The organism is Galbibacter sp. PAP.153, from assembly GCF_037029175.1.
GTDB classification, from domain to species: domain Bacteria; phylum Bacteroidota; class Bacteroidia; order Flavobacteriales; family Flavobacteriaceae; genus Galbibacter; species Galbibacter pacificus.
Genome location: NZ_JAZEUN010000026.1, coordinates 1 through 57,671, shown reverse-complemented (window position 1 = coordinate 57,671; position 57,671 = coordinate 1). Strand labels below are relative to the sequence as shown.

49 protein-coding genes (1 of these 49 running past the window's edge) are annotated in these 57,671 nt (G+C 38.8%); 34 read left to right on the top strand and 15 right to left on the bottom strand.

The genetic code is table 11. The annotated features are described in order from the left end of the window. A protein-coding gene (gene infB / locus UXI14_RS15430; RefSeq protein ID WP_335966890.1) for a translation initiation factor IF-2 crosses the window boundary here: on the top strand, positions 1-1,132 show its 3' portion. 1,736 nt of this gene lie to the left of the window's left edge; only the last 1,132 of its 2,868 coding nucleotides appear in the window; its start codon lies off the left edge, out of view; it ends in the stop codon at positions 1,130-1,132. 68 nt (positions 1,133-1,200) lie between these two features. Here infB and UXI14_RS15425 read toward each other — a convergent pair whose 3' ends face one another. After that, positions 1,201-1,605, bottom strand: a complete 405-nt coding sequence (locus UXI14_RS15425) for an SPOR domain-containing protein (RefSeq protein ID WP_335966889.1) — start codon at positions 1,603-1,605, stop codon at positions 1,201-1,203. A gap of 212 nt (positions 1,606-1,817) precedes the next feature. Between UXI14_RS15425 and UXI14_RS15420 the strand changes: the two genes are divergently transcribed. The 8 genes from UXI14_RS15420 (at position 1,818) to UXI14_RS15385 (ending at position 13,580) form a co-directional block, all read left to right on the top strand. Continuing rightward, positions 1,818-3,104 carry a c-type cytochrome gene (locus tag UXI14_RS15420; protein ID WP_335966892.1) on the top strand — a complete coding sequence of 429 codons (1,287 nt, stop codon included), beginning with the start codon at positions 1,818-1,820 and terminating at the stop codon, positions 3,102-3,104. An 83-nt stretch (positions 3,105-3,187) separates the two neighbouring features. Beyond that, positions 3,188-6,319, top strand: coding sequence for a TAT-variant-translocated molybdopterin oxidoreductase (locus UXI14_RS15415; RefSeq protein ID WP_335966888.1), 3,132 nt, complete (start codon positions 3,188-3,190; stop codon positions 6,317-6,319). Positions 6,320-6,355: 36 nt separating this feature from the next. Further along, a complete protein-coding gene (gene nrfD, locus UXI14_RS15410) occupies positions 6,356-8,089 on the top strand; it encodes an NrfD/PsrC family molybdoenzyme membrane anchor subunit (RefSeq protein WP_277900287.1) in 1,734 nt (577 codons plus the stop codon). 3 nt (positions 8,090-8,092) lie between these two features. Further along, entirely contained in the window at positions 8,093-8,617 is a 525-nt protein-coding gene (locus UXI14_RS15405) for a DUF3341 domain-containing protein (protein WP_277900286.1), read from the top strand. Positions 8,618-8,626: 9 nt separating this feature from the next. Next, positions 8,627-9,217, top strand: coding sequence for a cytochrome c (locus UXI14_RS15400; RefSeq protein WP_277900285.1), 591 nt, complete (start codon positions 8,627-8,629; stop codon positions 9,215-9,217). Between the two features lie 34 nt (positions 9,218-9,251). Then, positions 9,252-10,610 carry a quinol:cytochrome C oxidoreductase gene (locus UXI14_RS15395; RefSeq protein ID WP_335966887.1) on the top strand — a complete coding sequence of 453 codons (1,359 nt, stop codon included), beginning with the start codon at positions 9,252-9,254 and terminating at the stop codon, positions 10,608-10,610. Between the two features lie 33 nt (positions 10,611-10,643). Continuing rightward, positions 10,644-11,708, top strand: coding sequence for a cytochrome c oxidase subunit II (locus UXI14_RS15390; RefSeq protein WP_277900283.1), 1,065 nt, complete (start codon positions 10,644-10,646; stop codon positions 11,706-11,708). Between the two features lie 48 nt (positions 11,709-11,756). Beyond that, entirely contained in the window at positions 11,757-13,580 is a 1,824-nt protein-coding gene (locus UXI14_RS15385) for a cbb3-type cytochrome c oxidase subunit I (protein ID WP_335966885.1), read from the top strand. Between the two features lie 76 nt (positions 13,581-13,656). Here the strand turns inward: UXI14_RS15385 and UXI14_RS15380 are convergent, their stop codons facing one another. Together UXI14_RS15380 and ahcY are read right to left on the bottom strand one after the other, a co-directional pair. Continuing rightward, positions 13,657-14,130 (bottom strand): very short patch repair endonuclease, encoded by a 474-nt coding sequence (locus tag UXI14_RS15380; protein WP_335966884.1) that lies wholly within the window; start codon positions 14,128-14,130, stop codon positions 13,657-13,659. Between the two features lie 415 nt (positions 14,131-14,545). Further along, complete coding sequence (ahcY, locus tag UXI14_RS15375) at positions 14,546-15,862, bottom strand: adenosylhomocysteinase (protein WP_335966883.1); 1,317 nt, start codon at positions 15,860-15,862, stop codon at positions 14,546-14,548. A 107-nt stretch (positions 15,863-15,969) separates the two neighbouring features. On the opposite strand from ahcY, the gene UXI14_RS15370 reads away from it, so the two are divergent. The 8 genes from UXI14_RS15370 to UXI14_RS15335 all read left to right on the top strand — a co-directional run bounded on the left by UXI14_RS15370 (position 15,970) and on the right by UXI14_RS15335 (position 22,318). Beyond that, complete coding sequence (locus UXI14_RS15370; RefSeq protein WP_335966882.1) at positions 15,970-16,593, top strand: 4'-phosphopantetheinyl transferase superfamily protein; 624 nt, start codon at positions 15,970-15,972, stop codon at positions 16,591-16,593. A 49-nt stretch (positions 16,594-16,642) separates the two neighbouring features. Beyond that, the gene (locus UXI14_RS15365) at positions 16,643-16,903 is read left to right on the top strand and encodes a thiamine-binding protein (RefSeq protein WP_277900277.1); all 261 of its coding nucleotides are present in this window, start codon (positions 16,643-16,645) and stop codon (positions 16,901-16,903) included. Then, entirely contained in the window at positions 16,887-17,525 is a 639-nt protein-coding gene (gene pnuC, locus UXI14_RS15360; protein WP_277900276.1) for a nicotinamide riboside transporter PnuC, read from the top strand. Before UXI14_RS15365 ends, pnuC begins: the two co-directional genes overlap by 17 nt. Beyond that, positions 17,480-18,064, top strand: coding sequence for an ATP-binding protein (locus UXI14_RS15355; protein ID WP_335966881.1), 585 nt, complete (start codon positions 17,480-17,482; stop codon positions 18,062-18,064). The genes pnuC and UXI14_RS15355 overlap by 46 nt, the downstream gene beginning before the upstream one ends. After that, the gene (locus UXI14_RS15350) at positions 18,039-19,601 is read left to right on the top strand and encodes a DUF4301 family protein (protein ID WP_335966880.1); all 1,563 of its coding nucleotides are present in this window, start codon (positions 18,039-18,041) and stop codon (positions 19,599-19,601) included. Before UXI14_RS15355 ends, UXI14_RS15350 begins: the two co-directional genes overlap by 26 nt. Positions 19,602-19,874: 273 nt before the next feature. Beyond that, positions 19,875-20,177 carry a hypothetical protein gene (locus tag UXI14_RS15345; protein ID WP_277900273.1) on the top strand — a complete coding sequence of 101 codons (303 nt, stop codon included), beginning with the start codon at positions 19,875-19,877 and terminating at the stop codon, positions 20,175-20,177. A gap of 285 nt (positions 20,178-20,462) precedes the next feature. Then, positions 20,463-20,765: a hypothetical protein gene (locus UXI14_RS15340; protein WP_335966879.1), complete on the top strand. Its 303-nt coding sequence runs from the start codon at positions 20,463-20,465 to the stop codon at positions 20,763-20,765. 197 nt (positions 20,766-20,962) lie between these two features. Continuing rightward, entirely contained in the window at positions 20,963-22,318 is a 1,356-nt protein-coding gene (locus UXI14_RS15335; RefSeq protein ID WP_335966878.1) for a sigma-54 dependent transcriptional regulator, read from the top strand. Here UXI14_RS15335 and UXI14_RS15330 read toward each other — a convergent pair. Then, on the bottom strand, positions 22,315-24,783 hold the full coding sequence (locus tag UXI14_RS15330) for a hybrid sensor histidine kinase/response regulator (RefSeq protein WP_335966877.1): 2,469 nt from the start codon (positions 24,781-24,783) through the stop codon (positions 22,315-22,317). The two genes, UXI14_RS15335 and UXI14_RS15330, sit on opposite strands and share 4 nt — an antisense overlap. A 309-nt stretch (positions 24,784-25,092) precedes the next feature. On the opposite strand from UXI14_RS15330, the gene UXI14_RS15325 reads away from it, so the two are divergent. From UXI14_RS15325 to UXI14_RS15310, 4 genes are all read left to right on the top strand, one after another. Beyond that, entirely contained in the window at positions 25,093-27,471 is a 2,379-nt protein-coding gene (locus UXI14_RS15325) for a TonB-dependent receptor (RefSeq protein WP_335966876.1), read from the top strand. 260 nt (positions 27,472-27,731) lie between these two features. Further along, positions 27,732-28,328 carry a Crp/Fnr family transcriptional regulator gene (locus UXI14_RS15320; RefSeq protein ID WP_335966875.1) on the top strand — a complete coding sequence of 199 codons (597 nt, stop codon included), beginning with the start codon at positions 27,732-27,734 and terminating at the stop codon, positions 28,326-28,328. A gap of 65 nt (positions 28,329-28,393) precedes the next feature. Then, on the top strand, positions 28,394-28,834 hold the full coding sequence (locus UXI14_RS15315; protein WP_335966874.1) for a carboxymuconolactone decarboxylase family protein: 441 nt from the start codon (positions 28,394-28,396) through the stop codon (positions 28,832-28,834). Between the two features lie 5 nt (positions 28,835-28,839). Then, the gene (locus tag UXI14_RS15310; RefSeq protein ID WP_335966873.1) at positions 28,840-29,586 is read left to right on the top strand and encodes a DJ-1/PfpI family protein; all 747 of its coding nucleotides are present in this window, start codon (positions 28,840-28,842) and stop codon (positions 29,584-29,586) included. Positions 29,587-29,625: 39 nt separating this feature from the next. Here UXI14_RS15310 and UXI14_RS15305 read toward each other — a convergent pair whose 3' ends face one another. Beyond that, on the bottom strand, positions 29,626-30,141 hold the full coding sequence (locus tag UXI14_RS15305) for a 5'(3')-deoxyribonucleotidase (protein ID WP_335966872.1): 516 nt from the start codon (positions 30,139-30,141) through the stop codon (positions 29,626-29,628). A gap of 7 nt (positions 30,142-30,148) precedes the next feature. Beyond that, positions 30,149-30,589: a hypothetical protein gene (locus UXI14_RS15300; protein ID WP_335966871.1), complete on the bottom strand. Its 441-nt coding sequence runs from the start codon at positions 30,587-30,589 to the stop codon at positions 30,149-30,151. 117 nt (positions 30,590-30,706) lie between these two features. Between UXI14_RS15300 and greA the strand changes: the two genes are divergently transcribed. The 4 genes from greA (at position 30,707) to UXI14_RS15280 (ending at position 34,351) form a co-directional block, all read left to right on the top strand. After that, on the top strand, positions 30,707-31,183 hold the full coding sequence (greA, locus tag UXI14_RS15295; protein ID WP_277900261.1) for a transcription elongation factor GreA: 477 nt from the start codon (positions 30,707-30,709) through the stop codon (positions 31,181-31,183). A 62-nt stretch (positions 31,184-31,245) separates the two neighbouring features. Then, entirely contained in the window at positions 31,246-32,166 is a 921-nt protein-coding gene (locus UXI14_RS15290) for a TIM barrel protein (protein ID WP_335966869.1), read from the top strand. Between the two features lie 12 nt (positions 32,167-32,178). After that, a complete protein-coding gene (locus UXI14_RS15285; RefSeq protein WP_335966867.1) occupies positions 32,179-33,051 on the top strand; it encodes a polysaccharide deacetylase family protein in 873 nt (290 codons plus the stop codon). Positions 33,052-33,061: 10 nt separating this feature from the next. Beyond that, complete coding sequence (locus UXI14_RS15280) at positions 33,062-34,351, top strand: APC family permease (protein ID WP_335966866.1); 1,290 nt, start codon at positions 33,062-33,064, stop codon at positions 34,349-34,351. Between the two features lie 67 nt (positions 34,352-34,418). Here UXI14_RS15280 and UXI14_RS15275 read toward each other — a convergent pair whose 3' ends face one another. Together UXI14_RS15275 and UXI14_RS15270 are read right to left on the bottom strand one after the other, a co-directional pair. After that, positions 34,419-34,889, bottom strand: a complete 471-nt coding sequence (locus UXI14_RS15275; protein WP_335966865.1) for a CYTH domain-containing protein — start codon at positions 34,887-34,889, stop codon at positions 34,419-34,421. Then, complete coding sequence (locus UXI14_RS15270) at positions 34,886-35,554, bottom strand: nucleoside-diphosphate sugar epimerase (protein WP_335966864.1); 669 nt, start codon at positions 35,552-35,554, stop codon at positions 34,886-34,888. The genes UXI14_RS15275 and UXI14_RS15270 overlap by 4 nt, the downstream gene beginning before the upstream one ends. Positions 35,555-35,635: 81 nt before the next feature. Here UXI14_RS15270 and dinB point away from each other — a divergent pair, with 81 nt between their 5' ends. The 8 genes from dinB to UXI14_RS15230 all read left to right on the top strand — a co-directional run bounded on the left by dinB (position 35,636) and on the right by UXI14_RS15230 (position 50,114). After that, complete coding sequence (gene dinB, locus UXI14_RS15265) at positions 35,636-36,739, top strand: DNA polymerase IV (RefSeq protein ID WP_335966863.1); 1,104 nt, start codon at positions 35,636-35,638, stop codon at positions 36,737-36,739. Between the two features lie 16 nt (positions 36,740-36,755). Continuing rightward, on the top strand, positions 36,756-38,150 hold the full coding sequence (locus UXI14_RS15260) for an exonuclease domain-containing protein (protein ID WP_335966862.1): 1,395 nt from the start codon (positions 36,756-36,758) through the stop codon (positions 38,148-38,150). Positions 38,151-38,296: 146 nt separating this feature from the next. Further along, on the top strand, positions 38,297-42,382 hold the full coding sequence (locus UXI14_RS15255; RefSeq protein ID WP_335966861.1) for a DUF5689 domain-containing protein: 4,086 nt from the start codon (positions 38,297-38,299) through the stop codon (positions 42,380-42,382). Positions 42,383-43,242: 860 nt separating this feature from the next. After that, positions 43,243-44,670: an MATE family efflux transporter gene (locus UXI14_RS15250; RefSeq protein WP_335966860.1), complete on the top strand. Its 1,428-nt coding sequence runs from the start codon at positions 43,243-43,245 to the stop codon at positions 44,668-44,670. Positions 44,671-44,826: 156 nt separating this feature from the next. Next, entirely contained in the window at positions 44,827-45,240 is a 414-nt protein-coding gene (locus UXI14_RS15245; RefSeq protein ID WP_335966859.1) for a hypothetical protein, read from the top strand. A gap of 175 nt (positions 45,241-45,415) precedes the next feature. Continuing rightward, a complete protein-coding gene (locus UXI14_RS15240; RefSeq protein WP_335966858.1) occupies positions 45,416-47,242 on the top strand; it encodes a family 43 glycosylhydrolase in 1,827 nt (608 codons plus the stop codon). Between the two features lie 115 nt (positions 47,243-47,357). Next, positions 47,358-47,879, top strand: coding sequence for a hypothetical protein (locus UXI14_RS15235; protein ID WP_277900249.1), 522 nt, complete (start codon positions 47,358-47,360; stop codon positions 47,877-47,879). A gap of 159 nt (positions 47,880-48,038) precedes the next feature. After that, positions 48,039-50,114 carry a M13 family metallopeptidase gene (locus UXI14_RS15230; RefSeq protein WP_335966857.1) on the top strand — a complete coding sequence of 692 codons (2,076 nt, stop codon included), beginning with the start codon at positions 48,039-48,041 and terminating at the stop codon, positions 50,112-50,114. 73 nt (positions 50,115-50,187) lie between these two features. Here the strand turns inward: UXI14_RS15230 and UXI14_RS15225 are convergent, their stop codons facing one another. The 3 genes from UXI14_RS15225 to UXI14_RS15215 form a co-directional block, all read right to left on the bottom strand. Then, positions 50,188-50,907: a hypothetical protein gene (locus UXI14_RS15225; RefSeq protein ID WP_335966856.1), complete on the bottom strand. Its 720-nt coding sequence runs from the start codon at positions 50,905-50,907 to the stop codon at positions 50,188-50,190. Positions 50,908-51,254: 347 nt separating this feature from the next. Then, the gene (locus tag UXI14_RS15220) at positions 51,255-52,067 is read right to left on the bottom strand and encodes an SDR family NAD(P)-dependent oxidoreductase (protein WP_335966855.1); all 813 of its coding nucleotides are present in this window, start codon (positions 52,065-52,067) and stop codon (positions 51,255-51,257) included. Beyond that, the gene (locus tag UXI14_RS15215) at positions 52,067-54,337 is read right to left on the bottom strand and encodes a M20/M25/M40 family metallo-hydrolase (protein WP_335966854.1); all 2,271 of its coding nucleotides are present in this window, start codon (positions 54,335-54,337) and stop codon (positions 52,067-52,069) included. Before UXI14_RS15215 ends, UXI14_RS15220 begins: the two co-directional genes overlap by 1 nt. A 176-nt stretch (positions 54,338-54,513) precedes the next feature. On the opposite strand from UXI14_RS15215, the gene UXI14_RS15210 reads away from it, so the two are divergent. Beyond that, complete coding sequence (locus tag UXI14_RS15210; RefSeq protein ID WP_277900244.1) at positions 54,514-54,975, top strand: CBS domain-containing protein; 462 nt, start codon at positions 54,514-54,516, stop codon at positions 54,973-54,975. A gap of 4 nt (positions 54,976-54,979) precedes the next feature. Here UXI14_RS15210 and UXI14_RS15205 read toward each other — a convergent pair whose 3' ends face one another. The 4 genes from UXI14_RS15205 to UXI14_RS15190 are packed head-to-tail and all read right to left on the bottom strand — an operon-like array spanning position 54,980 to position 57,462. Further along, positions 54,980-55,330, bottom strand: a complete 351-nt coding sequence (locus UXI14_RS15205) for a hypothetical protein (protein ID WP_335966853.1) — start codon at positions 55,328-55,330, stop codon at positions 54,980-54,982. 13 nt (positions 55,331-55,343) lie between these two features. Further along, positions 55,344-55,685, bottom strand: coding sequence for an HNH endonuclease (locus UXI14_RS15200; protein ID WP_335966852.1), 342 nt, complete (start codon positions 55,683-55,685; stop codon positions 55,344-55,346). Then, positions 55,667-55,903 (bottom strand): NUMOD4 domain-containing protein, encoded by a 237-nt coding sequence (locus UXI14_RS15195; protein WP_335966851.1) that lies wholly within the window; start codon positions 55,901-55,903, stop codon positions 55,667-55,669. Before UXI14_RS15195 ends, UXI14_RS15200 begins: the two co-directional genes overlap by 19 nt. 38 nt (positions 55,904-55,941) lie before the next feature. Next, positions 55,942-57,462: a bifunctional GNAT family N-acetyltransferase/carbon-nitrogen hydrolase family protein gene (locus UXI14_RS15190; RefSeq protein WP_335966850.1), complete on the bottom strand. Its 1,521-nt coding sequence runs from the start codon at positions 57,460-57,462 to the stop codon at positions 55,942-55,944. Positions 57,463-57,671 lie beyond the last annotated feature (209 nt).

Here is a 57,671-nt window from a genome sequence, read left to right as displayed (position 1 = left end):
TGCCAATATGAATTTACTTGTTGAAGATTGGGGAGGTAAAATCCAATCGCAGGATATTTCGGCTAAAACCGGGCAGGGTGTTCAGGAATTATTAGAAAAGGTACTCTTAGAAGCAGAACTACTTGAATTGAAGGCTAATCCAGACAAAATTGCCAATGGTACCGTGGTTGAAGCATACCTTGATAAAGGTAGGGGATATGTTTCTACGGTGTTAGTGCAGGCGGGTACCCTTAAAATTGGTGACTATGTACTTGCAGGAACCCATAGCGGTAAAGTAAAGGCAATGCAGGATGAACGCGGTAAAGATATCAAAGAAGCGGGCCCTTCAACACCAATATCTATTTTAGGATTGGACGGTGCGCCACAGGCGGGAGACAAGTTTAATGTATATGAAGACGAGCGTGAAGCAAAGCAAATTGCTACCAAACGTACGCAATTGCAACGTGAGCAGTCTGTAAGGACACAGCGCCATATTACTTTGGATGAAATAGGAAGACGTATTGCACTAGGCGACTTTAAAGAGCTTAATATTATCTTGAAAGGAGATGTTGATGGTTCTGTTGAAGCATTGACAGATTCATTCCAGAAACTTTCTACCGAAGAAATCCATATTAATATCATTCATAAGGCCGTTGGACCAATTACAGAGTCGGACGTGCTTTTGGCAACCGCGTCAGATGCCATTATTATAGGATTTAATGTAAGGCCGATGGGTAATGCCCGTTCTGTAGCCGATAGGGAAGAGATAGACATCCGTACATATTCTATTATTTACGATGCCATTAACGACCTTAAAGATGCAATGGAAGGAATGTTGTCGCCTGAATTAAAAGAAGAGATAACCGGTACCGCTGAAATTCGTGAAACCTTCAAGATTTCAAAAGTAGGAACTATTGCAGGTTGTATGGTAACCGATGGTAAAATATACCGAAACTCGGGAGTGCGTTTAATACGCGACGGAGTTGTAATATTTACCGGGGAATTGGCTTCATTGAAACGTTTTAAAGATGATGTGAAAGAAGTTTCAAAAGGTTATGACTGCGGACTTCAAATAAAGAACTACAACGATATCCAAGTTGGAGATATAGTAGAAAGCTTTAGAGAAGTAGAGGTGAAGAAAAAGCTTAAATAAGCAAAACTTTTATACATAAAAAAGAGCGGCCCATTGAGCCGCTCTTTTTTTTATGTCTTTTGTGGGGTTTATGGCTGCAACAAAAATGCACTGGGGTATTCCTCTTTTACTTTCAACAAATACCTGTCGGCTTCCAGTCTGGTCCTGAATTTGCCGACCCTTACTTTGTAGTTTGGGGTTTCAAAAGCAATGTCGCATACAAGGTCCTTGAACTCGCTGTTAAAGACCCTTTTGGCCTTTTGGGCACCTTCCAGAGTCCCGTTGTAAATCTGAATCCTAAAACGCTTTTCGTTATCCGTTTTGTTCAGTTTTGTTTTGTACGCTACAAGCTCATTAAGTCTTTCGTCTTGTTCCACATTAATCACACCCTCTTTTTCAGAAGTTTTAACACTGCTTTGTGCATGGCTAATTCTGCATAGACCAAGGGCAAAAATCAATAAAATTAAAGAGTCTTTATTTCCTAATATTCTCATAATGAATGCTGTTTTATGCAAATGTAAATCTATTATTTTTTTAATAGGCAGTTTTTTTTATTTAGAATTAGTATAAATTATGTATTAACGCTTCTCTAACATTTTCCAAATCGAGTCTATGTCGTATTTTTGTGCTCGGATTAAAAAAACGGTTTATCACGGATACAGTGGAAAAATCGTGCCAATTTATGATAGAAAATACATATTCCAATATGAAAAAGGTGATACGCCGTAATTCAACTTCACGAATTTTAGGTATCGGATTAGCGCTAATGCTATCATTTACAACGACTCTTTTTGCACAAGATCAGCAAGGTGATCCTGCAGCAGGAAAATCTTTGTTCAATACATATTGTGCCGCTTGTCATAATCTAGACAGAAGAATGACAGGGCCTGCGTTGAGAGGTGTGGGAGATAAGCATGATAGGGAATGGTTGCATGCATGGGTGAAAAACAGTCAGGCCTTAATAAAGTCTGGCGATGAAGAAGCCAATAAGCTCTGGGATGAGTACAAGCCGTCTGTAATGACTGCTTTTCCTCAACTAAGCGATCAGGATATTGATAATATTATCGCTTATACCATGGCTCCCAAAGAGGAGAAAAAACCAACTGATGCAGGGGCCGGAACGGCAACTGCTCAAAATGGTGGATCTGGGGGCGTAGGTAACGAAATTATACTTGGGGCGCTTGTTCTAGTGTTTGGAGTATTGGTTGTAATGTTGTTCTTGGTGAATAAAACGTTACGAAGAATTGCAGCAGTAAATGGCGTGGAATTTCCAGAGAAGGAAGAAAGGATGCCGTTATGGAGAGCCTTTGTTAAAAATCAGTTTTTAGTATTAGTTTCTGTAGTATTCTTGTTGTTGGCGTCTGCTTATTTTGCATTTGGGTATCTTATGCAGGTTGGCGTAGATCAAGGATATCAACCAATCCAGCCAATTCACTTTTCGCACAAAATTCACGCGGGGGATAATAAAATAGATTGTAAATATTGTCACTCTTCGGCTAGAACTTCAAAAACATCAGGGATTCCATCCTTAAATGTATGTATGAACTGTCATAAGAGTATTCCAGAGGTTGCAGAAGAAACTGGCGGGGCGGAATATTCAAAAGAATTTTATGATGGAGAAATCGCTAAACTTTACAAAGCTGTAGGATGGGATGTTCAAAATCAACAATATACTGGAGAAACAGAGCCTGTAAAATGGGTGCGGATTCATAATTTACCAGATTTCGCATACTTTAATCACTCGCAGCACGTAACGGTAGGAAGAATTGCTTGTCAAGAATGTCATGGTCCGGTTCAGGAAATGGAGATTTTACATCAAGAAGCTCCGTTAACAATGGGTTGGTGTATTAACTGTCACCGTAAGACAAATGTAAAAATGGAAGGGAACGAGTATTATACAAAAATACATGACGAGCTTTCCAAAAAATACGGCGTGGAAGAGTTGACAGCTGCCCAGCTTGGCGGAATCGAGTGTGCTAAGTGTCACTATTAATAATAATTTCTCGAGAGAGTTTAACATAAAGAATCTAAGTGAAGCCTGTTAAGGCAGGCCGATTTAAAATAGTTATATATAACATGGCATCAAACAAAAAATACTGGTCAAGTGTTGAGGAGCTAAATCCAAATAGCTCTATCGCTGAGACGCTTAAACAGAATGAGTTTGTTGAGGAAATCCCTACAGATGAGTTTTTAGGAGATAAAGAATCATTAGATTCTTCGTCTACGAGCAGACGGGATTTTCTTAAATATGTAGGGTTTACTACAGCTGCTGCTTCATTGGCGGCTTGCGAGGGGCCCGTAAAGAAAGCAATTCCTTATGTGGTGCAGCCGGAAAATATAGTTCCGGGCGTGGCAAATTATTATGCTACAACCATTGCCGACGGGTACGATTTTGCTAGCATATTGATAAAAACTCGTGAAGGAAGACCAATTAAAGTAGAGAGCAATACAGACGCTAAAATAAATGGTGGTGCAAATGCAAGGGTGCATGCGTCGGTATTAGGATTGTATGATAGTTTAAGGGTACAAGGGCCCAAATCAAAAGGCCAATATACATCATGGGACGAGCTTGATACAAATGTGGTAAATGGGCTTAATGCTGCCAAAGCAGGTGGAAAGCAAATTGTATTGTTGACACAGACTTTTGCCAGCCCTGCTACCAATAAGTTGATAGCTGAGTTCGCTGCAAAGTATGGTAGTGTTAAACATATTCAGTATGATGCCATTTCTGAAGATGCGGCCCTAAATGCTTTTGAAGCAACTTATGGGATGCGTGCTTTACCGGATTACGATTTTTCCAAAGCAGAAGTAATTGTTTCCTTTGGCGCAGATTTCTTGGGCGATTGGCAAGGTGGCGGATACGATTCAGGGTATTCCAAAGGTCGTATTCCAGCTCACGGAAAAATGTCGCGTCATATTCAGTTTGAATCAAATATGAGTTTAACCGGTGCAAACGCCGATAAAAGAGTTCCTTTAACGCCTTCTCAGCAAAAAATAGCCTTGGCTAAATTCTATGCAGCGTTAAATGGTACTTCTGTTGGTGGTGAATTGCCGGCAAAAATAGATGAAGCAGTTAAAAATGCTGCTGCCCAAGTAGCAAGGGCTGGTAGAAAAGCAGTTGTTGTCACCGGAATTAGCGATGTTGACGCCCAAAAAATTGTTTTGGCAATCAATAAATCCATTTCCAGTGTGGTTATGGATGTAGATCAACCTCGATTAACCAGGCAAGGAAATTCAAAACAAGTGGCTGCACTTGTTAAGGATATGAATGCTGGCAAGGTTGGCGCTTTGATAATGAGCGGTGTTAACCCGCTTTACACATTGCCAAATGCGGCAGAGTTCGAAGCTGGCTTGGCTCAGGTTCCATTATCCGTAGCCTTCTCGCTTAAAGAAGATGAAACTTCAACAAAAACGACATATGTTGCCGCGGCACCCCATTATTTAGAATCATGGGGGGATGTGGAGATGAAAAAGAATCATTTCAGTTTAATGCAACCAACAATACGTCCTATATTTAATACAAGACAATTTCAGGATTCACTGCTAAAATGGACTGGTAACGATGTTGCTTTCCATGATTACATGAGGCAGGCTTGGGAAACTACTGTTCTTGGTGGAGCTTCATGGAACCAAGCATTGCACGATGGAGTTTTTATAGGAAACGGAAATGTTGTTGAAGTTGTAGAAGAAGATAATACTGATGAAGCCTCAACCGATGAAAATATAGATAAAAATGAAGCTTCCATGGTGGCCGAGGCCGCTGTGGCTTCCGTTGCCGCTTCTGCCAGAAAATTGGCAGGAACTGCATCAAGCGGAATGGAGCTTGTATTATATCCTAAAACAGGAATGGGAGACGGTAAACAAGCCAATAACCCATGGTTGCAGGAACTTCCCGACCCAATTACGCGTACAACTTGGGATAATTACTTGACAATCTCTTTAGCAGATGCCGAAACGCTGGATTTGGAAAACTATACCGTTTCCAATGGAGGGCTTAATGGAGATTATGTAAAAGTAACCGTTGGCGGTGTTTCCATAGACCAAGTACCAGTTTTAATCCAGCCGGGTCAAGCTAAAGGGACGGTTGGACTTTCATTTGGATATGGTAAAAAACTTGGCGTAAAAGAGGAAATGAAGACCGGGGTAAATGCATACCCGCTTTATTTAGACTTTAATAACTCCCAAGAGGTTAAAATTGAAAAAGTTTCTGGTACGCACGAGTTTGCCTCAGTGCAGATGAAGAGTACCATGGACGGAAGAAATGATATTCTTCGTGAAACTTCACTGGAGATATTTAATACTAAAAATTCGCACGAATGGAATCCGCAACCGGAAGTGTCTGTAAATCATCAGGAGGTTCCCGTTGAAGAATCAGATCTTTGGGCATCTTTCGATTCCAGCATAGGGCATCATTTCAATTTATCGATAGACTTGAATGCTTGTACAGGTTGTGGAGCATGTGTAATTGCCTGTCATGCCGAGAACAACGTTCCGGTAGTTGGTAAGAGCGAGGTGAGAAAATATAGGGATATGCACTGGTTGCGTATAGATAGGTATTATTCATCAGAAGAAACCTTCGAAGGCGATACGGAAGTAGTAGAAGCTGCTCCTAACTCAATTGGTACATATCATCAGTTAGAGCATCCATCTGAAAATCCTCAGGTGGCATTTCAGCCGGTAATGTGTCAGCACTGTAACCATGCGCCTTGTGAAACAGTTTGTCCTGTTGCGGCAACATCACATGGTAAACAAGGTCAAAATCAAATGATTTATAACCGTTGTGTGGGTACAAGATATTGCGCAAACAACTGCCCTTATAAAGTACGTCGTTTCAACTGGTTCTTGTATAGTGAGAATGACGAGTTTGATTTCCATATGAACGATGACTTAGGAAGAATGGTATTAAACCCAGACGTAACGGTAAGATCTCGTGGTGTAATGGAAAAATGTTCTATGTGTATACAAATGACGCAAAAAACAATCCTTGATGCCAAGAGAGATGGTAGGTCAATTAAGGACGGCGAATTTAAAACAGCATGTTCGGCAGCATGTAGCTCTGGAGCTATGGTGTTTGGCGATGTAAACGATAAAGAAAGTGAAGTGGTTGCGCTAAAAGAAAGTAACCGTATGTATCACTTACTTGGTTTTAAAGGAACCAGACCAAATGTATTCTATCACACAAAAATTAGAAATACAGAAGAAGCGTAAAACAAAAAACTAATAAGAATAATTATATAAAGTATTATGGCGTCGCATTACGAAGCACCTATACGTGAACCTTTAGTAACGGGAGAAAAATCTTACCATGATGTTACTGTAGATGTTGCCGCCCCGGTTGAGGGAAGGGCAAACAAACAATGGTGGATTGTCTTTTCAATAGCTTTAGTAGCCTTCCTTTGGGGGTTGGGCTGTATTATTTATACCATTTCAACTGGTATTGGTGTATGGGGATTAAATAAAACCATTGGATGGGCCTGGGACATTACCAACTTTGTATGGTGGGTAGGTATCGGGCATGCAGGAACACTTATCTCGGCAGTATTGTTGTTGTTCCGTCAAAAATGGAGAATGGCCGTAAACCGTTCTGCAGAGGCAATGACGATCTTCTCGGTTGTTCAGGCAGGTTTGTTCCCAATTATTCACATGGGACGTCCTTGGTTGGCCTATTGGGTACTTCCAATACCAAACCAGTTCGGGTCGTTGTGGGTAAACTTTAACTCACCATTGCTTTGGGACGTATTTGCAATATCTACATATCTATCGGTTTCACTTGTATTCTGGTGGACAGGATTGCTCCCGGATTTTGCAATGCTGCGCGACAGGGCAGTTAAGCCTTTTCAGAAAAAAATATATAGCTTGTTAAGCTTCGGATGGAGCGGTAGGGCAAAAGATTGGCAACGTTTTGAAGAAGTATCCTTGGTATTGGCAGGTTTGGCAACACCATTGGTACTTTCGGTGCACACCATTGTATCTTTTGACTTTGCTACATCGGTAATCCCGGGATGGCACAGTACCATATATCCTCCTTATTTCGTTGCCGGGGCAATTTTCTCGGGCTTTGCAATGGTATTAACGCTGCTCATTATTATGCGTAAAGTATCGAACCTTGAAAACTACATAACAAGAGCCCATATCGAGTACATGAATAAGGTAATTTTGCTTACCGGCGGGATTGTAAGTGTAGCTTATATAACCGAGTTTTTTATTGCATGGTACTCCGGAAGTAATTACGAAGACTACACATACCTTTCAATTGGTGCCGCTACGGGCCCTTACTGGTGGGCATTTTGGGCCTTGATTATATGTAACTTTGTGGTTCCGCAAACACTTTGGATAAAGAAACTGAGAAGAAACTTTATGTGGTCGTTTATTGTATCCATTGTTATTAACATAGGGATGTGGTTCGAGCGTTTCGATATTATCGTAATCAACTTGAGTAAAGGTCACTTGCCGTCGTCATGGTCTATGTTCTCTCCAACTTTTGTAGATGTTGGGATATTTTTGGGGACAATAGGGTTTTTCTTTGTATTGTTTTTATTGTATGCAAGAACATTCCCTGTAATAGCACAGGCAGAGGTTAAAACAATATTGAAATCATCTGGGGAAAGGTACAAGAGACTTCGCGAAGAAGGCAATAGCCTTGCCGGAACCGCAGCCGACCACAGAACATCTGACATTGCTGAAGTAAGCAAGAAAACATCTTCAGAAAGTATAAAAATAGATGCCGAAAAACAGGCTCAATTATTAGCTTCCTTGGGGGTTCATGACGATGAAGATGAAGCAGACGACCTTAAAAAGATAAACGGGATCGGTCCGGTTATGGAAAAAACATTGAACCAGATAGGGATCTATAAATACGAACAAGTAAGTAAAATGTCCGAGAAAGAATACAATCTTTTAGATGAAATTACAGGAGCATTTCCTGGAAGGGCACAAAGAGACGATTGGGCAGGTCAAGCTAAAAACTTAATAAATTAATCTATGGCTTCAAAAGTTATACAAGCGATATATAATGATGACGACGTTTTAATGATGGCCGTAAAACGGGTTAAGGAAGCGCATCATCATATTGAAGAAGTTTATACGCCATTCCCGGTACACGGGCTGGACAAAGCTATGGGCTTAGCACCTACAAGAATTGCCATTACATCTTTTATGTACGGATGTGTAGGTATAACTGTAGCCGTATTGATGATGGACTTTATCATGATAGAAGACTGGCCTCAAAACATCGGGGGAAAGCCCAGCTTTAGTTTTATTGAGAACATGCCGGCTTTTATACCGATTATGTTTGAGTTAACCGTTTTCTTTGCAGCTCACTTAATGGTAATTACTTTTTATATGAGAAGTAAATTGTGGCCGTTTAAAAAAGCTGAAAATCCTGATGTAAGAACAACAGACGACCATTTTTTAATGGAAGTGTCTTTACACGATAATGAAGACGAATTAACAAGGCTCTTGGTAGATACGGGAGCGGTAGAAGTTAAAGTTTCAGAAAAGCATTAATAATTCGAAATGAGAGTTTTTGTAAAAATAGGGATTGTGTTAGGCGTTGCTACCTTAGTTGCATCTTGCCATAACAAATCAACACCAAATTATCAATACATGCCTAATATGTACGAACCGGTAAGTTATGAAACATACCAGGAAACAGGTGCATTTAGAAATGGAAAAGAAGGGCAATTACCCGTAGAAGGGACCATTGCAAGAGGGCACATGCCATACGAATATCCAAATACACTGGAAGGGCATGACCTTGCAAAGGCAAACTTGAAAAACCCTCTTCCGTTTGAGGCATACAGGAATGCAGACTCTACTGTAACCGATGAATATTTAAAAAAGGGCGAAGAACTTTTCAATATCTACTGTGCAGTTTGCCATGGTACCAAAGGAAATGGAAAAGGAGTTTTAGTTGACCGTGAAAAAATATTAGGGGTTCCCAGTTATGATGATGCCGGTAGGGCCATTACAGAAGGAAGTGTTTACCACGTAATTCGTTATGGATTGAATGCAATGGGTTCTTATGCAAATCAACTAAACGAACAAGAGCGTTGGGAAGTTACAGAGTATGTAATGAAACTTAAGCAAGACCTAGAGAATAAATAATTAAGATCAACTATCAAAAAGAAGATATTAAGATATGTACACGTTTTCAAATAAATTAAAGTTAGCATCTATCATACTAATGGTAGTTGGTTTTCTTGGGATAGGATTCGGTTTTATAAATTCTCCTTCTACAATAGAAGAGGCTAAAGCTATGGTTGCTCAAGATGCTCACCATGGTGGGGGGCATGGAGAAAGTACCCATGAAGAAGCGGCTGTAGAAGAGCATCATGCAGAAGCTGGTGCCCATGCAGACACACATGGCGATGAAGCTGCAAGCCATCAATCGCATGACGAGCATACATTGAGTAAATTGCAGAACCGCCCATGGGCAGCGTTCTTTATTGCAGCATTTTTCTTTTTTATGCTAGCTCTGGGAACACTTGTTTTTTATGCAATACAACACGTGGCACAAGTAGGCTGGTCTCCGGTACTTTTTAGGGTTATGGAAGCCATTAGCTCCTACCTGTTCCCGGGAGCGGTAATACTTTATGTATTCTTTGTATTGACGTCCGCCTTTCATTTAAACCATTTGTATATTTGGATGGATCCAAACGTAATGGCACACGATGAAATATTACAATTAAAATCAGGATATTTAAACATACCGTTCTTTTTGATAAGATCACTCATATTCTTGGCAGGATGGATTATATATAGGCATTTTGCCATTAAAAATTCGTATGCTCAAGACGATGCAAAAGATAATACCTATTATAAAAAGAACTTTAAAATGTCTGTTTTCTTCTTGTTATTCTTTTTTGTAACAGAATCCATCATGGCGTGGGACTGGTTCATGGGATTAGAACCACATTGGTACAGCACATTATTTGCATGGTATGTTTTTGCAAGTATGTTTGTTTCTGCCGTAACGGTTATAGCAATGGTTACAATGTTCCTTAAATCTAAAGGATTGTTGGAATTTGTAAACGATAGCCATATACACGATTTGGCCAAATTTATGTTTGGTTTAAGCATTTTCTGGACCTACCTATGGTTTGGACAGTTCATGTTGATATGGTATGCAAACATACCCGAAGAAGCTGGCTATTTCCTTACCAGGATAGAGCATTACAATGGGATATTCTTTGGAATGCTGGTGTTCAACTTTGTATGTCCGTTCTTGGTATTGATGAACAGCGACTTTAAACGTGTAAACTGGTTTGTAATGATTGCTGGAATAAGCATCCTTATAGGTCACTATATGGACATTTTCCAAATTGTAATGCCATCTACCGTAGGTGAGCATTGGAGCTTTGGAGTGCCGGAAATTGGAAGTATACTCTTCTTCTTAGGATTGTTCATTTTTGTTGTGTTCAGTGCGTTGGCCAAAACACCATCGTTCTTAGCAAAACGCAACCCATTTGTTGAAGAAAGTAAACACTTTCATTATTAATTTAAATTTTAAAAAGTAAACAGGATATATACGATGACTGCTTTATTAACAATAATTGTTCTTCTACTTGTTGCCATTGCCATTTGGCAGATGACTAAGATTTTTGAATTGTCACAAGTTGGCACCGAAAATTCTCAAATCGCTAATGATAAAGACAACAAGATTAATGGATATTTGATGTTCGGATTCTTAATATTCATTTACCTTCTTACAATTTATTCGTTCTGGGAATGGGGTGATGTGTTATTAGGTACCCCAGCTTCCAAACATGGACCGGAATATGACAGCTTGATGCATATCTCTATGGCACTTATATTCTTTGTGCAAATAGTTACCCAAGCATTGTTGTACTTCTTTGCATACAAGTATAGAGGACAAAAAGGCAAAAAAGCATTGTTTTATGCAGATAATGATAAATTGGAGTTTATCTGGACAATTATTCCTGTAATTGTTTTGGCAGGTTTAATCCTTTATGGATTGTTTACCTGGACAAGCTTGATGGATATCGATGAAGAAGAAGGAGACCCGATTATTATAGAACTATATGCCCAACAGTTTAACTGGAAGGCCAGATATGCCGGAGCAGATAACGTTTTGGGGAAAGCCAATGTAAGGTTGATAGACATTAATAAAAACAATGTGTTGGGTATAGATGAAACCGACCCTTATGGTCAGGACGATGTAGTTTCCCAGACAGAGTTACATTTGCCGGTTGGAAGAAAGATTATCTTTAAAATGCGTTCGCAAGATGTGCTCCATTCCGCTTATATGCCGCATTTTAGGGCGCAAATGAACTGTGTTCCAGGGATGATTACACAATTTTCGTTCACGCCAACCATTACAACCGAAGAAATGAGAATGGATCCCGGAATTGCTGAAAAAGTTCAGCATATTAATAAAATAAGGGCTAAAAGAAGGGCAAATGGAGATGATAATGCCGATCCTTGGGAATTTGACTATGTTCTGTTATGTAACAAAATTTGTGGACCCTCTCACTACAATATGCAAATGAAAATAGTAGTAGAGACACAAGAAGAGTTCGATGCATGGATGAAGGAACAAGATACGTTCAAGAAAACTATTGCAGCAGCAGAATAGATTACAATTTAATAACGATAGAATTAAAATATAAAAGTAAATAAGATTATGTCAGCAACAGCAGCACAGGGGCACTCAGAAGATCACGCACATGATCATGGACATCATCATAAGGAGACATTTATTACAAAATATATCTTCAGCCAAGATCATAAAATGATTTCAAAACAGTATTTAATTACTGGTTTGATTATGGGTGTATTGGGTATTGCAATGTCTTTACTGTTCAGAATGCAAATTGCATGGCCTGGAGAATCTTTTAAGATATTTGAGGTATTATTGGGCAAATGGGCTCCAGAAGGAGTTATGGACCCTAATATATACTTGGCTTTAGTTACCATACACGGTACCATAATGGTATTCTTTGTACTTACACAAGGATTGAGCGGTACGTTTAGTAACCTTCTTATACCATTGCAAATTGGTGCAAGGGATATGGCTTCTGGGTTTATGAACATGATTTCTTATTGGATGTTCTTCTTATCCAGTGTTATCATGGTACTGTCTTTATTTGTTGAAGCTGGACCGGCCGCTGCGGGATGGACCATATATCCACCATTAAGTGCATTGCCACAGGCAATGGGCGGATCTGGAATGGGAATGACTTTATGGTTGGTTTCCATGGCCATATTTATCGCGTCTTCTTTATTGGGGTCGCTTAATTATGTGGTTACGGTAATCAATTTAAGAACAAAAGGAATGTCCATGACTAGGCTTCCGCTTACTATTTGGGCATTTTTTGTAACTGCCATAATCGGTATTGTTTCTTTCCCTGTATTATTATCGGCTGCTTTATTGTTAATAATGGACAGAAGTTTTGGTACGTCTTTCTTCTTGTCGGATATATTTATTCAAGGTGAAGTTTTACACTATCAAGGAGGATCTCCCGTATTGTTCGAGCACCTTTTCTGGTTCTTGGGCCACCCTGAGGTTTATATTGTATTATTACCGGCATTGGGAATTACTTCTGAAATTATAGCTACCAACTCTAGAAAACCAATTTTTGGTTACAGGGCAATGGTTGCTTCTATATTGGCAATTGCATTTTTATCTACCATTGTTTGGGGGCACCATATGTTTATATCGGGAATGAACCCTTTCTTGGGCTCGGTTTTTACCTTTACAACGCTATTGATTGCAATTCCTTCGGCTGTAAAAGCTTTTAACTATATAACAACGCTCTGGAAAGGTAATTTGCAGTTAAATCCTGCAATGTTGTTTTCAATAGGCTTGGTTTCTACTTTCATTACAGGAGGGCTAACAGGAATTATTTTAGGAGACAGTGCCCTTGATATTAACGTGCACGATACCTATTTTGTAGTGGCCCACTTCCATTTGGTAATGGGTATTTCTGCACTTTACGGAATGTTTGCCGGTATATATCACTGGTTCCCGAAAATGTTTGGAAGAATGCTTAATAAAAATCTTGGATATATCCATTTCTGGATTACCGCTATTTGTGCATACGGCGTATTTTTCCCGATGCACTTTGTGGGAATGGCAGGGGTGCCAAGACGTTATTATACAAATACAAACTTCCCGATGTTTGACGATTTAACAAACATTCAGGTGGTAATGACTGTTTTTGCACTTATTGCCGGGTTGGCACAGTTAATTTTTGCATGGAACTTTATTCACAGTATTTTTTACGGTAAGAAAGCTCCTCAAAACCCATGGAACTCGAATACTATTGAATGGACAACTCCTGTGGAACATATCCACGGAAACTGGCCTGGTGAAATTCCAGAGGTACATAGATGGGCTTACGATTACAGTAAAACCAATGAAGATGGTGAATACGTAATTCCGGGGCAGGATTTTGTTCCGCAAACGCTTCCTTTACAAGAAAATGAAGAAGAATTGAATCATTAAGATTTTATAATAAAAAAAATTTAAAAAGGGTTACCGTTTTGGTTGACCCTTTTTGTTTTTTGCAGCGTTAAAGTCGCTACCAATCTATCCTGCCGGTATTGATATAAACCAGCACATCGTTTATGCATTTGTCCAGTTCTTTTTTAATTTCGTGTGTCCAGAACCTAAAAACGGTATAATCCATTTCTGCCAATTGGGCGTTTACTTCCCGGTCGCGTTGCATGTTTCTTTCTATTTTGGGAATCCAAAAGGCTCTGTTTCGCGTTATTGCATGCTTTTTTTCTGGCCAGTTGTAACCATGCCAGAACTCGCCGTCAATAAAAATTGCCAATCGGTATTTTTTAATTGAAATATCTGGCTTTCCCGGTAATTTTTTATTGTTTAAGCGGTAGCGGATGCCTTTTTTCCAGAGGGCTTTCCGGAACAACAATTCAGGTTTGGTGTTTATACCTTTTATGCGGCCCATCATTTTTGAGCGTTTTTTTGTGGTATAAAACCCGGATTCTTCGTTAAACCGCGGAACTTTTATTTTTTTATCGTCGTAAGCCATGTGCATTAATTTAACGTGGGTTCGAGACTCTATTGAGCTTGATTATTCCTGCAAGGTTTTACAGCAGGAATGCACATACAAGGTAAAAAAAAGACCTTGCAGGAGTTGTTTGTGGAATATAACTAATCTAAAATCGAGCTTAATATTAATATGTGTTATTATATGGAACCCACGTTAAGTTATAAAAAATGATCTGACCAAAAAGTAAATATGTTGATTATTATGCAATAAGGATTGAAGCGGTTAGCTTATAGCAAACTTTTATATATGGTTTGCTATAATTGGTAGCGTAAAACCTGCTACACCGCTTATCGGTGTAATTGCCCCAGAAACTAAGAAAATGATGTATAAAAAAAAGCAGCTATAAGGATATATAACTGCTTTTTTTTGCTTTTTTTTAATTGTAAAGGTTTAGTTAGTACCTATAATACTCGGGCTTAAAGGGCCCTTCTACCGCTACGCCTATGTATTTGGCCTGTTCTTCATTGAGTTCGGTAAGCTCTACGCCTATTTTTTCTAAATGAAGTTTTGCCACTTTTTCGTCTAAATGCTTTGGAAGCATATAAACCTCGTTTTGGTATTTGTTGGAATTGTTCCACAATTCTATCTGGGCCAACGTTTGGTTGGTAAACGAGTTGCTCATAACAAAGCTTGGATGCCCTGTGGCACAACCTAAGTTTACCAAACGGCCCTGGGCCAATAGGATAATGTCTTTTCCGTTAACGGTATATTTGTCTACTTGCGGTTTGATGTTTATTTTGGTGTTTCCATGGTTTTTATTAAGCCATGCAACGTCGATCTCGTTGTCGAAATGACCAATATTACAAACAATGGTCTTGTCTTTCATTTTTTCAAAATGCTTGCCAGTAACAATGTCCCGGTTTCCGGTGGTGGTTATAACGATATCGGCTTTTTCGATAACTGTTTCCAATTTTTTCACCTCATATCCGTCCATTGCGGCCTGAAGTGCACAAATAGGATCTATCTCGGTAACGGTAACAATAGATCCGGCGCCTTTAAAAGAAGCCGCGGTACCTTTACCAACATCTCCATAACCGCACACTACCACACGTTTTCCGGCCAACATAACGTCTGTTGCTCTTCTAATTGCATCAACGGCACTTTCGCGACACCCATATTTGTTGTCGAACTTCGATTTGGTCACCGAATCGTTTACGTTTATTGCGGGCATAGGTAATGTGCCATTTTTTACGCGCTCGTACAAGCGGTGTACGCCTGTAGTTGTTTCTTCGGACAAGCCTTTTACGTCTTTGGAAAGTTCTGGATATTTGTCCAGCACCATATTGGTAAGGTCGCCACCATCGTCCAAAATCATATTCAATGGTTTTCTGTCTTCTCCAAAGAAAAGCGTTTGCTCTATGCACCAGTCAAATTCTTCTTCGTTCATGCCTTTCCACGCATATACGGGGATACCGGCAGCAGCAATGGCAGCGGCGGCTTCATCTTGGGTAGAGTATATATTGCATGAGCTCCATGTAACTTCGGCCCCTAATGCAATCAATGTTTCTATAAGCACGGCAGTTTGAACGGTCATGTGTAAACATCCTGCTATACGGGCGCCTTTTAAGGGCTGTGCGTCCTTATATTCTTCTCTTAAGGACATTAAACCGGGCATTTCGGCTTCGGCCAATTCTATTTCTTTTCTTCCCCATTCTGCCAAAGAAATGTCTTTTACTTTGTAAGCTACATAAGGAATTGTTTTGGTACTCATATTACTTTCTTATTTTTACGTTCGTTAAGCAACAAAATTGCTTTTTTTAATAGTGATCTTGAACCACAAAATCTGGTGCAAAGTTACATAATTAACTTGTATTATACATGCCTCTTTATAAAACTATAACGCCTTGCCGGGGCACTAAAGTATTGATTTGGAAGATAGAAGAGCCCAAGGGGGAATTAATGGACGGTATTGAGCTTACGGCCAATTGTAAATTAAGGCTGGGCAATATGAAGTCTGAAATTCACCAAAGAGGTTTTTTAAGCGTGCGACAACTGCTCAAGGCGGCCGGTTATAAAACTTCCGACCTGTATTATGATGCTAATGGAAAGCCGCATTTAAAAGATGGCAAAGAGATATCGATAACGCATTCTTTTATTTTTTCCGGCATTATAATTAGCGATACTTTAAAAGTAGGGATCGATATTGAAAAGCAACGGGAAAAAATAAGTGTAATAGCCCATAAGTTTGTGGATTACGAATACAATTTTTTGTCGGATGCCGATGTAAGGCCGCTTACGGTTGTATGGTGCATCAAGGAAAGCCTGTACAAAATTTTTGCTACCGAAGGAATGAGCTTTAAACAACATGCTAAAGTAATTCCGTTTAAGCTTATGGATAAAAAAACGGTGAGTTGGATTTTTTATAATGAAACCGTAAAAAAATATAAAGCAGTTTTTTTAGAGTTTGATGGTTTTACCTGTGCGTATGCAATAGAACTGTAAAAGAAATTGACTGTTGAATAGTAAATTACAACTATAAAAATTTAAACAAATGAAAATATCAGTAGAGTTAACATTAACGCCCATTCAAGACGATTATGAGCCATCCATTATCCATTTCATAAAAAAAATGCGCGCAAGTGGCTTAACGGTGCTCGAAAACCCATTGAGTACACAAGTTTATGGCGATTATGATGAAGTGATGCAGGTTTTGACAAAGGAAATCAAGGAAGCTTTTGGGATGATCGATAAAGGTTTGCTGTACATGAAGCTTGTAAAAACCGACAGAAGCGATTATGAGCCACATTTTTGATTGGTTTTTTGCCCAATACCAAGGAGTGCCAATGCCGTATATTGTTTTAGAAGCAATTGCCATTGTTTTTGGGCTCTTGAGCGTATGGTATTCTAAACGGGAAAATATCCTGGTATATCCCACCGGAATCATCAGCACGGCCATATATGTGTATTTGTTGTTGCAATATGGTTTATTGGGAGACATGCTTATAAATGCATATTATTTTTCAATGAGTATTTACGGCTGGTACTTATGGACACGTAAAGTAGACGCCACGCATTTTATTCCTATTACCAGGACCACATCAAAAGAAAAAAAAATCGTGTTCCTTTTATTTTTTGGCGCTGTAATTTTTGTTGTTGGGGTTTATGAATATTTTGAGAAATGGCAATCATGGTTTTCATATGTAGATGTGCTCACAACGGCCATTTTCTTTGCCGGTATGTGGCTCATGGCAAAGAAAAAGCTCGAAAACTGGACTTTTTGGATTATTGGCGATGTAATTTCTGTCCCTTTATACCTGTTTAAGGGCTTAGTTATGTCTGGTTTTCTTTACGCCATTTTAACCATTATAGCAATATACGGATACAAAGCATGGAAGAAAAATTTAAACAAAAGCCCGGAAACATTGTTAAAATAGTGCTTTTTGGTCCCGAATCTACCGGGAAAACCACTTTGGCAAAATCTTTAGCTGCACATTTTAATACAAAATGGGTGCCTGAATACATGCGGGCCTATCTGGAGGCAAAATGGAATACTAAAAAAGAACTTTGTACAAAAGAGGATTTGCCAATTATTGCTGAAGGGCAGATGAAGGAAGAAAACCAATTGACCTTACATGCCAATAAAGTACTTTTTTGCGACACCAACCTACTGGAAATAAAAGTATATTCTGAAGCCTATTACAATGGATATTGCGACCCTAAAATTGAAAAATATGCCTTGGAAAATAATTACGAATTATATTTTTTAACGTATATTGATGTTCCATGGGAAGAAGATGTCCTTAGGGACAAGCCCAATGAACGTGAAGCCATGTTCAAGCGCTTCAAAAATGCCCTCGATACATACAATAAACCCTACTTTGTGCTAAAAGGAAACCTGGAAACAAGATTAAAACAGGCCATTAACCAAGTTGAAAAAATTTTAAAAAATGATAGACCTTACGGAAGCCGATAAAAAACAAATGCAAAAAAAGGGAATAAGTGAAAGTCAGGTAACCGAACAAATAGAGACTTTTAAGCGAGGCATCCCTTATGTAAATTTATTGGCGGCAGCTACCATAGATCATGGCATCCATCAATTTTCTGATGTAGAAAAGGAAAAATACATATCGCTATTCGAGAAACAGAAAGACACGCTGGATCTATTAAAATTTGTTCCTGCTTCCGGGGCGGCAACCCGAATGTTTAAGGCACTTTTTCAGTTTTTAAACAATTATAATCCCGCCAACGAAACAATTAACGCTTATGTAAACAGGGAAAAAGCCGATATTATCAGAACATTTTTTATTGGGGTTGAAAAGTTTCCGTTTTACGAAGCCGTAATTAAAAGATTTGTTGAAAAACACCCGGATTTTCTAAACCTTCCCGATCATTTCCAAAAATATTATTTTATAAAAATCCTGTTGGACAAAGATGAATTCGATTACGGATCCAGTCCCAAAGGCCTGCTTCCTTTCCATAAATACAAAACGCATCCGGCCACTGCTTTTGAGGAACATATGTATGAAGCTGCTCTGTACGACGAATCCAAAGGAACGGCCAACCTTCATTTTACCATTTCTAAAGAACACAACAACGATTTTGATGATGAAATGGAAAAAATAAAAAAACGGGTGGAAGAAAAAACAGGCGTTTCCTTTAAAACATCATTTTCTTTTCAAAAAGAATCTACAGATACCATTGCGGTCGATATGGAAAACGAACCTTTTAGGCTGGAATCGGGAGAAATACTTTTTAGGCCAGGCGGTCACGGTGCTTTAATAGAAAACCTAAACGAGCAGGACGCCGACATTATTTTTGTTAAGAATATAGACAATGTGGTTGTATACAAATACAAGCATGAAGTGGCCGAATACAAAAAAATACTGGCGGGCAAATTGCTCGAAATTCAGTCCAAAGTTTTTGAATATGCCAAGCTCCTTGACAATGAAGAACCCAGTGAAGCCAAAATTGAAGAAATCAAGGACTTTTTAAAAAACAACCTTAATGTACATGTAAAGCCCGATGTGGACAAGTATAAGGAAATCTATCAAATTGAGTTTTTAAAGGAAAAACTAAACGCCCCGATTAGAATATGCGGAATGGTAAAAAACGAAGGCGAACCCGGGGGCGGTCCATTTTGGATTAAGGACGAAGATGGTAACATATCGCTTCAAATAGTAGAATCTCCCCAAATAGATGGGAACAATAAATTCCAGAAGGATATTTTAAACAACGCAACCCACTTTAACCCCGTAGATATAGTATGCAGCACCAAAAATTACAAAGGGGAAAAGTACAATTTACTGGACTATATAAATAAGCAACAAGCTTTTATAACCACTAAAACAAAGGACGGGAAAGAGTTAAAGGCCTTGGAGCTTCCCGGTTTGTGGAATGGCGGGATGGCATTTTGGAACACCATTTTTGTAGAGGTACCGCTTACAACGTTTAATCCAGTCAAAACAGTGGTAGACTTATTAAAGCCAGCCCATCAGGTAAAAGACAAGTAAAAAATATTCATTTTAAAAACCTCATTATCAGTATGGTATAATGGGGTTTTATTGTTCGGGCTGTATATTTTTTACACACAATACTTCTTGTTACACGCTTTTTTACACACTTTTTAAAAAAGGCTTGATATACTTTAATGTCATAATTACTTATATATCAGCGTATTATACATGAAGGACATACGGGTGCTTGTTTTGGTATAAATATGGTAATATATTAATCAAACAGAATTAAGAAACAAATAATATATTAATCATAAAAACCCATTTATTATGAAAAAGTTAGTTTTAGTATCCGCATTGACACTTGGTAGTTTTGCATCATTTGCAGCAACCCCTGTAATCTTCCACGATGGAATAGCAGAAGATATTTACATGGTTCAAGAAGAGTATCAAGAGATTGAAGTAGCTGAAGTTCCTCAAGCAATTACAGATGCATTAGCTGCAGATTTCCCTGGAGCTGAAATTTCTAAGGCATATAAAAATGAAGCTTCTGAATATAAATTAGAAGTAACCGTAGGAGAAGAAACTTCTACGCTATATGCCAACGAAAGTGGAGAGTGGATCCAGAAATAATAACGACATATAAGCTTCGTTTATTTTAATTACGTTTGAAAAGCGGTTTTCCTGTAGGGAAGCCGCTTTTTTTATGTATTCATGTCAAGGGATTCCCTTGTAAAAAGGGTATTAATTACCCAGTAAAGGTGCCTTTTTACACACCTTTATACACCTTTTAATAAGGTTTTTAAATCAAAATACCACATAATTATTTGATTTTTAGTTAGTTAAATAATAAATTTTAAAATTGGTACAATACTGGTATTTAAATAAACAGAAGAAAAAATTTTAAAAAATATAGATATGAAAAAGTTAGTATTAGCCTCAGCATTAACATTAGGTAGTTTTGCATCGTTTGCAGCAACGCCCGTATTTTTTCACGATGGAATAGCAGAAGAAATTTATATGGATCAGGACGACTATACGCCAATAGATGTTTCTGAATTGCCAGACGCCGTAACCGATGCACTTGAAAACGATTTTCCTGGCATCGAGGTGTCCAAAGCTTTTAAAAATGAAGCAGATGAATATAAAATTCAGGTATTGGTAGGAGATCAAACTTCCAACCTATATGCCACATCAAACGGAGAATGGATCCAGAAGTAAAGCAACAAGTACAGCATGGCATTAAAGCCTAACTATGCATAGTTGCTTATGTGCCTATGCTGTACTTAATTCCCGCAATCGCGGGTATAAACAGCGTCATATTTTGTTTAGGGGGTAGTGAAAGCTATCCCTTTTTTATGATTTTTTTAGAATGATGTGGAGAATAACTTCCTATTTTTGCAGAAATTAGCTGTATAATGCCAAAAATCTTATTAATAGAAGACGATGTAACTTTTTCGGCCATGTTGGAGCGTTTCTTGAAAAAGAACGACTTTAACGTTGAAGCAGTTTATTCTTCAGAAGAAGCAAGTAAAAAACTTACCAATACCGAGTACGATCTTGTATTTACAGATTTAAGGTTGCCCGATGATGATGGAATCTCCATTCTAACCAAAGTCAAAGAAAAGTATCCGGAAACCCCGGTTATTTTAATGACAGGATATGCCCAAGTTTCTACTGCGGTAAAGGCCATGAAAAAAGGCGCCTTCGATTACATATCCAAACCTTTTAACCAAGACGAGGTTTTGATCGTTATCCAAAACGCATTAAAAAATGGGGCAGCGCCATCCATGACTGTTCCAACATCGACCAAGGCCGAAAATATCGCTACAGCTGATGATTCTCCAACAAAAACGGTAACCGGGATAAGCAGTGCATCCAGCAAACTTAACGAATACATAAAATTGGTGGCCCCCACCGACATGTCGGTACTTATAACCGGAGATAGTGGAACTGGGAAAGAAGTGGTTGCAAAACGGATTCACGATAACAGTAACCGTAAAGAACTTAATTTTATTGCAGTAGATTGCGGCGCCATTCCCAAGGAAATAGCGGCAAGCGAATTTTTTGGACATGTAAAGGGCTCGTTCACCGGTGCCGTAAACAATAAAGTGGGGCATTTTGAAGCCGCCAATGGCGGGACCATTTTTTTGGATGAAGTGGGGAATTTATCATATGAAAACCAAATTCAACTTTTAAGGGCACTGCAAGAGCGTAAAATTAAGCCTATTGGAAGCAACCACGAAATAGAAGTGGACATCAGGTTGATTACAGCTACCAATGAGGACCTTTTAAAAGCAGTAGAAAAAGGCCAGTTTAGGGAAGACCTATACCACAGGTTAAATGAATTCTCTATAAAAGTACCCAGTTTGCACGAACGAAAAGAAGATCTGCTTCTTTTTGCAGACCATTTTTTAAATATGGCCAATGCACAGCTCAATAAAAATGTTTTGGGTTTTTCAGACGAAGTGATAAGCATTTTTCAACAATATAAATGGCCGGGAAACTTAAGGGAAATGTCCAATGTTATAAAAAGATCGGCTTTGCTTACTCAAGGCGACCTTATAGAAAAAAGCGTGCTTCCCGTTGAATTGACGTTGCCCCAAAATGAAAATAACAAGGTGAAGTCTTTTTCCAGGAAAGAAAACGAAAGGGATTTAATCATTAATGCACTCAACGAAGTGGGCAACAATAAATCCAAAGCTGCCAAATTGCTTAATATTACCCGAAAAACACTGTACAATAAAATTAAGGAATACCAAATAGACGCTTAATGGTTTATGTCGTTGTCTATTGCTTTAAAAGTAATTTTAATGTTCTTTTTTAAGGCTTTAAAGTTTTTTTCTACTTGGTCCTGTTGATCTTCGGGAAAATGTTCCAGGAAATTTAAAATAGGCACCACGGTGTGCGCGCTAATTTGCTTGAACATGGTCTGCATTTTGTGGCCCAATTTTCTTACTTCATCATACTCTTTTTGTTGAATTGCTTCTTTAAGGCTTCTTATATCTTTTTTTGTGTTTTCCTTAAAAACATCCAATACATGGGTCAGCGATTCTTTGTCGTTTAAAAAAGACTGTAGCGATTCCAAATTATAAAGTGCTGCCTCGTTTATGGTTTTCTTTTCGGCTTCTGGTTCATTTTCGCCCGAAGGCTCATCGGTATTGTTCAACACCTTATTTATTTTTTGCATTAATTTATGCGGTTCGTAGGGTTTGTATAAAAATTCTGCAAACCCGGCATCAATATAACTTTCTTTATCGAGGTCTTTTCTTCCGGTAACGGCAATAATGGGTTGGTCTTTGTAATGGTATTTTACATCAGAGCGTAGTGTTTCGGCAAAATAAAACCCGTTAAAAGATGGCAGTTGGATATCGGTAATAATAAAATTGTAGGTTATATTTTGAATGTTTTCCAAAGCATCTTTTCCGTTGTTAAAAGGATATACTTGTATGTTATGCTCTTCGAGCACCTCTTTGTTTAGTTGTAAAAGCGTTTCATCATCGTCTATTACAATGGCAGTGTAATGTTTGTCTTTTAGGATGGGCTCTTCGTGTTTTTGCTGGGTGGTTTCCGTGGCTTCTTGATGGCTAAATTCCGCAGGAAAAACAAACGAAAAAGTACTTCCTTTCCCTTCTTTGCTTTCTAAATAGAGGTGGCCGTCCAAAAGATCGGCAAGCTTTCTTGAAATGGTAAGCCCGAGGCCGGAACCGCCATATTTTTTTTCGGTGTCGCTTTCAGCTTGTGTAAATTCCTCAAAAATTATTTTTTGTTTTTCTTTTTTTATCCCAATACCGGTATCTATTACCGATAATGTAATGAACTGTTTGTTTTCGCTGTTTGTTTTTAGCCTGGTTTTTACGGTAATGCTTCCTTCCGAAGTAAATTTATAGGCATTCCCAATGAGGTTGGATAAAATTTGTTTTACCCGAAATGGGTCTCCCAATAGCAGTTTGTTTATCTCTGGATCGGCATCAATTATAAGCTTTATTTCCTTGCTTCTGTATAACGATTGAACACTTTCGGCAGTTTCATTGATGAGATTGTTTAAATTGAACGAAACACGTTCCAAATGAATTTTCCCCGCCTCCAATTTGGTAAAATCGAGCAGGTCGTCTACCAATTGGGTTACATAACTCGATGCATTTTTAATTCTATCGGTGTAATGCGATTCCTTTTCGTTCAACTTGGCATCCTTTAATAATTGGGTATATCCCAAAATTGTGCTCAAGGGTGTCCTTAAGTCATGGCTAACCATCGAAATAAGTTGTTCACGGCTTTTTAAAAGCAATTTATTGTGTTCGTTGGAGTCTTCAATTTGTTTTTTGTATTGTTGACTGCGCCAGGAATCCCTTAAGATAATGATGGAAAAAACAATAACCAGAACTGCACCAATAATGGCGGCAACGGTAATTACCCGAATGCTTCTTTGCAAAACTTTTTCCCGTTCCATGTTGAGCAGACGGGCATCATTAATAAAATCGTCTTCAAAGGCGGTTAAAATTTGCCTTAATTGTTGCGAAGTAGTAAGGTCGTTCCGCAAAAGCTGCCTTTCTTTTACGGCTAGAGACAATTTTTGTGTAGATGCTTTTTCTTTTATGTCCTGCAACATTTCACGGGAAGCGGTAACAATGGAGTCCAGGGTTTTTTCGTCAACACTGTTGCTTGAGTCCCTTGGGATGTAGCGGTTGTATATGGCAACACGTTCCATGAGCATTTCCCTGGTGGCAGGGTCTAGGCTGTCTGGGTTTTCCACAAAGTCCTTTAAAGAAAGCCTACCTAATTTTTCTTCAATATTGGTGAGTTTTTCAATGGTTGTCTCAATAGATTTTTCTGAAGTATCATTAATACGGAGTTCCCTGAGCTCGTTGATGTTCTTTACTTTTTGAGCAAGCAAATGGTTAACACTGTCGAGTAGTTTTGATTGGTATGCTTCGTCAATAAGTTGCTTTAACGAATCTATTTGAATGCTTATGGAGTCGTTCTTTCTTAAAAAACTTATATAGGGTTCTTGGGTATTGGATTGTATGGCAGAACGGGCAAAACTTTCGCTTTCATACATTAAAGTTAGGAGTTTCCCAATTCTTAATATTTTATTTTTTTCGACGGTTTCATCCCGTTGTGCCTGTGCGAAAGAACTTATCTCCTTATAGACCATTCCGCCCACAATTACCACTAAAGAGGCAAGGGCCAAATAGCTTAAAAAAACTTTTAACGGGATTCTGCTCTTCGTTTTTTTCATTGTCTAAAGGTAAATAAAGCTTGTTAAAACCATGTAAAAGTTTTCTGAAAATATTTCTGCCAAGAAACTATGGTTTTGTACATTTGCAACATCTCAAAAGGGGTGCTTTTAGGTTTTACTTAAAAACCAAAAGGCTGAGATTATACCCATGGAACCTAGAACGGATAATGCCGTTTAGGGAGGGCCGGACAAAGGCGGCAGGCTTATTAAAAATACAGGAAAGGCCGCTTTTGTAGTTTAATCGGCAAAAAATCAAATTAATTTATCAATACTGAATAATGACCCCTTTTATTCGTAAAACAATTACGAATGAAGTTTTTATTCAATTTTTTATGTTTTTTAGTGCTTTCAACAACCATACAGGCACAAGAATACAAAGTTTACGGAACGCTAACAGACCAAGAAGGAATGCAGGTTCCCGGAGCAACCGTAATTCATACCCAAAGCAATAACGGAACCCAAACCGACGCCAATGGTTATTACGAGTTGATGGTACCCACAGGAAAACAAACCTTGTCTTTTAATTTTTCTGCTCAAAAGCCTGTTTTAAAAACCATTGAGGTGCAAAGCAATACCGAATTAAATGTGCAAATTGCAGAAGAAGACGTAATGTTGGACGAAGTTTTAGTATCGGCTATCCGTGTAACGGCAGATGCTCCGGTAACTTTTTCAAACTTAACGGCCGAAGAAATTCAGCCTAGAAATTTAGGGCAGGATATCCCGGTACTTATGAATTATCTGCCATCGGTTGTCACTACGTCCGATGCCGGTGCAGGGGTTGGTTACACAGGAATACGTGTGCGGGGTAGCGATGCCACGCGCGTAAATGTTACCATTAACGGGATACCATACAACGATGCCGAATCGCAGGGGACTTTTTGGGTTAATATGCCCGATTTTGCCTCGTCTACGCAAAGTTTGCAATTACAGCGCGGTGTGGGAACTTCTACCAACGGCTCCGGAGCTTTTGGCGCCAGCTTGAATTTGTTGACAGATGCGCTTTCGCAAGACCCATATGCTCAAATTTCCGGTTCCATTGGGAGTTTTAATACCCGAAAAGCCAACATAAAATTCAGTAGCGGCGTTTTAAGCGATAATTTCGAGATCTCGGGACGCCTTTCCAGGATTAAATCAGATGGTTATATAGACAGGGCTTCTTCCGATTTGGAATCGTATTTCCTTCAAGGAGCTTACAAAGACGAAAATACTTTAATAAAGGCATTGGTTTTTGGCGGGCACGAAATTACCTATCAATCATGGAACGGGGTAGAAGACTGGCAAATTGAAGAATATGGCCGTACCTTTAACAGTGCCGGTGCTATTTATGATGATGAAGGAAATATCGTGGATTATTACGATAATGAAGTAGACGATTACAAACAAGATCATTTTCAATTGCATTGGAACCAACGTTTAAATGATGAATGGAGCACCAATATAGCCATTCATTATACACGTGGGCGTGGATTTTTTGAACAATATAGACAAGATGATCCCTTTGCCGATTATGGTCTGGAGCCCATTACTATTGGAGACGAAACGGTTGACACAACCGATCTTGTTCGCCGTCGCTGGTTGAGCAACCATTTTTACGGGACTACTTTTTCGGCAAAATATAACAATAATAAATTGGAGTTTATAGGCGGGGGCGCCTGGAACAAATATGAAGGCGACCACTTTGGCGAAATTATTTGGGCGCGGTATGCTTCCAATAGCGAGATTCGCGACCGTTATTACAATGATAATTCAACAAAAACCGATTTTAATACATACGGAAAGCTAACATATCGGGCTACCGACAAGCTTAGTTTGTTTGCAGATATGCAATACCGCCATGTATCATATCAGGCAAATGGGAACGAAACGGGGTTGGTAGACGACAATTTTAATTTTTTCAATCCAAAAGCGGGAGTTACTTATCACCTTAACGAAGCCCAGAATTTATACTTTTCGTATGCACGCGCAAACAGAGAGCCCAATAGAAACGATTACGAAGCAGGCGACCCCGAACCGGAAACCTTGAACGATTTTGAACTGGGGTGGCGCTACGCCAGTCCAACCGTAAAAATTAACGCCAACACTTATTATATGCGGTATAAAAACCAATTGGTCTTGACAGGAGAATTAAACGATGTTGGGGCTCCGTTGCGCGAAAATGTAGGCGACAGCTATCGTTTGGGGTTGGAGGTAGATGCAACGTTCTTTTTTGCCGATAAATTTTTGCTGAAGCCTAATTTTGCATTGAGCACGAACAAGAATTTAGATTTTTATACACAAACAGATGGTAACCTGAATAATTTGGGAACTACAAATATTTCGTACTCACCCGATTTTGTAGCCGGAAATACCTTTACATACCTGCCTTTTAAGAACCTCCAGCTTTCGTTCTTGTCAAAATTTGTTTCAGAACAATACCTCGGCAATACCGATACCGATAACTCGAAACTGGACAGTTATTTCGTGAACGATTTTAATGTGCAATACACCATTGAACCCCAGGGTTTTGTAAAATCTATTGTATTAAGCGGCTTGGTAAATAATATTTTTGATGCTAAATACATTTCCAATGGCTACTATTATACCTACGACGATGAAAACGACGATGGCTCCATAACCACTTTGGACGGAACCGGATATTACCCGCAGGCCGGCATTAACTTTTTGGTAGGCGCCACGGTAAGCTTTTAGGAATTCTAAAAGAATGCTTATGAAGTTTTTTCAAGACCAAATGTCAGTCTGAGTTTGTCGAAGACATGTTGTTGAGTGAACTACACTTCGACAGGCTCAGTATTACAGGGATATTTTATGCTTTTTCACCCCCTGTTTATAAAGGTACAGCGTTGGGTTTGTTACATGAAATTTGAAAGCAATCAAGACATTTCATAAAGTGAATATGTGCATTATTTCAAGTATCTTTGAAGAACAATCCTATAAATCCAGTTACAGGCATGAACCCTTCAGAAGAAAACATAACGCATAGGTTTTTTAAGCATTTAAACACTTTTGTTACGGTTGAAGAAAAAGATTTTCCGCACATACTATCCTATTTCAATACGGTAAAATTGAGCAAGAAAGAAATTGCCATGCGTGCCGGTGGCAAGTGCAATACAAAATATTTCGTGCTGAGCGGTTGCCTTCATATGTTTTTTACAGATGAAAAAGGAGCCGACCGTACCATACAGTTTGCATTAGAAAACTGGTGGCTTACCGATGCCTTGGCGTTACACCATCAAACCAATACCGATTTTAACATTCAGGCGGTAGAAGATTCAGAAGTACTTGAAATAGATACAGCCAATCATGACTTGTTGCTTGAAGCTTATCCGCAGATGGAGAAGTATTTTAGAATTATGTACCAAATTGCCTATGGGGCTTCTGTTAAGCGCATGTATTATATTTTTAACTATTCAAAAGAAGAAATTTTCTTTAGCTTTCGGGAGCAATTCCCCGAATTTGTACAGCGCGTGCCACAATACCTTATTGCAACATATTTGGGCCTAACGCCAGAATATTTAAGCAAGCTTCGGGCAAAAAAGGTTTCTTAAACCAGATTAAGTTTTTTGTGGAAACTGGGGCTTAACTTTGCTCCATAGATATAAAACCAGAAGTCATGGAAAAAAGAATTCAAATAGACCAAGTAGCGCCAAATGGATACAAATCCATGTACGCCATTGAAAAGTATATAGGTGAAAGCGATCTAAACCCTACGCACAAAGAACTGATTAAAATGAATGCCTCCTACATAAATGGTTGCGCATTTTGTATTGATATGCACAGCAAAGATGCCATAAAAAATGGAGAAACAGCCCAAAGGTTATTATTGATTAGTGCATGGCGGGAAACCGATGTGTTTACGGAGGAAGAAAAATTGATACTTGAAATTACAGAAGAAATCACATTAATCCATCAACAGGGATTAACCAAGGAAACCTACAAAAAGGCACTTGCTACATTTGGAGAAAAGTATTTGGCAAATATAATTTTGGCAATTACCGCCATTAACATGTGGAACAGGATAGCCGTAAGTACCCATAAACCACTTTTAAAATAAATAAAATGAAGATAAAAGGCATTGTAATTTTAATAGCATTGATACTTTCTGGTTGTAATACCGAAGCAGGCAAAAATCAAAAAGAAGATAACATAACCGCCAATAAAGAAGAAAACAGTGAAAACTCCGTTGCATTTGATGAAGCATTGCCAACAATAGGCCTGTTAATGTACAATGGGGTTTTAATGACCGAAGTTACGGCGCCCATGGACGTTTTTTCCAAACATACCGAAGCGGGCGATAAGCTTTTTAACGTTGTTACCATAGCAGAAAACCTAAATCCGGTAAAAACCGAGGAAGGATTGGTAGTGGTTCCCGATTATACCTTTGAAAATGCACCAAAGTTGGACGTATTGTTTGTGCCAAGTGCATACGATATGTGGAGCACCGTTAGAAATGATAAAATTGTAGCATTTGTAAAAAACAGAAACAAAGAGACCAAATATACGGTAAGCAATTGTGCCGGAGCTCAATTAATTGGGGCATCGGGAATTGCCAATGGCAAAAAAATTGTAACCTACATTGGCGGGGGAAAACAACTGCAAAAAGATTATCCTGAATTGCTGGTTCAAAACGATTCGTTGGTGAGTTTTGTAGAAGATGGAAAGTTTTCTTCTTCCAACGGGAATTTGGCTACTTATATTTCGTCTTTGGAATTGGTTGAAAAAATGACAAGCAAAGCCCACAGGGAATTTGTGGAGTCGTATTTGTATCTTGACCGGTTAAAAGATTGGGAAAGGGAAAAAAAATAAAATATCAGTTTTGTAGGTTTTAAAACCTGTAAGGTTTTTTTACAACAACACCCCTTCAATCTCCCGCCAGTTATCAACGCGATAATGGCCATTGTCGCGCCCCATATTGTGAGGTTGCGTAAACAACAGTGTTTTTCCTTGAAATGGATTGAGGTTTTTAAAATGGTCGTCTATTAAAATATCGCCCTGAACAGGGATTTTGGAGCCACAAAGAATAATTTGCTTCCAATGCAAAAAAGGAAAGTGTTCTTGTAGCCAATCGTATTTTTCGCGCAAACTATTGGGAAACTCCATTGCCGACGAGACAATAAATATCTCATAAATTTTATTGAGCTTTTCCATCACCTCAACGGCATCATCAATTACCGGGGCATCACGAAAGAAGCCGTCGTTATGGATGTATTTTTTGTAATTCGGAAAAGCATCGCCTTCAGCAAGACCGATAATGTCATTATGTAAGACTTGCTTTCCGGTAACGGTAGCTTCCAAACGAAAAAATTGCAGGTATGTGTCGGCCAAAACGCCGTCCATATCTATTAAAAGTCTTTTGGGCATGGTTGTATTAGTTATATATTCTGATATTGCTCCCGTTAGCAGAAACACGATACGCTTGTAACGGATATACTTTATCCTCGCCATCGTATTCGGTAATACTTCCGGTTAGCAATTCATAGGTATATCCTTCGCAACTGCACTCCACCAATGGAGTGCTAAGTTCCATTGTTGAGCAATTGCTGGGTGCATGGTTTGGGCAACTGGCTTCCCATGCCAAGTAAGAACCGCTTCCGTAGTGATATACAAACACGCCTTTAATACCCACATTGGGCTCGTTTACAAACACCGCAGATCCCGGGTTTGCCAAACCGGCATATTTGGGCAAATTTAAATTGATATTGTAGCTAAAACTGGGCTCGGCCAAATACGGATTGTTGTCAAAAGAATCGTCGCTGCTGCATGCTGTCAACAATGTGAGAGCAAAAACAAAATATAAAAGGTGTTTCATCTAAAAAAAAATATGTTTGGCAATTTACAATAAATTCAACGTTGATTAAAATTTTGTATATTTGTGTGAATCCTCTTTGGACAAAGGGGATTTTTTGTATTTATAAACGATGAAGTTATGAGTAAAGTATCTTATTACACAGAAGAGGGGATAAAAAAATTAAGAGCAGAATTAGAGCAACTTAAAAGTATAGAACGCCCAAAAGCTTCGCAGGCCATTGCAGAAGCCAGAGATAAAGGAGATTTGTCTGAAAATGCAGAATACGATGCGGCCAAAGAAGCACAAGGCTTGTTAGAGATGCGTATTTCCAAATTAGAGGAAACCTTGGCCAATGCCAGAGTGATAGATGAGTCGCAATTGGATACATCAAAAGTATTGGTCTTGTCTACGGTTAAAATAAAGAACCAAACCAATGGCATGCAGATGACCTATAAATTGGTAGCCGAAAGCGAAGCCGATTTAAAATCGGGAAAAATATCGGTAAGTTCCCCTATCGGGAAAGGCTTGTTGGGAAAGTCGGTTGGCGAAACTGCTGAGGTTAAAGTACCAAACGGGACAATGAAGTTCGAAATTTTAGCGATAAGCCGGGATTAACAAGAAAGGTTGCATTCGGGATTTTTTGTATATTCAACCTTTATTATTTAAAATCCTTAATCATGCAGCGAAGAAAATTTCTTCAAAATACAATAACAACAAGTATTGGGGCTTCGGTATTACCTACCGGAGCCTTTGCTTTTTCAAATCTTGGGAAAGCCAAAAAGTATCCTTACCAATTAAAATATGCGCCCCATATCGGAATGTTTAAAAACCTGGCCGGCGAGAATGTACTGGATCAATTAAATTTTATGGCCGACCAAGGTTTTACGGCCTTTGAAGATAATGAGATGCGCAAACGTCCAGTAGCCGAACAAGAGGCAATGGCCAAGGTCATGCAGGACCGTGGCATGGAAATGGGCGTTTTTGTGGCACATACCATATACTGGACAGAGCCCAACCTTACCAGCGGGAAAAAAGAGTATCGCGACGAATTTTTAAAAGAAATAGAAGCCTCGGTAGAAGTGGCAAAAAGGGTAAATGCGAAATGGACAACCGTTGTCCCCGGTTTTGTGGACTTACATTTAGAACACGGTTACCAAACGGCCAATGTGGTGGAATCGCTTAAACAGGCAGCCGCCATTTTAGAGCCTCATGAAATAACCATGGTGCTCGAACCGCTAAATTTTAGAGATCATCCGGGGTTGTTTTTGAAAAAATCGGCACAAGCTTTCGAAATCTGTAAAGCCGTTGGCTCACCTTCTTGTAAAATTCTATTCGACATTTACCACCAACAAATTACCGAGGGAAATCTTATTCCGAATATTGAAGCCAGCTGGGATGAAATTGCATATTTTCAAATGGGCGATAACCCCGGGCGCAAAGAGCCAACAACGGGCGAGATTAACTACAAAAATATATTCAAATATATTGATGGTCGGGGGTTTAATGGAATTTTGGGCATGGAACATGGAAATTCCCAATCGGGAAAAGAAGGAGAACTGGCGGTGATAAAGGCATATCAAGAAGTAGATAATTTTTAATGAATTTAGCTTATGCATAATCTTATCGAGAAACTCGGATATACACCAACAGACAAATTACTTATTATCCATGCAGATGATGCCGGGTTGTGCTATGCCGAGAACAGGGCAACAAAAAAAGCACTGAAGGAGGGCATTGTTAATTCGTATAGCATTATGGTGCCCTGCCCGTGGGCATACGAAATGGCTGCTTTTGCCAAAGAAAATCCAGCTTTTGATTACGGAATCCACCTAACGCTTACATGCGAATGGAAGCATTACAAATTTGGTCCGGTGTTGCCCGCAAACGAAGTTCCGAGTTTGGTGGATGGCAATGGGCATTTTTACCCAAAACGTGCCATGATGAAAGAAAATGCAAATCCAGAGGAAGTTAAAAAAGAATTGATTGCCCAAGTAGAACGAGCACTTTCATGGGGAATACAACCAACGCATCTGGATTCGCATATGTTTACAACCGGTTTAACCAAAGAAATCATTCAGGTGTACCGGGAAGTGGGCGAACTGTTTAAAACCCCCATTTTTTTAAGCAGGCAATTGTTGAACGATTTTAAAATGGATACCGAACAATACCTCCGGGAAACAGACTTTACCATAGACAATGTATTTACGGGGGAGTGGAAATGGTTTGAAGGCGAGGGGCTCGCAGCTTATTACGATTGGTCGTTGAAAAATTTAAAAGAAGGCTTCAATATAATTTTGATTCATCCGGCTTATGATGATGCGGAAATGCAGGGGGTTGCCATCGATCATCCCAATTTTGGGGCAACATGGCGGCAATGCGATTTGGATTATTTTACAAGTAACCGTACAAAAAATTTAATCGAAAAATATAACATCAAATTAATTACATGGAGCGACCTTAAGGCAATTCTTCATAAAGATTAAAACCGGAGCAATGGCAACAAATGGAAAAATTGGTTTAAAAGAAGCTATTTCCATAGGTATAGGAGGAATGGTTGGCGGAGGCATTTTTGCTGTTCTGGGCTTGGCAGTTTCACTGGCCCAGGGAGGTACGCCCATAGCCTTTTTAATTGCCGGAACAATTGCCTTGGTTACATCATATAGTTATGTAAAATTATCGTTGGCGTATCCAGACCGTGGAGGGACCGTAAAATTTATCAATCAAGGTTTTGGAAAAACTACATTTAGCGGTGGGATTAATAATCTGTTGTGGGTGAGTTACATTATTATGCTTGCCCTGTATGCTTCTGCATTTGGTTCGTATGCTCCAAATTTATGGGAAATTACTGGAAACGTTTCTCTGGACACGCATATATATTCCAGTTTAATTGTTGTGTTTGCAACTGTAATTAATTATTACAGCATAAAAGTAGTGGGGAAAATAGAAGATTATGCAGTTATAATTAAACTAATTATTCTTATTGGGTTTGTATTTGTTGGGCTATATGGATTAAAAGACAGCTCTAATCTACAGCAATTGGCAATTGCCAATTGGGAAAAGCCCATAAAATTGCTTACGGGAGGAATGGTAATTTTTGTGGCCTATGAGGGTTTTGAGCTTATAGCCAATTCTGTACCAGATATGGAGAACCCCAAAAAGAACGTTCCCCGAGCGTATCTTTACGCTGTTCTTTTTGTTATTCTGCTTTACATCGTTATTGCTGTTGTTACTGTGGGTTCCTTGCCGTTTTCCAAAATAGCCGAAGCCCAAGATTATGTTTTGGCAGAAGCCGCCAAGCCCATGCTGGGAAATATTGGGTTTACTATTATTACTATTGCGGCCCTTATTTCTACTTTTTCGGCAATTAATGCAACTTTGTACGGCGGGAGCAGGGTAAGTTATGAGATTGCCGAGGACGACGAATTGCCACATGAACTTACAAGTACTCTATGGAACCAGCCTGTCGGGCTGTTTATTACTGCAATTCTAACATTAATACTTACCAATGCACTTCAGTTAGAAAGTATTTCTACTGCCGGAAGTATCGGTTTTTTGCTCATTTTTGCAACAGTAAATTATGTAGGGTATAAAAAAGCGGTTGAAATTAGTGCCAGAAAATGGATTGCCCTTGTTGGTTTTTTGTTGTGTGTAATTGCATCTATAGCCTTGATTGTTCAGCAATACATTTCAAACCCAATGGGTATTTCGGTAGCTTTGGCAATTGTGGTTATTTGTTTTGTTATGGAGTTTTTCTATAAAAAATCCGAACGGAAATCACCTTAATTATCATTTTGGTTGACAGCTAATATTTAGTTATGGACATTTCATAACGGTTTTAATTAGTGTTTGGCTAAGTCCATTCTGTAAAGGGGTGTTTACTCAGTTGGGAATTGTAATATCTAATATCGCCTGTAACTTCCTTGCCCAACCATGCAGGTTTCGAGAAAGTTTCACCTTCCGAAGATAATTCAACTTCGGCAATTATTAAACCTTGGTTGTCTCCTAGAAATTCGTCAACTTCAAAAAGGTGATTGCCTACCTTTATATCATATCGGTATTTATCGATAATGCCTTTTTCACAAATTGCAATTAAATGTTCGGCTTCATCAACTGGAATTTCTTTTTCCCATTCAAATCTGCTGGTTCCCGATGCGTTCGATTTTCCTTTCACGGTAATAAAGCCTTGGTTTCCCTTTATTCTAATACGCACGGTACGTTGCGGGTCTTTGTTTAAAAAACCCTGAACAATGTGGGCTTTATTTTGGGCTTCTTCTTTAAAGGCTTCAGAAGCAACTAAAAACTTCCGTTCGATCTCGTTCATAAATTATTGGCTATTTCGTGTATTTGCTCATTGGGGATCCTGCGCGTTTTTCCGTCGGTATTGGCGAGAAAAATCATGGTTTCGGCTATTTTTTCCGGACTTACCGGTTGATATTTTTTTAAAGGCCCGGTCATTAAATAATTAAGCCCTTTCATAAGTTGTTTAAACAGCCATTCTCCAGTTCTTTTTTCTTCCCGTTTTCCACTTATTAATGATGGTTGTAAAATAATAATTTTTTCAATGTTCTTTAGTAAAACTTCCCGTTCCATTAAACCTTTTACCCTGTTGTAAAAAAACTTGCTTTTGGTTTTTGCGCCCAATGCCGAAATAACCGCAAAAGTATGGATATTGTTTTTTTCGCAGAGCATGGCCGCACTAACCGGAATTCCGTAATCAATTGCTTTGTAGGTGCTTTTCTTGGGGGTTTTGGCCCTGGTGGTTCCAATACAGCAATATACTTCGTTGGCGGTAAAGTCGTTTTCGTGTAGTTTTAAATCGAATAAATCCACCAAATGTTCTTCAATTTTTGGATGCTCAATATTGGTGCGGTTTCTAGAAAACAGTTTAATTTTATTATAGCGTTTATCCTTGAGTAATTTTGTAAGTAAAATACTTCCGGTCAAGCCTGTAGCTCCTAAAATAATTGCTGTTTTTCCTTCTTCCATAATACAATGTCTATCTCAATAAAGTTACTTATTATTTTTTTGGAAGTTTAATAAAAATGCCATTTTAAGTTAAATTTGTGTATGGAAAAGCCGCTCCCGTTAAGAAAGATTATTCATGTGGATATGGATGCATTTTATGCGTCTGTGGAGCAGATGGATAATCCCGAACTAAAAGGAAAGCCTTTGGCCGTTGGGGGTAGTGAAAAGCGCGGAGTGGTATCGGCGGCAAGTTACGAAGCACGAAAATTTGGTGTGCGGAGCGCCATGAGCGGTTGTTTGGCCAAAAAAAACTGTCCGGATATTATTTTTGTACGGCCTAGGTTTGATAGGTATAAAGAAATATCATACAAAATACGCCAGATATTTTTAGATTATACCGATTTGGTGGAGCCTTTGTCGCTCGATGAGGCTTATTTAGACGTTACCGAAAACAAAAAGGGAAACCCATCGGCAACCATGATCGCCACAGAAATTAGAAAACGTATTTTAGATGAGGTCGGCCTTACAGCCTCGGCAGGAATTTCTGTTAATAAGTTTATAGCCAAAATTGCAAGCGATTACAACAAGCCCAATGGCCAAAAAACGATAGAGCCCAATGAGGTTATTGAGTTTTTGGAGAACTTGGAAATTAGAAAGTTTTACGGGGTTGGCAAGGTAACAACACAGCGGATGTATCAGTTGGGGATTTTTACGGGTTACGACTTAAAACAAAAAACGCTGGAATTTTTAACAGAACATTTTGGGAAAAGTGGCGGATTTTATTACAATGTTGTCCGTGGCATCCATTTAAGTGCCGTAAAACCAAACAGAATTCCCAAATCGGTTGGTGCCGAACGTACTTTTAGCGATAACTTAAGCAGCGAAGTATTTATGCTGGAGCGGTTGGAAAGTATTGCCAACGAATTGGAACGCCGACTAAAAAAAAGCAAAATTGCGGGAAAGACCATTACGTTGAAAATAAAGTACAGCGATTTTAAATTACAGACAAGAAGTAAAACAATCGATTATTTTATTGCCGACAAGAGCTTGATTCTAGAAACAGCCAAAGAATTGCTGTATCAGGAAAGATTGCAAAATTCGGTTCGGTTATTGGGGATTTCTTTGGCAAATTTAAATACAGAAAAAGAAAAAAAAGAAGTTGTAGCGCAAAAAACAGTTTCGGTGCAATTGAAATTTGATTTTTAAAAAACGGAGACCAAGAATGAATTACGCCATAATTGATGTAGAAACCACGGGACTTAGCGGGAGCGGTAACAAAATTACCGAAATAGCCATTGCCCTACACGATGGCCATAAGGTGTTGGACCAATATCATACCTTGGTAAATCCACAAGTGCCAATTTCCGGTTATGTGGTCGGCCTCACGGGAATAGACGACAGTATGGTAGCACAAGCACCTGTTTTTAGCGAAATAGCTTCAGATGTTTTACGGTTTACCGAAGGTAATGTTTTTGTAGCGCACAATGTAAACTTCGATTATAATGTTATCCGGAATGAATTTAAATCCATCGGGATAGACTTCAGCAGAAAAAAATTATGTACGGTAAGGTTGTCGAGAAAAATTTTCCCGGGGTTGCGTTCCTATAGTTTGGGCAAGTTGTGTAATTATTTAGAAATTCAATTAAACAACAGGCACCGCGCAAAAGGCGATACAGATGCAACTGTTATCCTGTTCGAAAAATTACTGCAAAACGATTTAAACGGGGAAATTCCCAAGCAGCTCAATGTAAGAAGTGGGGAAGGGGCATTGCCCGCAATGCTTTCTAAAGAAACATACGATAATCTGCCCGAGCGCCCCGGCATATACTATTTTAAAAACCAAAACGGGAAAATTATATATGTAGGAAAGGCCATTAACGTAAAAAAAAGGGTGCTGAGCCATTTTTACGATAAAAAAGCCAAGGAAATAGCCCTTTGCCGCGAAACGGCTCATATCGATTTTGAAGAATCGGGCTCGGAATTAACAGCGCTTTTAATGGAGTCCGTTGCCATAAAGCATCATTACCCCAAATACAACAGGGCGCAAAAAAGAACCAATAAAGGTTTTGCCGTGTTGGCATATACCAACCGAAAAGGGATACTTCAATTAGGTTACAATAAGGCTGCATTGGTACCGCAGCCTATAGCCATATTTTATAGTGTAAACGAATGTATGCAGTTTTTGGAATCGCTTTGTAAAAAGTTCGATTTATGTCCAAAATATACCCAATTACTGCCTTCGGGAGCGGGCAATGAAAAGTGCAATCATTACAAATTCGACAATTGCCGCGGAATATGTATTGATGGCGAGCCGGTAAGCCAATACAACAAGCGCGTGCAACAAGCTATAAGTTCAACAAAAATGGAAACCGATAGTTTTGTGGTGGTTACCAAAGGGCGCACCCAACAAGAAAACAGTATCGTACTGGTTGAAAATGGTTTGTATAAAGGATATGGCTTTATTAAAAAGGCCGAACAGATAAATAATTTTGATGCCTTTACAAATTGCATCCAATTACAAAACAGTAATAGTGATGTAATGCGTATTATACAGCAATACATGCTCCAGCATGAAAATGCAGAGGTAATTTACCATTCAAAAATGCAGGCTATGTAATGTGTTTTAATCCAATTACGGTGTTCTGCACATAATGTTATTCATCAACTAAACTCAAAGCTAACAATCATATAACATTGATAGTCAATTTGTAATAGAATATAAATGTTATTTTTGTAGTAACTAATCAACTAAAAAATAAGTATATGAAGCAATTTCTACACTGTTTGCTTATTGCACTTTTACCCCCTTTCCTTTATTCGCAAAGCATTTTTATCAACGAGATACATTACGACAACGACGGAACCGATACCGGTGAAGCCATAGAAATAGCGGCTCCTGCGGGAACCGATCTTTCACAATGGACATTGGAGCTATACAACGGTGCCAACGGAACGCGGTACAATACCTTAAACTTGACTTCTGTTACCCCCGATTTAGATGGCGGTTATGGCGTGGAATATATTATGTTGCCCTCAAACGGGTTGCAAAACGGCAGCCCGGACGCAATTGCATTGGTAGACAATCTGGGTAATGTAGTACAGTTTTTAAGTTACGAAGGAAGTTTTACCGCAGTAGACGGAACGGCAATGGGGGCAACCAGTGAAGATATTGGCGTGGAAGAATCCAACAGTTCGCCAATTAACGGATCGTTGCAACTTGTTGGAACCGGAACAGATTATACAAATTTTACTTGGGAAGTAACAGCACAGAATACCTTTGGGAGCATTAATGCAGATCAGTTTTTTAGTGAGCCTGTTAACAATCCACTGATTAACGAATTTGTCTTTAATCACACAGGAAGCGATACCGATGAGTTTGTTGAAATTTATGGATTGCCCAATACCGATTTGTCTTCGTACTGGATTTTGGAAATAGAAGGCGATAATACTTCCGCAGGTACAATAGACGGGGTTTTACAACTTGGAACCACTAATGAAAACGGATTTTATACAACACCTTTTGCCGGAAACGAATTCGAAAACGGTTCGGTGACCTTACTTTTAGTTGAAAATTTTACAGGAAACCTAGGCGATGTTATCGATACAGATGCAGATGGTACAATAGATGTTGTTTCTTGGGACGCTATTACTGATGCCATTGCGGTAAACGATGGTGGTTCTGGCGATTTACTTTATGCCGCGACTATTTTAAACCCTGATTTCGACGGGGGCTCGTTTGCGGTTGGCGGCGCTTCCAGAATTCCAAACGGCGTTCATACAAACAGTACCGTAGATTGGGTACGAAATAGTTTTAACGGGGCGGGACTGCCCAGTTTTCCAGATGCCGAAGCAAGCCCGGGAGAAGCATTAAATACCCCGGCAACCAACAATCAAGTTTTTAATGATGGTACAGATGCCGTAGTAATAATTAATGAAATTGATGCAGATACACCGGGGACAGACACAGCAGAGTTTATAGAACTGTTTGATGGCGGAACGGGAAACACGCCTCTCGACGGGTTGGTGGTTGTGCTCTACAACGGAAATGGAGATACGGTTTATAATACCTTCGACCTTGACGGGCAAACCACCAATGCCAACGGATATTTTGTTTTGGGCAACGAAGAGGTGCCCAATGTTTCCATGGTTTTTAGTGGCAACGGACTTCAAAACGGAGCTGACGCGGTAGCCATATATCAAGGCAGTACTGCCGATTTTCCTAACGGAAGCAACCTTTCTTTAGATGGTTTGATGGATGCAATAGTTTACGATACAGATGATGAAGACGATACCGAATTGCTGGCATTGTTAAATGCAGGCCAACCTCAACTAAACGAAAACGAACAAGGAGACAAAGACACGCATTCCTTACAGCGCATCCCTAATGGAGCAGGCGGAATGAGAAACACAGGCTCTTATGTGGCACAAACTCCAACTCCCGGAACAGAAAACGGTGGTATTGTCGAGCCAACAGAACCCGTTACCATTGCAGAAGCACGTAATCTGCCCGATGGAACAACGGTAACAATCAGTGGGGTGCTTACCGTAGCCCATAATTTTGCGGGGCCGGCTTATATGCAGGACCAAACAGGCGGAATAGCCATTTTTGACGAGCAGGTACATGGAGGCAATTTTGCTATTGGAGATTCTATAACCATAACGGCCACGCGCTCATCATTTAACAATCAAATTCAGGTCGGACCTGTATCGGTGGTTACCAATAACGGATTGCCAACAAACCCAATTACCCCCAAAAATATTACACTTGCAGAACTGCCCGATCATCGTGGTGAGCTAGTACGGGTAACAAATGTTTCATTTCCATCACCAGGAAATTTGTTCTTCGGAAATTCAAACTTTCAGGTTGCAGATGCCTCGGGAACAGGAGAATTGCGCATCGATGCCGATGTAGAAACATTGGCAGGAACAGTTCAGCCGGAAACATGTAACGAAATTATAGGCGTCGTGGGAACTTTTGAAGATATTGCACAATTGTTGCCACGTTTTGACCAAGATCTGCCTTGCGCCGAACCTTTCGACCCCGATAACGGAATAGATATACCTAAAGACCAAACTATAGATATTGTTACGTGGAACATTGAATGGTTTGGAGATGAAGGAAATTCGCCCGCGGCCGGGAACCCAAATTCAGATGCCATCCAAAGAGACAGCGTGGTAACTATAATGAAACAGCTGGATGCCGATATTTATACAGTTGTGGAAATCTCAGACGACGCCTTGTTTGCACAAGCCGTAAATGAACTCGATGGATACGATTTTGTGCTTTCAGAAGCCACATCATATCCCAATGATACAGGAACCAAACAAAAGGTTGGGTTTGTTTATAAAACGGCAACCGTAACACCAAAGAAAACACAGGCCTTGCTGGCAACACTACATCCTTATTACAATGGTGGCGACACTTCCTATTTAACAGATTATCCTGCCGAAGCCGATCGTTTTTACGCAAGCGGAAGACTCCCTTTTTTAATGACGGCAGATGTCTCCATAAACGGCACAACAGAAGAAGTGAACATCATTGCCCTTCATGCCCGTGCCAATAGTAGCGATGGCGCACAGTTAAGGTACGGTATGCGTACATACGATATCGAAGTATTAAAAGATTCTTTGGATGTAATGTTTCCAGATAACAATATAATTTTGGCAGGCGATTATAACGATGATCTGGATGAAACAGTTGCAGATGGAATTAATACCACAATTTCTTCATACAATTCGTTTATAAACGATCCAGATAATTATTATTTGGCAACTTTAAGCCTGAGCGAGAAAGGGTTTCGCTCGTATGCTTTTAGGGAAAACATGATAGACCATATATCATTGTCCAACGAATTGGAAGATAATTATATAGACAATTCAGCAATCGTTCATTACGAGTTTTACGATGGAGATTACACAAATACGGTATCCGATCACTTTCCAGTATCCATCCGCTTAGAACTTGGGGAAACAATTACGTTGGCAATAGAAGAGTTAACCACGACCAATGCAACCTGTTATGGCGCAGCAAATGCAACGGCGTCTTTAGCGGTAAGCGGAGGCGTACTTCCTTATAAATATCTCTGGAGCAATGGTGCCACTACTCAAACCATAGAAAACCTTGCTCCAGGAGAATACAGCATAACGGTAACAGATGCAGTCGATAATACGGTAACTACCAATTTTACCATTGCACAACCAGAAGAAATTATAATTACAATGCCCCAACCAGAAACATTGTATATAGGCTATGGAGCTAGCGAATGTGCTACATTAGCTCCCGAAAATATTTCTGGAGGAACGGGGGCTTATTCTTATCAATGGAATACCGGGGAAACAACGCAAAGCATAACCGTTTGCCCAGAGCAAACTACCACGTATACACTTACGGTTACCGATGAAAACAATTGCACCAAAACTACAGATATAACCATTGAAGTAGAAAATGTAAGCTGTGGTAATAATCCATGGATAGAAAAAGTGGCGGTATGCTTCAAGGGTAAATCCCTATGCGTATCAAAATATGCAGTGCCGCATTTATTGCAAAGAGGGGCTGTGCTTGGAAGTTGCGAAAATCAAAACAATACGTCGGTAGCATCTATTTGTTTGGCACCAAACCCGGTGTGGTACTATACGGCACTTATTATTAGAATGCAAAACCGTGCAAGCTTGGATATAGCCTTGTTCGATATCAGCGGGCAATTGCGTTATCAAAAGAAAAATGTATCGGTAAAAGTAGGGTATAACATCAAGCCTTTACAACTAGCATCGTTGCCACAAGGAATTTATATCCTAAAAGTATACGAAAACGGTAGGGCAGTAAAAGACCTCAGGGTAGTAAAAAAATAGAACAAATCAAAAAGGGTTCCTTACAAAGAAAGAGAAGTTGTGCTTCTTTGTCACAAAGTACAGTTCCCTTGCTCATAACAACGGGGCCTTGCTGTAAAGATATGGTTTCGTAAAGGGTGAGTACGGTCCCTACGGTGTTAAGTACAGTTCCTACCGAGCTAAGTAAGGTTCCTACGGTGCTAAGTATAATAACTACCTATCTAAGTAAGACACCGTGATAGATAGGTTCTATCTCTACACACCTAAGTACGGTTCCTACGCTGTAAAGTATAGTCCCTACCTACTTAAGTACGGCATCTACGCACTTGGGTATAGTCCCTACATGGTTATATACAGTTACTTTGTATATAAGAATAAAATTTTTTTTGCTGAAGTTGAATTTCTATACGGTTAGATAGCATAGTTTAAGTTGAAGTATTATGATAAAGTCAACTTAATGAAGATAATGTGCCTAAAAATTATTAGTTCAAAGCCCGTACAATATCATTTTAGGTAATGATGGTAGAAAAAAGAGAGGAGCTAAAAAGTATAAATTGGCTTCTTGTACCAGCCCCCTTCAAATGTACTCTATTCAACAACTAGATATCTTTGGTAGGCTACCAAAACAGCACAGTCGGGCAGGGATCAGGCTGGTATACAGTACTAAAAAGCTTCATGGGTGCCCTTTTATTTAGCCCATTAAATATCAATACAACAAAAAAAAGACAGTATGATTAACAATGGCGGGATGCCCCCTTTATATTGTCGTTTTGTCTCCCTGTTAAAGCATTCATTGTATATGGTTTACATGGTTAAATGGTAATATATTTGCTAAATGGCAAACAGAAGCAAATTTTAAATCCGTAAAGCAAAGTATTAGTATGAAAGGCCAATCAAATAACTCAATTGAAGTGTCCCCAAGAAAGAGATCCATATGGAGAGGGTTAAAAGCTGCCATAAAGGGCACCACGGTAGACTATACCAAAATAGATCTTAAAAAAGCAATTTTTTTGTTGGCTGTTCCAATGATTTTAGAATTGATAATGGAATCTGCTTTTGCAGTAGTAGACATTTATTTTGTAGGTAAATTAGGGGCATCGGCTGTTGCTACCGTTGGACTTACCGAAACATATATGTTCCTGCTGTATTCAATCGCCATGGGTCTTGCTACGGGGGTAACAGCCATTATTGCAAGGAGAATAGGCGAGAAAAGAGGCGAAGATGCCAGTAAAGCAGCTATACAGTCAATTATAATAGCCATATTGACCTCCATACCATTTGCAGTCTGCGGAATTTTCTTTGCCAAAGACATGCTTGCGCTCATGGGCGGCGATGCTTGGAGCTTAGAGCACGGCTATAGGTATACGCAATGGATGCTGGGCGGAAATATGGTTATAGTTTTATTGTTTATCATCAATGCAGTATTTCGCGGTGCCGGCGATGCGGCCATAGCCATGAAAGTTCTTTGGGTGGCCAATGGCTTAAATATTCTACTCGATCCTTTGCTTATTTTTGGCTGGGGGCCTGTACCTGCAATGGGCATAGAAGGAGCTGCCATAGCAACTACAATTGGCAGGGGCATAGGTGTGGTAATCCAGTTATGGATATTATTTAAAGGAGGGAAGCACATAAAAGCTTCGTTGGCTCAATTATATATAGATGGAAAAACAATGATGAATATTGTAAAAACTTCTTTGGGCGGGGTAGGGCAAATGATTGTTGCTATGACCTCCTGGATATTCATAATGAGGATTCTGGCAGATATCGGCAGCGATGCCGTAGCTGGATCCACCATTGCACTCCGTATAATGATGTTTACACTCATGCCGGCATGGGGGCTTTCTAATGCCGCTGCAACATTGGTAGGGCAAAATTTAGGCGCAGGTCACCCAGAAAGGGCAGAGTCGTCCGTATGGAAGATAGGGATGTACAATATGTTTTTTTTAATAGTGGTCTCTATTGTTTATTTTTTCTTTAACCATGCCCTCATGGAAATATTTACAGACAACCCAAACGTAATTGCAATAGGCGGTAAATGGTTAAAGATACTTTCTTACTCCTATTTTGTATACGGTTGGTGGATGGTGTCGGTACAGGCCTTCAACGGTTCTGGAGACACCAGGACTCCTACCAAGATAAACTTGGTTTTCTTTTGGCTTATCCAGATACCGCTCTGTTACTTTCTGGCAGTAATGCAAGATTGGGGATATTCGGGAGTGTTTTGGGCGGTATTTGTATCAGAAACCGGCGTAGGCCTGTTTACACTCTGGCTCTTTAACAAAGGAAAGTGGAAAACGGTTCAAGTATAAAAGGGAATTATCTATTTAACAATAAACTGATTTTCAGTAAATAGAGTTTGTAATTTTTTAGTATCTTTAGAAAAGAAATTTCCTTCACCTGCATAATATTAAACATGTAATTTTCTCCAGTCCTACAATACATAATCATATCTAAATTTTATACAGATGAAAAAAAGTATTGTACTCTCCATTGCATTTTTATTAATTGGTTACGTTGGCTCTTCACAAATAAGGAATAATAATGTTAGGGATAATGTAGGCTGGCAAAAAATTGGCGAAGTTAAGGCCAATTATGGTAACGATCACGATGCCATCAATGTAGATGGCTCTTTTAACGACTTTAGAATATTAAAGTTCAATGTAGGCAATGCCGATGTTAACATGGAACGTATGGAAATTACATACGATAGCGGTGCAAAAGAAAATGTTCCGCTACGTTTGGAAATAAGAAAAGGCGAAGAAAGCAGGAATATTAACTTGCCCGGTGGAAAAAGACGTGTGCACAAAATAGAGTTTTGGTATAATACAAAAGGGATGTTTAGTGGCAAAGCACGCATTACCGTATATGGAAAAAGGTAACTATGTAATAGAATATAACAAGGGGTGTCTGTAATTGTTTTATTGTAAGCTTGTTAGGGGTTAATACATAATCAAATAAATACTTGATGTAGTTTTGATGTACCATATTCTTTGGGGGCAAGTATAACTTTTAAGTAGTTTCGAAACTCACTTATATTTTTAATACCGCCATATCATGATCTATACTTTTAAGCAGTCATGGAAGTACACATTGTTTTCAATAATCTTACTTTCATCGCTATCGTTACAAGCACAAACAAACCTTTCAAAAAAAGAATACAAAACCTATTGCAACCCTATCGATATAGATTATTCCTATATGTCGCATTACAGGGGTAATAGCGATGTTTCATACCGTTCTGGGGCCGACCCTGCGGTGGTGAACTTCAAGGGGAAATATTATATGTTCGTTACCCGGTCTCATGGGTATTGGGCTTCAACCGATATGAGTGATTGGAAGTTTATCAATCCGCAAAGTTGGTACTTCAATGGTTGCAATGCACCGGCCGCTATGGTTAGAAACGGAAAAATATTAGTGTTGGGGGACCCATCCGGAAGAGGGGCCGTTATAGAAACAGACAATCCGGACCTTGGCGACTGGAAAACCAATTATGCCGTAATAAATGTTCCCAACGGGGTACAAGATCCAGACCTTTTTGTCGATGACGATAATCGGGTTTACCTTTACGAAGAATCTTCAAATAAATGGCCTATTCATGGCGTAGAACTCGATACGGCCAATTATTATATTCCGAAAGGAGAACAAAAGGATTTATTCAATCTACATCCAGACAAACATGGTTGGGAACGTTTTGGACAAGACCATAAATCGGATATAAAACCTTTTATTGAAGGCCCGTGGATGGTTAAGCACGGAGATACTTATTATTTGGAATATGGAGCACCGGGAACGCAATGGAATGTTTATGCCGACGGTGTTTATACCAGTAAAAACCCATTGGGTCCTTTTACCTATGCCCCATATAATCCAATATCATACAAGCCTGGAGGCTTTTTAAAGGGGTCGGGTCATGGAAGTACCGTTAAAGACAACAACGGTAATTATTGGCACTATTCAACAATGGCTATTTCTGTTAATTACAAGTTCGAGAGAAGACTGGGCATGTATCCTGCCGGTTTTGAAGATAACGGACAAATGTACGTAAATACAGCTTATGGCGATTACCCGCATTATTTACCGGGAACGAATGTAAAAGACCATAAGGAACGTTTTACGGGATGGATGCTATTGTCTTACAAAAAACCCGTAACAACAAATTCTCCTTTAGTCGAAGGCGAAAACAAAGTGGTAGATGAAAGTGAAAAAGGGTATATGCAGGAACAAATTCACGGCTTTGAAATAGAAAAGATCAACGATGAAGAGATACGGTCTTATTGGGTTTCGGCAGCCAACAACGATTCCATTTACGTGCAAATGGACATGGAAAAGCCCATGGACGTAAAGGCAATTCAAATAAATTTTCAAGATTATAAAAGTAAAATATTTGGTCGTCCCGATACCTTAAAACAACGCTTTACCATAGAAGCTTCCTTAGACGGGAAAAAATGGCAAACCATTGCAGATTATTCCAAAAACAATAGGGACATGCCACATGGGTACATAGAGTTGAAGCAGCCCGTAGAGGCCAGGTATATAAAATACAACCACGTATATTGCACCAATGAATACCTTTCTATTTCAGAATTGCGGGTTTTTGGCAACGGACAAGGGAAAACTCCCAAAACACCTTCGCATTTTAAGGCAGTACGTCAAGAAGACAGGAGAAACACCATGCTTACCTGGGACGAAGATAAAGACGCAACCGGATATGTAATTTATTGGGGAATATCCAAAGATAAATTAAATCTTTCGGCATTAATGTACGACAGTCCAAATTACGAATTAAGGGCATTGAATACAGATCAAAGCTATTATTATCAAGTGGAGGCCTTCAACGAAAATGGCATTTCTAAAAAAAGCAAAATACTTTATACGGAATAGTACTAAAATTAAACCGTTCCCATATAACCTTGTGTACAGGTTAAATTAAACTCAAAATGAAGGTTATTTTGTTTTACTCTATTATCTTTGAAACCCGTAAACAAAATAACTTTCTTTGAGAACTATTAAGTACATATTAATTATTGGCATATGCTTGGTAATGTATAATTGTGGAAGCGACGATAAACAGGACAAAAATAATTCGGAAGAAACAACCACAGAAGTGAGCTATTCCAGTTTGCCGGCCATTAATAAAATAAGTAAGGAAAAACTTGAAGAAATAAATAAATGGAAAACTTTTAAGGAGCTTAGTACTTTAATGGAAAAGTTTCAACGCCAAAACAGTGGAGACCTCACTTATTTTGCAGAGGAATTCATCCGCTTGGATGGTGAAATTGAAAAAGACTCTTTGTTTCCGCAAAAATTTAATGTTCCCGCCGTAAGAAGCCGTTTGGTGGTTTTAACTACGTTTACCGAGCAATTTAAAACCCGCTTGGACGAGAACTCCCCGCTGGATTCTATAAATATATCCCGAAAAAGGGTTTTAGATGCATACAATGCGGTAAGGCTACAACTCTCGGAGACCCTAAAAAGCAAACTTTATAAAGAATTTCTGGAAGGAAAGGATGCCGAATAACCTTTTTTGCTTGTTATAACGCGCCTCCTCCACCATCAAAATAAATATAAAACGCATACTTCTTAACAAAGTGTTAATTTATAAACGGTTAGCAACTACAGTTAACAAATTGTTTTAAATTGCGGAGATTCATAACAAAACTAATCAAATATTAAAAACATGAAGTTAACTATTCAACAACCCATTTTGTATGGGCTTGTATCGGTTTTGCTATTTATGTCCTGTGAGACCGAAAAGAAAAAAGAGGTGGCCGAAGTAAAAGAAATACCCGGTATTAACCTTTCTTATATGGATACAACCGTAAGTCCGAAACAAGATTTTTTTAGGTACGTAAATGGCAAATGGCTGGATGAAACAAAAATTCCAAACGATAAAACAACTTGGGGCAGTTTTAACGAGCTTAGGGAACAAACCGATAACGATGCCCTGAAAATTTTAAATGAAGCAGAAAAAGACCCAAATCTAGATCCAAAATCAGATCAGGCAAAAGCAGTTCGTTTATACCAGTCCATTATGGACACAGTTTCCAGAAACGAGCAAGCTGTGGCCCCTTTAAAGCCATATCTTGAAAAGATTGATGCCATAGAGAACATAAAAGACCTACAAGCATACATTACCGAAATGACGCCGTATACTGGGGCAGTATTTTTTAGTTTCGGGGTAGGTGCCGATGCAAAAGATAGTAACAAAAATAGGGCAGGTTTAGGAGCCGGAAGATTAGGCCTTCCCGACCGGGATTATTATTTAGAAGAAGATGAAGCTACTAAAGAAATAAGAGAAAAGTATGTGGCACATATTACCAAGATGCTTCAATTTATTGGGTACAATGAAACGGAAGCAGCTAAACAAGCCAATCAAATTTTAGCATTCGAAACACAATTGGCAAAGACAATGCTTGATAAAGTAGAACGTCGCGACCCAAAGACTACTTATAACCCAACAGCGGTTGCCGATCTTCAAAAAATGGTCCCTTCAATAGACTGGAAAGCATACCTCGGCACTATCGGGGCATCGGTGGTAGATACCGTAGATATTAGCCAAGTAGCTTATACAAAATCGTTGGAAGATGTATTTGGTGCTGGAAACGTAGACGACTGGAAAGCATATTTGCGCTGGTCAATGTTGAACGGTGCAGCAAATTCCCTTACCACCGAAATAGATAGGGCCGATTGGAATTTTTACAGCAAGGAATTAAGAGGGGCGAAAGAACAAGAGCCTCTAGAAAAAAGAGCATTGCAGAAGGTAAATAGATCGGTTGGAGAAGCATTGGGGAAATTATATGTTGATAAAAAATTCCCACCCGAAGCCAAAGCCGAGGCAAAAGAAATGATTTCCAATATCATAAAAGCTTACGAAGTTAGGATTAATGCTTTGCCATGGATGGATGAAGCAACCAAAAAGAAAGCGATTGAAAAAATTGAGAAAACAACTATTAAGGTAGGATATCCAGACAAATGGAAGGATTATTCTGCACTGGAAGTAAATACGACACAAGAAAAAGGTTCTTATTTTCAAAACGGGTTAAACGTGGCTCAATGGAATTTTAACAGGACAATAGATAAACTAGGAAAACCGGTAGACAAGAGCGAATGGTACATGTCTCCACAAACAGTTAATGCATATTATAATCCATCATACAACGAGATTGTTTTCCCTGCGGCTATTCTTCAGCCCCCTTTCTTTAATTTTACGGCCGATGCCGCTGTAAATTATGGCGGAATGGGAGCCGTAATTGGTCATGAAATTTCTCATGGCTTTGATGATAGCGGTGCCGATTATGATGCTGATGGAAATTTGGTAAACTGGTGGACCGACAAAGACCTAACCCAGTTCAACGCCTTGGGAGATTCATTGGCATCTCAATACAGTAGAATTGAAGTATTGCCTGAAGTATTTATTAACGGAAAGTTCACCTTAGGAGAAAACATTGGCGACCTCGGCGGTGTAAACGCTGCCTACGACGGGCTTCAAATGTATTTAAAGGAACATGGCAACCCCGGAAAAATTGACGGATTTACCCCCGAACAACGCTTCTTTATGTCATGGGCAACCGTATGGAGAACAAAAATGCGAGATGAAGCCTTGAGAAATAGGATAAAAACCGATCCGCATTCACCTGGAATGTACAGGGCCACTCAACCGTTGCTTAATATTGATGCATTTTATACCGCATTCGATATTCAAGAAGGAGACGATATGTATGTAGCTCCAGAAGAACGCGTTAAAATTTGGTAAAGGTAGATATCTAAAAAAAGAGGTGCTTAAAAATTAATTTTTAAGCACCTCTTTTTATTTATAACGGTTATTTCTATTTATCTTCGGTCGGGGTTTGGGGGTTTTGTTGTTCGGCAGCTTCTTTTTGGTTTAATAAAAGTTCCCGTATCTGCTTTGCCAATTTAAAGTTGGGGGCCATAACAATGGATTCATCAATAGGTTTTATGGCTTCGTCTATATTGGTTTTGTCTTCATTGTATTTTAGCAAGCCTTCCTGATATTTAAAAGCGGCCTTCAATGGAACTTGGTATGGTGGGTTGGCCTCATAAAAGGGGAGCATATCTTCGTTGGTTGTATGTTCCAGGCCATATTTTATATAGGTTTGGGCTTCTACGGTTTTTCCTATTTGTAAATTGAGGTCAACCAAGTCGTAAGCGGTATATACATCTGCTTCACGCGAGAACATAATATCAAATTGTTGAACGGCCAACTGTGGCTGGTTAAGAGCCTTTAAAGACCGGGCTTTTACTTCCACGGCCAAATCTGATGCTTTGGTGTCTTTTTCGGTCCCAAGAAGGTTTATTGCCTGTACATGCTGACCGGAATTGCTGTAAAAGAAGGCCAATGTGTCTTTTCTGGCTTCTGTTGGGTTGAGCACATTTAGATGGGTCAGTGCATTTATAACGCCCCTTACATCGCCTTGTTTTTTCATTTGTTTATAAAAGGCTTCGTAATGTTGGGCAAGTGCTTGGTTGCTTTGGGAAAAAGCAGGCATTGTGGTTGCTAAAAACAACGCAATGAATAAATTTTTCATAGTAGAAAACATTATTTGTAAATATAAAATTGCAACTTCTTAAGTAATAAGTGTTTGTTTAATGTGCCAAATCTATTAATTTTTTTCAATTGGAAGGTAGAATTGTTGCAACAATAAAAAAAAGGAGAACCGTATAAAACAATTCTCCTTTTTAATAAACTAATCTAAACTAACTTAAAAACCTAACCTAACTTTATCTTCTAAGTTTTCTAAAAATGAAAAACAAATATTTCGTTTCTTTTACATTGTAAAATTACTAAATGCCCTGTGTACTGTTGTTATTTTTTATCGTGTTTAACCAATATTTAACTAGAAAATAGTCGCTGTGTTAAGGATTTTAACTTGATTTAATCAGAAAGGTCTGGAAAAGCAAAATGGTAATCTAAATATTTGTTAATTAATATTGAGGTAACGGTTTTTCCCTTTGTTTTTGTAGTTTCTTTAAATGTTGGAGGTAAAACACCCATTTTGTGGGCTTTTTCAACATAGAAATCTTTTCTTTCCGGATGTTGCGGTGCCACGGCATTAAATGTTTTTCCCCATATTTCTTTATCGATTACAGCATTGATAATTCCTATACAATCTGTAAGATGGATTAAATTTACGGGTGCCCGTGGATTAGCAATATTTTTTCTTCCCGAAAGGGAATTTACTGGGTGCCTGTCGTTGCCATAAAGCCCAGCAAACCTTATAATTGTTGTTTTAAAGTGCGGGTTGTTACTTAAAATTTTTTCAGAAGTCAATATTTGTTTCCCGCTTTCGGTTTCGGGCGATGGAGGCGTGTTTTCATCAACTATATCGTTTTTGCTGGCATAAACAGAAGAACTGCTTGCAAATATTACTTTTTTAACTCCCGATTGTTCTATTTTTTTTGAAAGTGTTTGAATTTTAGAAACGTATTTATGTCCTGAATTTTTTTTAATCCGGGGCGGGATGTTTATTATTAGAATATCTACATCTTTTAAAAAATAACTGATGTTCCCTTCAATATGCTGTTGGTGTACGGCTATTAAAAACGGATTAATATTGTGCCTGGCCAGATTAAGTATTTTATCCACGCTTGTAGTGGCCCCATTTAGTTGATGCTTTTTCTTCTCCAGCGAAATGGCAAGCGGTAAGCCCAACCATCCGCAGCCCAATATGGCAATTTTTTTTGTCATTATAATTGTAGTGTTTTTTTGGTTATAACGGCATCGTTTAAAACAAAAGGCATGGGGATACTGTTGTCGGGTCTTTTTGGTACGCTAAACAAAGGGTGATTCAACAAATTGTTTGAGGCTTCATAAAAAATTAGTTGAGGTTTTTCCTTGCTGTTAAATACCAAATTTAGCTCTGTATATTCGTTGTTGCTTATAAAATGTGTTAAAAGGCGTTGGTTTCTATCTTTTAAAAAATCGTTACTTAATGCAATTCCATTTGCGGTACAGCTTACTATTTCTACATCATTAGTTAGAATTTCCAACCTATTAACATTTCTGCGCGGTGTAACGCAAAGAGTTACATGCCTTTTATCGGTATAAATGGTGTCGGAAATGATAGCAATATCGGGTGGCGGGATATTTTTAAGCGGCGCTTTGGAAATATATGAAAATCCAGTGCCGTATTTGCTGCTAAAATCATTGCCGGGACCGGGTTTTTGTTTTTCATTCCCTAAATATTGTGCTGTCCATGGGTCTAAAACATGGTTGTAAGTTGCCCATTCTGCTTTGTTGGTATCGGCATCGAGCATATAAACAAGGCTGGTGGGATGTGGTCTTTCTTTGGTAAAACCCGATTGGAAATGAGCTGCTACCAAAAAAAATGCACATACAACAAAGCTTAGTAACGAAAAGATTTTTTTGTTTTTGTACGGTCCAAAAATGGGTAATAGCAGACCAAAAAGCAAAACGCTTAAAATACAAGAAGATACCAATACTTTTAAGCCCAAACCTATAGGGAACATTTGTATTAGGGGAGCAATAATCCAAAGGGCGGGCACGCAAAGAATGATTAAAAATAATGTTGCCGGCTTTTTTCTCTTTTTATTAATGGATATGAACAAGGCCGCCAATGCCCCATAAACAGGAATTATAAAAAAACTGGCGCCTTTTAAATACATGGCTGTTGCGCAACAAATAAGTATCCACATGAAAATGGGTGCTATTAACAACTCTGATGCAGTAGTTTTTTTAAATTTTGAGTATATATAAAAACTAATACCAAAAGCTAATGCTGTAAACCCGGCAATATAAAAATGTCCATTGTATGTAAACCCCTGTAGAATATCGGCATATTGTGGGTATATGCCTTTCAAGGCGGGCCAACAAAAATAGCCTATTAACCCGGCTAGGATAAACGATATAAAAAAAGCAAGGAAACCATTAAATATACCCTTTCCCGTTAACTTTTTATTTTTAATTCCTATAATTACAAAGGCAATTAACAGTACTATTGCAAGGATAAGCATCGGGAAAATCCAGCTAAATGGATAGTATACAAAGTTAAAAACGGGAAAATCGAAATAAATATAATCGGTATTGGCCTTGATTTCATTTAAATTATAATTGGCATAATAGTCCAGCAAAGGGAGGAGGTAAGATATTTGGTGCTGTACCGTTTTCTTGTTAACCCTTTCGTAACTATCGTTTGCTGTATGATAATCAAAATGGTCGTCGATAAAAGCAAAGTTGAATCCTTCAACATCGGCATCTTCCCTAAATACTGTTAAATCGGTATCGTTTGGTAGCATTTTATAAATGCTATAAGCCAGCGAGTTTGCTACGGGAAACTGTACTCCTGAATTATTGAAACTTTCGATCATGTTTTTGTTGCCCCCGTTTGTTTCAATAAGCATATAGCTTGGACCACCACTTCCCCGAGCCTCAAAATTTAAAATAAGTCCGATTTTTTGCGCCAAAGGATGCTCTTTTACAAAAAGCTGAGCCCCGTTTAGCCCAAGTTCTTCGGCATCTGTAAATAGTATAATAATATCGTTTTTAGGTGCTTTGTCTTTTTCAATAAAACTTTTAACGGCTTCCAAAATTACGCTCACACCAACGGCATCGTCGCTTGCGCCAAGGGAAGAATGAGGGTTGCTGTCGTAATGAGACATGAGCACAAGTGCTTTTTGGCTATTTCCGGTTCCTTTTATTGTTGCAATAATATTTTCGACCTTACTTAAATTTCCCCAGTCCCCGCTGGTGTACCCTTGCTGCACCACTGTTTTTAGGCCCATGCCCTGTAATTGAGAGATAATGTATTGTTTTACTTTTTCATGAGCTTCAGTCCCCACAAAATGAGGGTTTTTGGAAATTGTTTTAATGTGCTTTAAAACATTTTCGGTCGAAATTTCTTTAGGAGCATATTCCGCTTGCGGCGTTAAATCATAGAAGCGCCAGGTGGCTAATGCAACAAAAACAATAAAGGTTAAAATGGAAGTAAGGTTTTTCATGCAATTTTTTTTGGCTATTATAAATGTAATTATAAAAATTAAAGTATGAATAATTTTACGAAGCTTATAAATTTAATAAACTGATAAAAATTAACTATTTCATTAAGAATAATATATTTTAATTAGCAAAAATTCATTAACTTTATAATTTACACCAAACTTAAAAAAGGATACATATGGGCATTAAAAGTTTCCAGGGAGCACGGGAAGAGCAAAAGAAAGAATACAAGGCTCCGATTCTAGTCGAAGATTATATGACTAAGAATTTAGTTTTATTTAGACCTGAACAATCCATATTGGAAGTTATGGAGCTGTTTATAAAACATCGGATTTCGGGAGGCCCCGTATGTAATGAATACGGACATTTAATGGGGATTATTTCTGAAGCCGATTGTATGAAACAAATTTCTGAAAGCCGTTATTTTAATATGCCCATTCTTGAGAAAAATGTTGAAAATTTCATGACGAAAGACGTAGAGACCATACCGCACGACATGAATATTTTTGATGCCGCGTCCCGATTTTATAAGGGGCATAGAAGGCGCCTGCCCGTCATGGAGCACGGAAAACTGGTTGGACAAATAAGCAGGAAAGATATTGTGGTTGCCGCATTAAAACTTAGCAGCCATAATTATTGATTTATTACCTTTCCCTGCGTACGAGCATATAAAAATCATTATCCAAAGGGAGGTAACCTATATCGTATAAAAAGAAATAGGTTGTTCCCTTTTTTGTTGTATATGTATTGGTTATGTACTCAAAATCAAACCCTTTGTCCAATAATCTGGATTTTGTGGTTTTTGTTTTGCCATCGGGATTTAATTCTTCCAGGATCCTATAATTTTTCCTAAGGCGGTTATTAATATTACGTATTAGGTTTTTATTGTCTTTGTTTAGTTTATTATTGTAGGTGTTCCTACAATAGTCACTGCAATATTTTTTTTCGGACCTACCAATAATTTTTCCATTACATTCAAGACAATATTTGCCCATTGTAGCCTCTGGATTATGGATTTACGCTTCCCCAATTTTCGCCAGATTTGATTCTGTACAATTGCATTTCGGAGATACCAAATTGTTTTGCAATCATTTTTAACCGGGTCCTGCGGTTGGGATCGTTTATTTTTCGTTTTATGAGCCTTACTTTTGCCTCGGTGAGTTTTGCATACGTTCTATGCGTTTTTCTTTTTTCTTTGGCGGCAAGCATCTTAGGACTGTTTTTATTGTGCTCGGTAAGCTGTTTCCTGTTTACCCATAGCAAATTAGTGTAGTCGTTATTAGTTCTGTTATGGTCTTTATGAATTACAAATTTTAATTTTTCGGGGTTGTCTATAAACAAAATTGCCACAGCCCTGTGTGTATATACAGCAGCTCGTTTTTTCTGTCCTTTTTAATGGCGGTAATGGCTTCATAGCCACCAACCAGCCCCGGCTTTATAATTTCTCCATCTTCTTTGTATTTGTAGCTTATAATCCTGCCGTAGTTGGAGATTTTGTACTTTTCATTTTCTTTCCATTCTTCTTTTGAGAAGTCTTTCCATACTTCTCCTTTTAAATTAATTATCATTTATTTTGAGGTTTAGGGGATAATATCCTCTAAATATACTATTTTTTTCTCACTTCATACAAATCTAATCGCCTATCTTTTAAAATTTTAACACTTCCATGCTCATGCAATTCCTTTAAAAGGTCGAGATTTACATCAACTAAAAGTGTCATTTCGGTATTTGGGGTGGCCTCTGCTTTTATGCCATTATTGGGAAATGCAAAGTCAGACGGTGTTAAAACGGCAGCTTGCGCATACTGTATGTCCATATTGTTTACTTTGGGTAAATTTCCAACACAGCCTGCAATGGCCACGTAGCATTCATTTTCTATGGCACGGGCCTGTGCACAACTCTTAACACGCGTGTAACCGTTTTGGGTATCGGTAAGGAATGGCACAAAAAGGAGTTGCATGCCTTCGTCTGCCAATAGTCTGCTCAATTCCGGGAACTCAACATCGTAACAAATCATGATGCCAATTTTTCCGCAATCGGTATCAAAGGTTTTTATCACGTCTCCCCCTTTCATCCCCCAATGTGCCACTTCATTGGGTGTTATGTGTATTTTGGTGTACATTTCTGAAGATCCGTCCCTTTTGCACAAAAAACCGGAATTGTAAAGATTTCCGTCGATTATATGGGGCATGCTGCCAGTTATGATATTGGTATTGTACGAAATGGCAAATTCTTGAAATTTTTGGTGAATGGGTTCTGTATATTTTGCCAATTCCCTAATGGCATCTGCTTCGTTGAGGTGATTGTAATCGGCCATCAAAGGTGCCGTAAAGAGCTCTGGGAACAAGGCAAAATCGCTTTCATAACCAGAAACGGCATCAATAAAAAATTCTGCTTGCTCGAATAGGGCATCCAGATTTTTTAAGGGCCGCATTTGCCATTGTATCAGCCCAAGGCGCACTACCGATTTTGCTGCGTTGATAAGTTTTGGGCTTTCGTCGTAATAAATATTGTTCCACTCCATCAAAACAGCATATTCCAACGAATGCACATCACCTTCAAGATAATTTTTCAATATTTTTTTCACGTGAAAATCGTTGCTTAGCTGAAATGCCAAAACAGGGTCGAACAATTCTTTCATCCGTACTTTTTCTATGTATTGCTTCGGGCTGATCTCTTTTGCGTATTTGCTATAGTTTGGAATACGCCCGGCAAACATAATGCCCTTTAGGTTGAGCTGTTCCGTAAGTTCTTTGCGTTTATCGTACAGCCTTCTGCCCAGACGTAGGCCCCTGTATTTTGGATGAATAAAAACATCGATGCCGTACAAAATATTACCTAGCGGATTATGGGTAGAAAAGGTATAATTTCCAGTGATTTCTTCGTAAGTGTGATTGGTGTCTATATCGGCTTCACCTAAAATTAATGACAACGCACAACCTACAACTTTTCCGTCTACAAGTATTACCAATTGGCCTTCTGGGAAAATGTTGAGCAATTTTTTTATTTCGTGCTCTTTCCAAGGGGCGTCGTCGAGTCCGCTATAGGCTTCAATCATGGACGAACGAAGTTCCAGGTAATCTTCAATTTGAAGGTTTCTAAGTGCTATTTTACTTATAGTTTCCATATGCAACTGATGTTATTAGTTATTTACAAACGATTACAAATGTTTACAACCGAATTTAAGCGAAAGTAACCACGTAATAACCGAATAGGCAACCAAGGGGATATAATCTTTGTACTGTTGAATTTGAATGAACCGAATTTACGGCTAAAAATAATATTAATCCTTTAAATTTTTAATTATGAACAGTTTAAGAAACAGTGTTAAGTTAA

Coding starts and splice junctions, on each gene's coding strand:
- UXI14_RS15370 (WP_335966882.1), top strand. CDS start 15,970: ATGCCTCTTTATAAAACTATAACGCCTTGCCGGGGCACTAAAGTATTG.
- UXI14_RS15345 (WP_277900273.1), top strand. CDS start 19,875: ATGAAAAAGTTAGTTTTAGTATCCGCATTGACACTTGGTAGTTTTGCA.
- UXI14_RS15415 (WP_335966888.1), top strand. CDS start 3,188: ATGGCATCAAACAAAAAATACTGGTCAAGTGTTGAGGAGCTAAATCCA.
- UXI14_RS15300 (WP_335966871.1), bottom strand. CDS start 30,589: ATGAAACACCTTTTATATTTTGTTTTTGCTCTCACATTGTTGACAGCA.
- UXI14_RS15270 (WP_335966864.1), bottom strand. CDS start 35,554: ATGGAAGAAGGAAAAACAGCAATTATTTTAGGAGCTACAGGCTTGACC.
- UXI14_RS15285 (WP_335966867.1), top strand. CDS start 32,179: ATGCATAATCTTATCGAGAAACTCGGATATACACCAACAGACAAATTA.
- UXI14_RS15195 (WP_335966851.1), bottom strand. CDS start 55,903: ATGATAATTAATTTAAAAGGAGAAGTATGGAAAGACTTCTCAAAAGAA.
- UXI14_RS15365 (WP_277900277.1), top strand. CDS start 16,643: ATGAAAATATCAGTAGAGTTAACATTAACGCCCATTCAAGACGATTAT.
- UXI14_RS15290 (WP_335966869.1), top strand. CDS start 31,246: ATGCAGCGAAGAAAATTTCTTCAAAATACAATAACAACAAGTATTGGG.
- pnuC (WP_277900276.1), top strand. CDS start 16,887: ATGAGCCACATTTTTGATTGGTTTTTTGCCCAATACCAAGGAGTGCCA.
- UXI14_RS15245 (WP_335966859.1), top strand. CDS start 44,827: ATGAAAAAAAGTATTGTACTCTCCATTGCATTTTTATTAATTGGTTAC.
- UXI14_RS15320 (WP_335966875.1), top strand. CDS start 27,732: ATGAACCCTTCAGAAGAAAACATAACGCATAGGTTTTTTAAGCATTTA.
- UXI14_RS15385 (WP_335966885.1), top strand. CDS start 11,757: ATGTCAGCAACAGCAGCACAGGGGCACTCAGAAGATCACGCACATGAT.
- UXI14_RS15340 (WP_335966879.1), top strand. CDS start 20,463: ATGAAAAAGTTAGTATTAGCCTCAGCATTAACATTAGGTAGTTTTGCA.
- UXI14_RS15280 (WP_335966866.1), top strand. CDS start 33,062: ATGGCAACAAATGGAAAAATTGGTTTAAAAGAAGCTATTTCCATAGGT.
- UXI14_RS15335 (WP_335966878.1), top strand. CDS start 20,963: ATGCCAAAAATCTTATTAATAGAAGACGATGTAACTTTTTCGGCCATG.
- UXI14_RS15390 (WP_277900283.1), top strand. CDS start 10,644: ATGACTGCTTTATTAACAATAATTGTTCTTCTACTTGTTGCCATTGCC.
- UXI14_RS15315 (WP_335966874.1), top strand. CDS start 28,394: ATGGAAAAAAGAATTCAAATAGACCAAGTAGCGCCAAATGGATACAAA.
- greA (WP_277900261.1), top strand. CDS start 30,707: ATGAGTAAAGTATCTTATTACACAGAAGAGGGGATAAAAAAATTAAGA.
- UXI14_RS15205 (WP_335966853.1), bottom strand. CDS start 55,330: ATGGGCAAATATTGTCTTGAATGTAATGGAAAAATTATTGGTAGGTCC.
- UXI14_RS15275 (WP_335966865.1), bottom strand. CDS start 34,889: ATGAACGAGATCGAACGGAAGTTTTTAGTTGCTTCTGAAGCCTTTAAA.
- UXI14_RS15210 (WP_277900244.1), top strand. CDS start 54,514: ATGGGCATTAAAAGTTTCCAGGGAGCACGGGAAGAGCAAAAGAAAGAA.
- UXI14_RS15330 (WP_335966877.1), bottom strand. CDS start 24,783: ATGAAAAAAACGAAGAGCAGAATCCCGTTAAAAGTTTTTTTAAGCTAT.
- UXI14_RS15250 (WP_335966860.1), top strand. CDS start 43,243: ATGAAAGGCCAATCAAATAACTCAATTGAAGTGTCCCCAAGAAAGAGA.
- UXI14_RS15260 (WP_335966862.1), top strand. CDS start 36,756: ATGAATTACGCCATAATTGATGTAGAAACCACGGGACTTAGCGGGAGC.
- nrfD (WP_277900287.1), top strand. CDS start 6,356: ATGGCGTCGCATTACGAAGCACCTATACGTGAACCTTTAGTAACGGGA.
- UXI14_RS15255 (WP_335966861.1), top strand. CDS start 38,297: ATGAAGCAATTTCTACACTGTTTGCTTATTGCACTTTTACCCCCTTTC.
- UXI14_RS15400 (WP_277900285.1), top strand. CDS start 8,627: ATGAGAGTTTTTGTAAAAATAGGGATTGTGTTAGGCGTTGCTACCTTA.
- UXI14_RS15305 (WP_335966872.1), bottom strand. CDS start 30,141: ATGCCCAAAAGACTTTTAATAGATATGGACGGCGTTTTGGCCGACACA.
- dinB (WP_335966863.1), top strand. CDS start 35,636: ATGGAAAAGCCGCTCCCGTTAAGAAAGATTATTCATGTGGATATGGAT.
- UXI14_RS15230 (WP_335966857.1), top strand. CDS start 48,039: ATGAAGTTAACTATTCAACAACCCATTTTGTATGGGCTTGTATCGGTT.
- UXI14_RS15310 (WP_335966873.1), top strand. CDS start 28,840: ATGAAGATAAAAGGCATTGTAATTTTAATAGCATTGATACTTTCTGGT.
- UXI14_RS15425 (WP_335966889.1), bottom strand. CDS start 1,605: ATGAGAATATTAGGAAATAAAGACTCTTTAATTTTATTGATTTTTGCC.
- UXI14_RS15420 (WP_335966892.1), top strand. CDS start 1,818: ATGAAAAAGGTGATACGCCGTAATTCAACTTCACGAATTTTAGGTATC.
- ahcY (WP_335966883.1), bottom strand. CDS start 15,862: ATGAGTACCAAAACAATTCCTTATGTAGCTTACAAAGTAAAAGACATT.
- UXI14_RS15190 (WP_335966850.1), bottom strand. CDS start 57,462: ATGGAAACTATAAGTAAAATAGCACTTAGAAACCTTCAAATTGAAGAT.
- UXI14_RS15405 (WP_277900286.1), top strand. CDS start 8,093: ATGGCTTCAAAAGTTATACAAGCGATATATAATGATGACGACGTTTTA.
- UXI14_RS15395 (WP_335966887.1), top strand. CDS start 9,252: ATGTACACGTTTTCAAATAAATTAAAGTTAGCATCTATCATACTAATG.
- UXI14_RS15225 (WP_335966856.1), bottom strand. CDS start 50,907: ATGAAAAATTTATTCATTGCGTTGTTTTTAGCAACCACAATGCCTGCT.
- UXI14_RS15380 (WP_335966884.1), bottom strand. CDS start 14,130: ATGGCTTACGACGATAAAAAAATAAAAGTTCCGCGGTTTAACGAAGAA.
- UXI14_RS15350 (WP_335966880.1), top strand. CDS start 18,039: ATGATAGACCTTACGGAAGCCGATAAAAAACAAATGCAAAAAAAGGGA.
- UXI14_RS15325 (WP_335966876.1), top strand. CDS start 25,093: ATGAAGTTTTTATTCAATTTTTTATGTTTTTTAGTGCTTTCAACAACC.
- UXI14_RS15220 (WP_335966855.1), bottom strand. CDS start 52,067: ATGACAAAAAAAATTGCCATATTGGGCTGCGGATGGTTGGGCTTACCG.
- UXI14_RS15355 (WP_335966881.1), top strand. CDS start 17,480: ATGGAAGAAAAATTTAAACAAAAGCCCGGAAACATTGTTAAAATAGTG.
- UXI14_RS15215 (WP_335966854.1), bottom strand. CDS start 54,337: ATGAAAAACCTTACTTCCATTTTAACCTTTATTGTTTTTGTTGCATTA.
- UXI14_RS15240 (WP_335966858.1), top strand. CDS start 45,416: ATGATCTATACTTTTAAGCAGTCATGGAAGTACACATTGTTTTCAATA.